Source organism: Schaalia hyovaginalis (assembly GCF_014208035.1).
Lineage (GTDB): Bacteria > Actinomycetota > Actinomycetes > Actinomycetales > Actinomycetaceae > Pauljensenia > Pauljensenia hyovaginalis.
Genome location: NZ_JACHMK010000001.1, coordinates 2,008,289 through 2,065,379, shown reverse-complemented (window position 1 = coordinate 2,065,379; position 57,091 = coordinate 2,008,289). Strand labels below are relative to the sequence as shown.

General features: G+C 68.2%; 51 protein-coding genes, 1 tRNA gene, 1 other RNA gene and 1 pseudogene (1 of these 54 only partly in view). 29 read left to right on the top strand and 25 right to left on the bottom strand.

The window, feature by feature from the left end:
• Positions 1-11 precede the first annotated feature (11 nt).
• Positions 12-992, top strand: a complete 981-nt coding sequence (locus HD592_RS09090; RefSeq protein ID WP_184453532.1) for a Ppx/GppA phosphatase family protein — start codon at positions 12-14, stop codon at positions 990-992.
• A 122-nt stretch (positions 993-1,114) separates the two neighbouring features.
• Here the strand turns inward: HD592_RS09090 and HD592_RS09085 are convergent.
• Positions 1,115-1,187 (bottom strand) — tRNA-Leu (locus HD592_RS09085).
• Between the two features lie 252 nt (positions 1,188-1,439).
• Between HD592_RS09085 and nhaA the strand changes: the two genes are divergently transcribed.
• From nhaA to HD592_RS09070, 3 genes are all read left to right on the top strand, one after another.
• Positions 1,440-2,765, top strand: coding sequence for a Na+/H+ antiporter NhaA (gene nhaA / locus HD592_RS09080; RefSeq protein WP_184453530.1), 1,326 nt, complete (start codon positions 1,440-1,442; stop codon positions 2,763-2,765).
• A 71-nt stretch (positions 2,766-2,836) separates the two neighbouring features.
• Positions 2,837-3,808, top strand: a complete 972-nt coding sequence (locus HD592_RS09075) for a Bax inhibitor-1/YccA family membrane protein (RefSeq protein WP_184453528.1) — start codon at positions 2,837-2,839, stop codon at positions 3,806-3,808.
• Between the two features lie 38 nt (positions 3,809-3,846).
• Positions 3,847-4,242 carry an FKBP-type peptidyl-prolyl cis-trans isomerase gene (locus HD592_RS09070; RefSeq protein ID WP_184453525.1) on the top strand — a complete coding sequence of 132 codons (396 nt, stop codon included), beginning with the start codon at positions 3,847-3,849 and terminating at the stop codon, positions 4,240-4,242.
• Between the two features lie 104 nt (positions 4,243-4,346).
• Here HD592_RS09070 and msrA read toward each other — a convergent pair whose 3' ends face one another.
• Positions 4,347-4,958 (bottom strand): peptide-methionine (S)-S-oxide reductase MsrA, encoded by a 612-nt coding sequence (gene msrA / locus HD592_RS09065; protein ID WP_184453524.1) that lies wholly within the window; start codon positions 4,956-4,958, stop codon positions 4,347-4,349.
• Between the two features lie 214 nt (positions 4,959-5,172).
• Between msrA and HD592_RS09060 the strand changes: the two genes are divergently transcribed.
• Positions 5,173-6,609 carry an AI-2E family transporter gene (locus HD592_RS09060; RefSeq protein WP_184453523.1) on the top strand — a complete coding sequence of 479 codons (1,437 nt, stop codon included), beginning with the start codon at positions 5,173-5,175 and terminating at the stop codon, positions 6,607-6,609.
• A gap of 73 nt (positions 6,610-6,682) precedes the next feature.
• Here HD592_RS09060 and greA read toward each other — a convergent pair whose 3' ends face one another.
• Together greA and trhA are read right to left on the bottom strand one after the other, a co-directional pair.
• On the bottom strand, positions 6,683-7,162 hold the full coding sequence (gene greA / locus HD592_RS09055; protein WP_154476427.1) for a transcription elongation factor GreA: 480 nt from the start codon (positions 7,160-7,162) through the stop codon (positions 6,683-6,685).
• An 87-nt stretch (positions 7,163-7,249) separates the two neighbouring features.
• Positions 7,250-7,930 carry a PAQR family membrane homeostasis protein TrhA gene (trhA, locus tag HD592_RS09050; RefSeq protein WP_184453522.1) on the bottom strand — a complete coding sequence of 227 codons (681 nt, stop codon included), beginning with the start codon at positions 7,928-7,930 and terminating at the stop codon, positions 7,250-7,252.
• A gap of 192 nt (positions 7,931-8,122) precedes the next feature.
• On the opposite strand from trhA, the gene HD592_RS09045 reads away from it, so the two are divergent.
• Positions 8,123-8,884, top strand: a complete 762-nt coding sequence (locus HD592_RS09045; RefSeq protein ID WP_184453520.1) for an isoprenyl transferase — start codon at positions 8,123-8,125, stop codon at positions 8,882-8,884.
• Between the two features lie 178 nt (positions 8,885-9,062).
• Here HD592_RS09045 and HD592_RS09040 read toward each other — a convergent pair whose 3' ends face one another.
• The 3 genes from HD592_RS09040 to xseA form a co-directional block, all read right to left on the bottom strand.
• The gene (locus HD592_RS09040) at positions 9,063-9,998 is read right to left on the bottom strand and encodes a carbohydrate kinase family protein (RefSeq protein ID WP_184453517.1); all 936 of its coding nucleotides are present in this window, start codon (positions 9,996-9,998) and stop codon (positions 9,063-9,065) included.
• A 136-nt stretch (positions 9,999-10,134) separates the two neighbouring features.
• The gene (locus HD592_RS09035; protein ID WP_277299572.1) at positions 10,135-10,362 is read right to left on the bottom strand and encodes an exodeoxyribonuclease VII small subunit; all 228 of its coding nucleotides are present in this window, start codon (positions 10,360-10,362) and stop codon (positions 10,135-10,137) included.
• 50 nt (positions 10,363-10,412) lie between these two features.
• A complete protein-coding gene (gene xseA, locus HD592_RS09030) occupies positions 10,413-11,681 on the bottom strand; it encodes an exodeoxyribonuclease VII large subunit (protein WP_184453513.1) in 1,269 nt (422 codons plus the stop codon).
• Positions 11,682-11,893: 212 nt separating this feature from the next.
• Here xseA and HD592_RS09025 point away from each other — a divergent pair, with 212 nt between their 5' ends.
• Complete coding sequence (locus tag HD592_RS09025) at positions 11,894-13,000, top strand: 4-hydroxy-3-methylbut-2-enyl diphosphate reductase (RefSeq protein WP_184453511.1); 1,107 nt, start codon at positions 11,894-11,896, stop codon at positions 12,998-13,000.
• A 329-nt stretch (positions 13,001-13,329) separates the two neighbouring features.
• Here HD592_RS09025 and HD592_RS09020 read toward each other — a convergent pair whose 3' ends face one another.
• Positions 13,330-14,379, bottom strand: a complete 1,050-nt coding sequence (locus tag HD592_RS09020) for a hypothetical protein (RefSeq protein WP_184453509.1) — start codon at positions 14,377-14,379, stop codon at positions 13,330-13,332.
• 132 nt (positions 14,380-14,511) lie between these two features.
• Here HD592_RS09020 and ychF point away from each other — a divergent pair, with 132 nt between their 5' ends.
• Positions 14,512-15,594 (top strand): redox-regulated ATPase YchF, encoded by a 1,083-nt coding sequence (gene ychF, locus HD592_RS09015; RefSeq protein ID WP_184453507.1) that lies wholly within the window; start codon positions 14,512-14,514, stop codon positions 15,592-15,594.
• A gap of 88 nt (positions 15,595-15,682) precedes the next feature.
• Here the strand turns inward: ychF and HD592_RS09010 are convergent, their stop codons facing one another.
• Positions 15,683-16,858, bottom strand: a complete 1,176-nt coding sequence (locus HD592_RS09010; RefSeq protein WP_184453505.1) for an aminotransferase class I/II-fold pyridoxal phosphate-dependent enzyme — start codon at positions 16,856-16,858, stop codon at positions 15,683-15,685.
• Between HD592_RS09010 and HD592_RS09005 the strand changes: the two genes are divergently transcribed.
• The 4 genes and pseudogenes from HD592_RS09005 (at position 16,739) to HD592_RS08985 (ending at position 21,587) form a co-directional block, all read left to right on the top strand.
• The gene (locus HD592_RS09005) at positions 16,739-17,260 is read left to right on the top strand and encodes a GNAT family N-acetyltransferase (protein ID WP_184453503.1); all 522 of its coding nucleotides are present in this window, start codon (positions 16,739-16,741) and stop codon (positions 17,258-17,260) included. The two genes, HD592_RS09010 and HD592_RS09005, sit on opposite strands and share 120 nt — an antisense overlap.
• A gap of 17 nt (positions 17,261-17,277) precedes the next feature.
• Positions 17,278-18,341 (top strand): annotated as a pseudogene (locus HD592_RS08995) (low temperature requirement protein A).
• Between the two features lie 595 nt (positions 18,342-18,936).
• Entirely contained in the window at positions 18,937-19,878 is a 942-nt protein-coding gene (locus tag HD592_RS08990; RefSeq protein ID WP_184453498.1) for a hypothetical protein, read from the top strand.
• Positions 19,879-20,144: 266 nt separating this feature from the next.
• Positions 20,145-21,587 carry an MFS transporter gene (locus tag HD592_RS08985; protein WP_221437867.1) on the top strand — a complete coding sequence of 481 codons (1,443 nt, stop codon included), beginning with the start codon at positions 20,145-20,147 and terminating at the stop codon, positions 21,585-21,587.
• 55 nt (positions 21,588-21,642) lie between these two features.
• Here HD592_RS08985 and HD592_RS08980 read toward each other — a convergent pair whose 3' ends face one another.
• Positions 21,643-22,935, bottom strand: a complete 1,293-nt coding sequence (locus HD592_RS08980) for a M20 metallopeptidase family protein (RefSeq protein WP_184453494.1) — start codon at positions 22,933-22,935, stop codon at positions 21,643-21,645.
• A gap of 304 nt (positions 22,936-23,239) precedes the next feature.
• Complete coding sequence (locus HD592_RS08975; RefSeq protein WP_184453492.1) at positions 23,240-24,277, bottom strand: hypothetical protein; 1,038 nt, start codon at positions 24,275-24,277, stop codon at positions 23,240-23,242.
• Positions 24,278-24,514: 237 nt separating this feature from the next.
• On the opposite strand from HD592_RS08975, the gene larE reads away from it, so the two are divergent.
• The 7 genes from larE (at position 24,515) to HD592_RS08940 (ending at position 31,948) form a co-directional block, all read left to right on the top strand.
• On the top strand, positions 24,515-25,408 hold the full coding sequence (gene larE, locus HD592_RS08970) for an ATP-dependent sacrificial sulfur transferase LarE (RefSeq protein WP_184453490.1): 894 nt from the start codon (positions 24,515-24,517) through the stop codon (positions 25,406-25,408).
• The gene (gene larB, locus HD592_RS08965; RefSeq protein WP_184453488.1) at positions 25,401-26,093 is read left to right on the top strand and encodes a nickel pincer cofactor biosynthesis protein LarB; all 693 of its coding nucleotides are present in this window, start codon (positions 25,401-25,403) and stop codon (positions 26,091-26,093) included. The genes larE and larB overlap by 8 nt, the downstream gene beginning before the upstream one ends.
• A 79-nt stretch (positions 26,094-26,172) precedes the next feature.
• A complete protein-coding gene (gene larA / locus HD592_RS08960; RefSeq protein ID WP_184453486.1) occupies positions 26,173-27,447 on the top strand; it encodes a nickel-dependent lactate racemase in 1,275 nt (424 codons plus the stop codon).
• Between the two features lie 56 nt (positions 27,448-27,503).
• Positions 27,504-28,229: a D/L-lactic acid transporter LarD gene (larD, locus tag HD592_RS08955; RefSeq protein WP_184453484.1), complete on the top strand. Its 726-nt coding sequence runs from the start codon at positions 27,504-27,506 to the stop codon at positions 28,227-28,229.
• Between the two features lie 74 nt (positions 28,230-28,303).
• Positions 28,304-29,791 (top strand): nickel pincer cofactor biosynthesis protein LarC, encoded by a 1,488-nt coding sequence (gene larC / locus HD592_RS08950; protein ID WP_184453482.1) that lies wholly within the window; start codon positions 28,304-28,306, stop codon positions 29,789-29,791.
• Positions 29,781-30,740: a HoxN/HupN/NixA family nickel/cobalt transporter gene (locus HD592_RS08945; RefSeq protein WP_184453480.1), complete on the top strand. Its 960-nt coding sequence runs from the start codon at positions 29,781-29,783 to the stop codon at positions 30,738-30,740. Before larC ends, HD592_RS08945 begins: the two co-directional genes overlap by 11 nt.
• 236 nt (positions 30,741-30,976) lie before the next feature.
• Positions 30,977-31,948 carry a diaminopimelate dehydrogenase gene (locus HD592_RS08940; RefSeq protein ID WP_184453478.1) on the top strand — a complete coding sequence of 324 codons (972 nt, stop codon included), beginning with the start codon at positions 30,977-30,979 and terminating at the stop codon, positions 31,946-31,948.
• A gap of 81 nt (positions 31,949-32,029) precedes the next feature.
• Here HD592_RS08940 and HD592_RS08935 read toward each other — a convergent pair whose 3' ends face one another.
• Positions 32,030-33,523, bottom strand: coding sequence for a Na+/H+ antiporter NhaC family protein (locus tag HD592_RS08935; RefSeq protein WP_184453476.1), 1,494 nt, complete (start codon positions 33,521-33,523; stop codon positions 32,030-32,032).
• 293 nt (positions 33,524-33,816) lie between these two features.
• Between HD592_RS08935 and HD592_RS08930 the strand changes: the two genes are divergently transcribed.
• Positions 33,817-34,308, top strand: a complete 492-nt coding sequence (locus HD592_RS08930; RefSeq protein WP_184453474.1) for a DUF1997 domain-containing protein — start codon at positions 33,817-33,819, stop codon at positions 34,306-34,308.
• 87 nt (positions 34,309-34,395) lie between these two features.
• A complete protein-coding gene (locus tag HD592_RS08925) occupies positions 34,396-35,472 on the top strand; it encodes a hypothetical protein (protein ID WP_184453473.1) in 1,077 nt (358 codons plus the stop codon).
• Between the two features lie 99 nt (positions 35,473-35,571).
• Here HD592_RS08925 and HD592_RS08920 read toward each other — a convergent pair whose 3' ends face one another.
• The 7 genes from HD592_RS08920 to HD592_RS08890 form a co-directional block, all read right to left on the bottom strand.
• Positions 35,572-36,981, bottom strand: coding sequence for an alpha/beta hydrolase (locus HD592_RS08920; RefSeq protein ID WP_184453471.1), 1,410 nt, complete (start codon positions 36,979-36,981; stop codon positions 35,572-35,574).
• Complete coding sequence (locus tag HD592_RS12495) at positions 36,974-39,568, bottom strand: phosphatidylglycerol lysyltransferase domain-containing protein (RefSeq protein ID WP_184453469.1); 2,595 nt, start codon at positions 39,566-39,568, stop codon at positions 36,974-36,976. The genes HD592_RS08920 and HD592_RS12495 overlap by 8 nt, the downstream gene beginning before the upstream one ends.
• A gap of 143 nt (positions 39,569-39,711) precedes the next feature.
• A complete protein-coding gene (locus tag HD592_RS08910) occupies positions 39,712-40,467 on the bottom strand; it encodes an ATP-binding cassette domain-containing protein (protein WP_184453467.1) in 756 nt (251 codons plus the stop codon).
• Positions 40,464-41,588 carry an iron chelate uptake ABC transporter family permease subunit gene (locus HD592_RS08905; RefSeq protein WP_221437866.1) on the bottom strand — a complete coding sequence of 375 codons (1,125 nt, stop codon included), beginning with the start codon at positions 41,586-41,588 and terminating at the stop codon, positions 40,464-40,466. Before HD592_RS08905 ends, HD592_RS08910 begins: the two co-directional genes overlap by 4 nt.
• Positions 41,581-42,624 carry an ABC transporter permease gene (locus HD592_RS08900; protein WP_343058783.1) on the bottom strand — a complete coding sequence of 348 codons (1,044 nt, stop codon included), beginning with the start codon at positions 42,622-42,624 and terminating at the stop codon, positions 41,581-41,583. The genes HD592_RS08905 and HD592_RS08900 overlap by 8 nt, the downstream gene beginning before the upstream one ends.
• On the bottom strand, positions 42,621-43,643 hold the full coding sequence (locus HD592_RS08895) for an ABC transporter substrate-binding protein (protein WP_184453465.1): 1,023 nt from the start codon (positions 43,641-43,643) through the stop codon (positions 42,621-42,623). The genes HD592_RS08900 and HD592_RS08895 overlap by 4 nt, the downstream gene beginning before the upstream one ends.
• Positions 43,644-43,767: 124 nt before the next feature.
• Entirely contained in the window at positions 43,768-44,352 is a 585-nt protein-coding gene (locus HD592_RS08890; protein WP_184453463.1) for a 1-acyl-sn-glycerol-3-phosphate acyltransferase, read from the bottom strand.
• Between the two features lie 216 nt (positions 44,353-44,568).
• On the opposite strand from HD592_RS08890, the gene typA reads away from it, so the two are divergent.
• From typA to ssrA, 8 genes are all read left to right on the top strand, one after another.
• Positions 44,569-46,488: a translational GTPase TypA gene (typA, locus tag HD592_RS08885; RefSeq protein ID WP_184453461.1), complete on the top strand. Its 1,920-nt coding sequence runs from the start codon at positions 44,569-44,571 to the stop codon at positions 46,486-46,488.
• Between the two features lie 120 nt (positions 46,489-46,608).
• On the top strand, positions 46,609-47,733 hold the full coding sequence (gene prfB, locus HD592_RS08880) for a peptide chain release factor 2 (RefSeq protein ID WP_184453459.1): 1,125 nt from the start codon (positions 46,609-46,611) through the stop codon (positions 47,731-47,733).
• 227 nt (positions 47,734-47,960) lie between these two features.
• The gene (ftsE, locus tag HD592_RS08875; RefSeq protein WP_154476485.1) at positions 47,961-48,650 is read left to right on the top strand and encodes a cell division ATP-binding protein FtsE; all 690 of its coding nucleotides are present in this window, start codon (positions 47,961-47,963) and stop codon (positions 48,648-48,650) included.
• Positions 48,651-48,654: 4 nt separating this feature from the next.
• A complete protein-coding gene (ftsX, locus tag HD592_RS08870) occupies positions 48,655-49,569 on the top strand; it encodes a permease-like cell division protein FtsX (protein ID WP_184453457.1) in 915 nt (304 codons plus the stop codon).
• Positions 49,569-50,849 carry a M23 family metallopeptidase gene (locus HD592_RS08865; protein WP_184453455.1) on the top strand — a complete coding sequence of 427 codons (1,281 nt, stop codon included), beginning with the start codon at positions 49,569-49,571 and terminating at the stop codon, positions 50,847-50,849. The genes ftsX and HD592_RS08865 overlap by 1 nt, the downstream gene beginning before the upstream one ends.
• Positions 50,850-50,927: 78 nt before the next feature.
• Complete coding sequence (smpB, locus tag HD592_RS08860; protein ID WP_184453453.1) at positions 50,928-51,455, top strand: SsrA-binding protein SmpB; 528 nt, start codon at positions 50,928-50,930, stop codon at positions 51,453-51,455.
• A gap of 297 nt (positions 51,456-51,752) precedes the next feature.
• Positions 51,753-52,028, top strand: a complete 276-nt coding sequence (locus HD592_RS08855) for a hypothetical protein (RefSeq protein WP_184453451.1) — start codon at positions 51,753-51,755, stop codon at positions 52,026-52,028.
• 114 nt (positions 52,029-52,142) lie between these two features.
• Positions 52,143-52,517: a transfer-messenger RNA gene (gene ssrA / locus HD592_RS08850) on the top strand.
• Positions 52,518-53,733: 1,216 nt separating this feature from the next.
• Here the strand turns inward: ssrA and HD592_RS08845 are convergent.
• The 6 genes from HD592_RS08845 to HD592_RS08820 all read right to left on the bottom strand — a co-directional run.
• The gene (locus tag HD592_RS08845; protein WP_184451500.1) at positions 53,734-53,985 is read right to left on the bottom strand and encodes a hypothetical protein; all 252 of its coding nucleotides are present in this window, start codon (positions 53,983-53,985) and stop codon (positions 53,734-53,736) included.
• A 279-nt stretch (positions 53,986-54,264) separates the two neighbouring features.
• On the bottom strand, positions 54,265-55,536 hold the full coding sequence (locus HD592_RS08840) for an AAA family ATPase (protein ID WP_184451501.1): 1,272 nt from the start codon (positions 55,534-55,536) through the stop codon (positions 54,265-54,267).
• Positions 55,533-55,844: a hypothetical protein gene (locus HD592_RS08835; RefSeq protein WP_184453449.1), complete on the bottom strand. Its 312-nt coding sequence runs from the start codon at positions 55,842-55,844 to the stop codon at positions 55,533-55,535. Before HD592_RS08835 ends, HD592_RS08840 begins: the two co-directional genes overlap by 4 nt.
• 32 nt (positions 55,845-55,876) lie before the next feature.
• The gene (locus HD592_RS08830) at positions 55,877-56,131 is read right to left on the bottom strand and encodes a hypothetical protein (protein WP_184453446.1); all 255 of its coding nucleotides are present in this window, start codon (positions 56,129-56,131) and stop codon (positions 55,877-55,879) included.
• A gap of 11 nt (positions 56,132-56,142) precedes the next feature.
• Positions 56,143-56,370, bottom strand: coding sequence for a helix-turn-helix domain-containing protein (locus tag HD592_RS08825; RefSeq protein WP_184453444.1), 228 nt, complete (start codon positions 56,368-56,370; stop codon positions 56,143-56,145).
• 164 nt (positions 56,371-56,534) lie between these two features.
• Positions 56,535-57,091, bottom strand: partial view of a hypothetical protein gene (locus tag HD592_RS08820; RefSeq protein WP_184453442.1) — the 3' portion only. The gene runs 376 nt beyond the window's last position; only the last 557 of its 933 coding nucleotides appear in the window; its start codon lies off the right edge, out of view — the gene reads right to left on this strand; it ends in the stop codon at positions 56,535-56,537.

Sequence of the window (57,091 nt, the reverse complement as noted above, 5' to 3'; positions counted from 1 at the left end):
AGAATCTTCCGGTGACTCGTGTAGCTGGCATCGATTGCGGAACGAACTCCATCCGACTCCTCGTCGCGGACGCGCATAGGCGGGAGGACGGGTCCCTCGGGCTCACGGACCTCACCCGCCAGATGCGCATCGTCCGCCTCGGGCAGGGGGTCGATCGGAGCGGGCGCCTCGACCCGGCCGCGATCGATCGGACGATCGATGCCGTCGTCGAGTACGAGCGCATGATCCATCGTCTGGGCGCCACCGCGGTGCGTTTCGTGGCGACCTCGGCGACGAGGGACGCTAAGAACCGCCAGGAGTTCGTCGATGCCGTTCGCGCCGTGCTCGGCATCGAGCCCGAGGTCGTCGAGGGCACCGAGGAGGCCGCGCTGTCCTTCTCCGGCGCCGTGTCGGCGCTGGGGGCGGGCGAGCCCGTCCCGATGCTCGTCGTGGACATCGGCGGCGGTTCGACGGAGCTGGTCCTCGGCGACTCGAAGGTGCGTCAGGCGATCTCGGTCGACATGGGGGCCGTGCGCGTGACCGAGAAATTCTTCGCCCGGTGCCCCCCCGAGCAGGGGATCCCCGCCGAAGAGGAGGAGCGAGCCGCCGCCTGGATCGATGAGCAGCTCGACAACGCCGAAAGGGTGGTCGATCTGGACCGTGTGGCGACCCTCGTCGGCGTCGCCGGTACGGTGACGACCCTGACGGCGCAGGCCCTCGGATTGTCGACGTACCAGCCCGAGAAGATCCACGGGGCGCGTCTCGACCTGGCCCAGATCGACGAGGCCGTGCGCTTCATGATCGATCAGCCGGTCGCGGTGAAGGCCGCCCTCGGATTCATGCCCGACGGCCGTCAAGACGTCATCGCCGCCGGGGCCCTGATCTGGTCGAGGATCGTGCACCGCGTGGTCGAGCGCGCCGCGACGCGCGGCACGCGGATCACGAGCGCCTGCACCTCGGAGCACGACATCCTCGACGGCATCGCCATGTCGATCGCCGCCGATCGCGTCTGACCCGGGCGGGCCGGGCGGGGCTCATCGGGTCCGCACGGCGCCCGATGCCGGCGGTAACCGCTGCCCGAGGCTCGCTCGGAGCCCGTTCGGGCGCGCGCCGATCGTCCGGTCGCGTCCTCAAGTGCCCCCGGTCGGATTCGAACCGACACTGAGCCGATTTTAAGTCGGATGCCTCTGCCGTTGGGCTACGGGGGCGGCGGGCCGGATCGACCGCGCACGGGCCCCCACTGTAGCCCTTCGCCGCTCCCGCCGGCATCGCCGGCATCGCCTGTCTCGTCGGCAGTGCCGGCCTCAGCGGTCCTGCCGGCCCGACTGCCCCCTCGTCGCTCCCGCCGTTCGAGAGGCGTTCGCCTCGGCCCGGGGCGCCTCCTCTCGAGGGCCTCCCGGGCCCCTCCCGCCCCTTCCCGTTAGACTGGTCCGAGCCGCGAACGGAAGGATCTCTTCGATATGAGCCCCGCGAACGACCACGGGAAGCCCGTGCACGCCTCATCACCCGCCCCGCGGAAGAGGGGGGCTGCGGCATCCTCGATCGGAAGGGCTCGGGATCATCTTCTCGCCTTCCTCGCCGATGAGACGCGGGCGGGACTCCTCGTCATCGCGATCGCGATGATCGCCCTCCTGGTCTCGAATTCGCCCCTGGCTCACGCCTACGAGACCCTCTCTCACGCCCATTTCGGGCCTTCCGCGATCGGCCTGGACCTGTCGGTGCACGAGTGGGCCGCCGACGGGCTGCTCACGATCTTCTTCTTCGTCGTCGGTCTGGAACTGAAGACGGAGTTCGTGACGGGAGCCCTGCGGGACATGAAGGAAGCCGCGCTGCCGATGATCGCCGCGGCCTTCGGCATGGTCGGGCCTGCGCTCGTCTACACGGCCATTCAGGCCGCCTTCGGCTCCTCGGCGTGGAGCGGCTGGGCCGTTCCGACGGCCACCGACATCGCTTTCGCGGTCGCGATCCTGTCGATCTTCGGCAAAGGGCTGCCGCCGGCGGCCCGCACCTTCTTGTTGACGCTCGCGGTGGTCGATGACCTGTTGGCGATCATCGTCATCGCCGTGTTCTTCTCGTCCGGCTTGAACTTCCTCGCCCTCGGCGCGTCCCTCCTGGTCATCGCCGTTTTCGCCCTCGCGACCCGACGGAGCGTGCGCAGCCCCTGGCTGCTCATCCCGCTCGGCGTCGCGGCGTGGGCGCTCATGGCGAACTCGGGGGTGCACGCGACGATCGCGGGCGTCGCCCTGGGCCTGGTGGTCCCGGCCAAGCGCACGCGCGCAGGGCAGATGACCCACGACTTCGCCCATGCGGTGGGGCCCTGGTCGGCGGGCCTCGCCCTGCCGGTCTTCGCTTTCTTCGCCGCCGGCGTTCCGGTGCTGGGGGCCGAGGGCGGTGTTCTCGGAGCCCTGTCGGATCCGGTGACCTTCGGCATCGCGATCGCACTGCCCCTGGGCAAACTGGCGGGCATCTGGGGCTCGGTCGCGATCCTCACGCGCTTGACGAAGCTGCGACTCGGTCACGGAGTGGATCTGCCGGACGTTGCGGCGATGGCACTGCTCGCGGGCATCGGTTTCACCGTGGCGATGCTCATCGGCGGCTTGGCCTTCACCGACGAGGTCGCGGTCTTCCACGCCCGTTTCGGCGTCATCCTGGGGACCTTCGCCTCGGCGATCCTGGCGGCCCTCGCACTGAAGGCCCGCCTGCGGGTCAAGGCGCGCGGCGATGCGGCTTCGCACCCGAAGAGGATCCTGCGGCGCAGCAGGCGCCGGGGCGCGGCGCGCGGCTGATTCTCGCCGAGCCGAGGCCGATGGCGCATGGGACAATAGATCAGGTATCGACAACGAAATGAGGAGACCCCGTGTCCAACCCCGTCTTCAGCAAGCTTGAAAAAGAATGGGCGACGCAGCGTTTCACGCCCAACGGATACCCGACCATGCCCGGCTACACGCCGGGAGGGCATTCCGCGTCCGCCCCCGCTTCGACGTATCCGGATCAGGCCGGATCATCCTCGGCGCCCGCACAGACTTGGAACGCCCCGGGCTCTTACCCGGGTGCGACGGGTGGCTACCAGGGCCAGTCGACGGCCGACGACGCCTTCCCCCACATGGAGCAGACCTTCGCCTCCCCGGCGGCCGACGCCGTCGATCGCGGTCGGATGACCTATGACGACGTCATCGTGAAGTCCGGGATCTCGCTCGCCGTCCTCCTGGTCGGCGCGCTGGTCTCCTGGACGGCCGTCGTCACCGCCCCCGGCGTCGGCTTCATGCTCGTCCTGGCCGGGGTCATCGGCGGATTCGTCCTCGCGATGGTGAATTCCTTCTCGAAGACGATCCGCCCTGCCCTCGTCCTCGCCTACGCGGCATTCGAAGGCCTCGCACTGGGCGGTTTGAGCGCCGTCTTCGAGAACACCTATCCGGGCATCGTCATCCAGGCGCTCCTGGCGACCGCGGCCGTGTTCACCGTGACCCTCGCGCTGTTCGCGTCCGGGAAGGTCCGCAATTCCTCGAAGCTCATGAAGTTCACGCTCATCGGCCTCGTCGGCATCCTCGTGTACAGGATCCTCTCGATGATCCTCACCTTCACGGGCGTGATCTCCTCCGGCTTCGATTCGATGACGATCATGGGCGTCCCGCTGGGACTGGCCGTCGGCCTGCTCGCCGTCCTCATCGGGGCCTTCAGCCTCATTCAGGACTTCGACCAGGTGAAGGTCGGCGTGCAGCGGGGCGTTCCCGCGAAGTACGCGTGGGTGTGCACCTTCGGGATCCTCGTGACCGTCGTGTGGATGTACCTCGAGATCCTGCGACTCCTCGCCATCCTCCGCGACAACTGAATCCGAGCCCTCGACCCATCGACCCATTGAGGAGACCCATGGAGAACATCACGGTCACAGGAGAATTCGGCGATAAGCCGGCTCTCGCATTTGAGAACACGCCCTCCGACGAGCTCCTCATCGAGATCCTCAAGGAGGGCGACGGCCAGGTCGTCGAGCCGGGCGACACCATTCACTGCCACTACCTCGGTCAGGTCTTCGGCGGAGGGGTCTTCGACAACTCCTACGACCGCCGCCAGGCGCTGTCCTTCCAGATCGGTGTCGGCATGGTGATCCGGGGGTGGGATGACGGTCTGGTCGGACAGCGCGTCGGTTCGCGCGTCCTCCTGTCGATCCCGCCGGAGTACGGGTACGGCGCCCGCGGCGTCCCCCAGGCGGGGATCGGCGGCGGCGACACCCTGGTCTTCGTCACCGACATCCTCGGCGTCGCCTGAGCGCGCGGCCCTCGGGACGAGGGCTGAACCGCTGGACTGAACAAGAGGGGGGCGGGGTCCGACCGATCGGTCGGACCCCGCCCCCCCCGCACGCGCCCTTGCGCTCAGACGATCGGGCAGGGCACTCCGGTCCTGGCGTGGCACTCGTAGCCGTTGGGGTTCTTGTGGAGGTACTTCTGGTGGTACTCCTCGGCGTACCAGAAGGGGCCCGCCTCATCAGCGGGAGCGACCTGCGTCGCGATCGCGCCGAAGCCCTTCGCGTCGAGGGCGCCCTGGTAGGCCTCGCGGGCGCGAAGGGCCACGTCGAGCTGCTCGGGCGTCGAAGTCCAGATCGCGCCGCGGTACTGGGGGCCGAGGTCGTTGCCCTGACGATCGACCTGAGTCGGGTCGTGGATCTCGAAGAAGCGCGCGATGAGCTGCGCGGCGGAGGTCTGCGCGGTCGAATAGACGACCCGGACCGTTTCGGCGTGGCCGGTCGTGGAGGTGCAGACCTGCTCGTAGCTCGGGTTGTCGAGGTGACCCCCCATGTAGCCGGTCGCGGTTGCGACGACGCCGGGAGCATTCCAGAAGGCCTTATCGACTCCCCAGAAGCAGCCCGCGGCGAGGTACAGGACCTCTTCGCCCTCGCCGGGTTCATGGTCGATCGGGGCCGTGAGCGCCGGGGGAGCGGGCAGGAAGGAGGCGGAGCCGCCGAGTCCGAAGATGCGTGAATCCATGAGCCCATCGAAGCACTCATCCGTTGAGCGCGCACGGGCTGGCCCATCGGCGCGCCCGAGGCTGATCATCGGCGCTGCCGAAGCCGGGCATCGTCCGGTTCTGGGCGCGCATCGCGGGCAGCGGTGCCGCGCGATGCGGGGTGAGGGCCGCTCATCGCGGCGATCCTGCGAGCCTCGGGTAGCCTTGATGGGAGATGAGGAAAGAGGATGACCGATGAGTGACGACAACACCCGCATGAAGTGGCGCTTCGCGGAGATCTTCGAGCGCCTTGCGATGCAAGTGGGCGAGAGGCCCGCTGAGTCCGCGGAGGATCCGATGGAGTTCCGGCCGGGCGATCCTCTGGACCAGGACCGGGACGCCGCAGGCGCGGTGCCGTGGTCGCTGCGCGTGGCGGCGGCGCTCTCGTGGCGCGCGATCGTCGTCGCGGCGGCGGCGGCCGGCGTGATCTGGGGGGCGATGCGCCTGTCGGTCATCGTCATGCCGGTGGCGATCGCGCTCCTCCTCGCTGTGCTGCTCGAGCCCCTGGTCGGATGGCTGTCGAGCCGCTGGCGCTTCCCGCGGACACTGTCGGCCGCTCTCGGCCTGCTCATCATGATCGCGGTCGTCGTCGTCGCCCTGTCGCAGGCGGGCAATGAGATCTTCCAGCAGCTCCCCCGACTGTTCACGAAGGCGAGCGCCGGTGTGGACGAGCTGATGAAGTGGATCGAGAAGGGGCCGCTCAAGCTCGACATGACGGTGGTCAATCAGGGCCTGTCGACTGTTCAGGCGGAGATCACGCAGTGGGCCCAGGCGAACTCCTCGGTGCTGGCGACTTCGGCCCTCTCAGTGACCTCTTCGGTCGTGTCGATCCTGTCGTCCACCTTGATCATGCTCTTCTGCCTCTTCTTCTTCCTCAAGGAGGGCAGGACGATCTGGCTGTGGGTGGTTCGTCTCTTCCCCGCGCCTGCGCGCAGGCCCCTGCACGAATCGGCGATCCGCGGCTGGGTGACCCTGGGCTCGTACGTGCGCACGCAGATCCAGGTCGCGGCGATCGACGCTGCCGGTATCGGTTTGGGCGCGTTCTTCCTGGGACTGCCGATGGTCGTGCCGATCAGCGTCGTCGTGTTCTTCGCGTCCTTCGTTCCGATCGTGGGCGCCCTGGTGTCCGGCGCGATCGCCGTGCTGGTCGCCCTCGTCGATCAGGGCGTCACCGCGGGCGTCATCATGCTGGTCGTGATCCTCGCCGTTCAGCAGCTCGAGTCGAACATCCTGCAGCCGTTCCTCATGTCCCATGCGGTGTCGCTGCATCCGATGGCGGTGCTCCTGGTCGTCGCCGCCGCGGGTTCGGTTGCGGGCATTCCGGGTGCGGTCTTCGGCGTGCCGATCGCTGCCTTCTTGAACGCGACCTTCCTCTACCTGCACGGATATGATCCGATGCCCGAACTGGCGAAGGATCGCCAGCGGCCCGGGGGCCCGCCCGAGATGCTGGATGACCTCGTGAAGGCGTCGTACGCGGGCAAGGCCCTCCCGGGTTCGCCTGACGGCGGTGCCGCTGAGGGGGCGGGCAGCCCGGCGAAGGGCGAGTCGGCGTCCGCATCGTCTTCTTCTGATTCGCCGCGTGCCGAGGACGGTGCCGGGGCGGTCGGCGAGGACGGGGACAAGGAGCGGTAGTCCGGGCTCATCCCGGTCCCGCCTGGCCCGCGCCGGAGCTGCGGCTCGAGGGGGCGCCTGCGGCGCCTCGACCTCAGCCGACGAAGGGCTTGGCCTCGAGGATCTCGACCTTGATCTCGCGGCCGTTGGGGGCTTCGTAGGTGATCGTGTCACCGGTCTTGTGCCCGAGGACCGCCGCGCCGAGGGGGGCCGTCGAGGAGAAGACCTGGACCCCGAGGTCTCCGCCCGCGTCGCGCGAGCCCAGGAGGAAGGTCTGCTCGCGCCCGGCGACGAGCGCGGTCACGACCATGCCGGGTTCGACGATCCCGTCGTCTTCGGGGGTCTCGCCCACCTGGGCGTTCTCGAGCAGGGCCTGGAGGGCCTGGATGCGGGTCTCGTTCATCGACTGCTCGTTGCGCGCGGCGTGATAGCCGCCGTTCTCGCGGAGGTCGCCTTCCTGGCGCGCAGCATCGATGAGCTTGGCGATCTCGGCGCGCTTCACTTCGATGCGCTCGGCGAGTTCGCTCTTGAGCAGGTCGTACTGAGCCTGAGTGAGCCACTGGGTGTCGGCCATGGGGTACCTCCGATAGAAAAGGGCCGGCTCCGAGGGGTGCCGGCGTGCATGGGGCAGTGTATCAAGGCGGTCAGCGTATCAAGGCGCTCAGCCAAGCACGGCGATGTAGACGGCGACGCAGTGACAGGCCCATGCGAGGACTGTGAAGGAGTGGAAGAGCTCGTGGAATCCGAACCAGGTCGGTGAGGGGTCGGGCCGCTTCGTCGCGTAGACGATGGCGCCGAGCGTGTAGAGGAGGCCGCCGGAGACGAGGAGCCAGACGACGGCGGGCCCGCCCGCGGTCCAGAGCTGGGGGAGGTAGGCGATGGCCACCCATCCGAGCGCTACGTAGATGAGGGTTGCGAGCCATCGCGGGGCGCCGGGCCAGAAGATGTTGATGAGGATGCCGGCGGCGGCTCCGATCCAGACTGTGAGGAGGATGGTGAGCTGGTCGCGGCCGTGGATGAGGGCGACGGACAGGGGGGTGTAGGTGCCGGCGATGAGGAGGAAGATGTTCGAGTGGTCGAGGCGCTTCCAGAGGAGCTCCCAGTTGGGCTTCCAATAGAAGCGGTGGTAGGTCGCGGACACTCCGAAGAGGATGAGCGAGGATGCGAGGTAGACCGCTGAGGCCCATTTCTCGGCGACCGTGGGCGCCAGGCAGACGAGGACGATCGATGCGGCGAGCGAGAGCGGGGCGGCGACGAGGTGGAGCCATCCGCGCAGGTGCGGCTTGATCGCGATGAGCTGGTCGGGGAGCCATTTCATGGGGCGGAGTGAAGCGACCTTCATGTTCATCTCCCTGGCGAGAACGCTACTTACGTTTCCGTAGGTTACTACACCGTAGGTTCGTGTGCGAGGGATCCGGGCGATGATGGAGCTCCCGCGGGAGGGGCCGTGCGGGTACTCTGTGTGCGCGAGCCCGTTCGTGCTCGACAATCGACTCGGCCCGAGCGTGGCAAGGCCGAGCGGAAGGGAGGGGCCGTGGCCGCTTGGAATCTCGCCTACGATCTCTACGAGAAGCGGCTGCGGCGTCAGTTGCCGCCCGAGTCTATCCCCCGCCATATCGGCGTCATCCTCGACGGGAACCGCCGTTGGGCGAAGTCGCTCGGCGTGCAGCCCTCGCAGGGGCACCGCGCGGGGGCCGACAAGATCAGCGAGGTGCTCGGCTGGGCCGAAGAACTCGGAGTCGAGATCGTCACCCTCTGGATGCTGTCGACCGACAATCTCTCGCGCTCTTCCGCTGAGCTCGACGAACTCCTCGGAATCATCGCGGATGCGGTGGATCGGCTCGCCAGGCGCGGCCGTTGGCGCTTGGCCGTCGTGGGCGATCTCGGTCTGCTGCCCGGCCCGATCGCCGAGAGGATCCGCGCTTCGGTGCGGGCGACCTCGAGCATTCAGGGGCTGTGCGTGAACATCGCCGTCGGCTACGGCGGTCGCCATGAGATCACCGAGGCCGTCCGCGCCATCCTGTCCGACGCGATCGCCTCGGGCCGAAGCCTGGAGGATCTCGAGGCGGAGCTGTCGGATGCGGACATCACCGCGCACCTCTACACGAAGGACCAGCCCGATCCCGACCTGGTGATCCGGACCTCCGGGGAGCAGCGCCTCTCGGGCTTCATGATCTGGCAGTCCGTGCATTCGGAGTACTACTTCTGCGAGGCCTACTGGCCCGACTTCCGCCGCGTCGACTTCCTGCGCGCGCTGAGGTCGTACGGCCAGCGCGAACGCCGCCTCGGACGCTGAGCGCCCATCGCTCCTGCCCATCGCTCCTGCCCATCGCGGCGGTCCTCCTCCCGGCGATCCGGATGACGAGGGCGGGGCCCGCGCGGGGGAAGCCGGGAAGCGCCGCGAAGCGGCGCGGGTCCGCACGCAAGAGGGCCGCCCCGGAATCCGGGGCGGCCCTTGGCACTGGTCGAGGCGCTCAGTCGAGTTCGTCGGCCCACGGCGGGTTGGCACCCGCGCGGGAGACCGTGACGTCGGAGACGCGCGAAGCGCGGTCGAGGATGGTCTTCACCGATTCACGGTCGATCGCGGCCAGGGCGTCCCGGGCGGGGGCGCCGCGCAGGCCGAGCCCCCACATGGCGTCGAGGATCCCGCCCATGAAGGAGTCCCCCGCGCCCACCGTGTCGACGACCTTCACCTTCTCCGGGGTCACCTCGTAGCGGACGCCCGAGGCCGAGACCGCGAGGCCGCCCTTCTTGCCGCGCGTGACGATGATGAGGCGCGGGCCGAGTGCGAGCCAACGGGCGATCACGGATTCGACGTCTTCGCCCCGGGTGAGCCATTCGATGTCCTCGTCGGACACCTTGACGACATCGGCTGCGGCGACGAACTTCTCGACCAGGGGCAGAGCGGCTTCGGGCGTTCCCATGACGGCGGGCCGCGCATTGGGGTCGAAGGTCACGAGCGCGTGCGGACGAGCGGCGAGCATGGCCTCGTACACGGCCGTGGCACCGGGCTCGACGGCTGCGGAGATCGAGCCCGCATGCACGATGAGGGCGGTTTCGGCGATGGGGATCGGCGGAGTCGGATTCCAGTCGAAATCGAAGGTGTAGGAGGCCGCGCCGTTCTCGTCGATGAGGGCGTTCGCGGTCGTCGTCCGGGTGGCGCCCTTCGACTCGGGCGTGATGACGACCTTCGAGGCGGAGAAATGCTCTTCGATGACGCGGCCCCTCGGGTCATCCGCGTACCAGGTGGACAGGGCGACCGGGCGCCCGAGTCGTCCGAGGGTCATCGCCACGTTCGCCGGCGAGCCGCCGGGGATCTCCTTCGCGTCCTCGGGGTGCGAGGCGGGGGTGACGATATCGATGAGGGCCTCGCCGATGGCGAGGATGTGCGGCTCGGTGGCGAGGTCCATGTCGCGTCCTTCCTTGGGCGGCGGAGGCGCCGCAATGCGTTCAGTCTAATCGGCGAACCCGCCCCCGTGAGGCGCTGAGAGGGCGAAAACGGCCCGGGGCATCTCGGATCCGGGCGCCCCGGGATCGCGAAGGGCCTCAGTCCTCCCGGGGGCCCGTTTCGGACGACTGGACCCGGACAAGGCGCTGCTGGGCGGAATCGAGGATCGAACGGCAGTGCGCCGCCAGAGCCTCACCGCGCTCCCAGAGGGCGAGGGTGTCCTCGAGGGGGGCCTGCCCGGATTCGAGGGCCCGCACGATCCCGACGAGTTCGTCGCGCGCCTGCTCATACCCGAGGGCGGAGATTTCGGGGTTGTCGCTGGCCACATGTCCTCCTAGGTGTTGGGGTGCTCCCCCGGAAGGGGAAGCGGTCTGCATTATTCGTCAATTGACGAGGGCGCGACGGGCCGAGTCGTCCCGACGACTTGGGCGACGAGGCGCCCTCGGGCGAGGACGCCCTCGATCAGAGCGCCCTTGCCCACTTCGGCCGCGTCCCTGATCAGGGCGCCGTTGGGAAGCTTGAGCATCGCGTATCCGCGATCGAGGGTGCCCTGCGGGGACAGGGCGGCGAGCGAAGCGCGGGCGCGGACGAGCTCCTGGGACTCGCTCGCGAGGCGCCGCTCAACGGCCCTGCGCATGGCCTCCGTGCCGCGGGAGAGCTGATCCCCGTACGAATCGAGAACGGCGTCGGGACTGAGCAGGACGGGTCTGCTCGTGACGAGGGCCAGCTCCTGAGCCTCCCGTGTCAGCCGCGCGCCGAGCGCGGCCCGCATCCGGGATCGGCACTGGGAGATCCCCTCGCTCTCCACCGCGAAATCCGGGACGATGCGACGCGCCGCGTCGGTCGGAGTCGACGCGCGGTAGTCGGCCACCAGATCGAGGAGGGGAGCATCGCCCTCGTGACCGATGGCCGAGACGATCGGCGTCGAGGCCGAAGCCGCCGCGCGCACCAGCGCCTCTTCGGAGAAGGGCAGGAGGTCTTCGACCGAACCGCCGCCGCGGGCGATGATGATGACGTCGATGCTCTCGATGGCGTCGAGCTCTCCGAGCGCGCGGGTCACCTCGGGCACCGCCCGGTCGCCCTGGACGGCGACCTCGCGGATCTCGAAACGGGCGCCGGGCCAGCGCGCACTCGCGTTCACCAGTACGTCATCCTTCGCCTTCGCATTGCGACCGCAGATCAGACCGATCGTGCGCGGCAGGAAGGGGAGGGGCTTCTTGCGCTCCGCGTCGAACAGGCCCTCCTCGGCGAGGCGGCGCCGAGTCTGCTCGATGCGGGCGAGCAGATCGCCGAGTCCCGCGACATGAACCTCTTCAGCGCGCAGGTTCAGCGTGCCGCGGCGCTCCCAGAACACGGGCTTCACGCGGGTCACGACGCGCGCGCCCTCGGTGAAGGCTGGGCCCGAGGCGTCGAGCATCGACGGCCAGGCGGTCACGGTCATCGAGGTGTCGGTCTCGACGTCGCGGAGCACGAAGAAGGCCATCTTCGTCCCGGGCCGCGGCTTGTATTCGACGACCTGGCCCTCCACCCACAGGGTCGACATCCTGTCGACGTAGATCTTGATGTTCTCGGTGAGCCTGCGCAAGGGCCACGGGTTGTCGCGCGTCGTATCGGCGGCCTTCGCGGCGGGGGGCTGGTTGTGCACCCGTCAAGCATGCCACAGGGCGCCGCCATCTCCGCTCCTCCTCAGCCTCGAGGGCCCGCCCGTGAACCCCGTGAGCCGACCCGCGGGCGGACCTGCGGGCGGAGCGCGGCGACGGGCGGGAGCCCCCGGAAGGCGATGGCCTTGAGCATCCGCGGTCCGGGCGCGCAGGCGAGGACGGGCGGCATCCGGGGCCTCCGGCTAGATTGGAGCCCATGAATGACACGATCACCGACCGCATCGGCGGCTCGACTCCTGCGCCCTCGGGCGTGCCCGTCTCATCGGGGAGCCCTGCCCTCGACTCCGCGGCCCTCGACGGAAGCGGGCGGATCCTCCTGGCGGCCCCGCGGGGGTATTGCGCGGGCGTCGATCGCGCGGTCGATGTCGTGGAGAAGGCGCTCGACCTGTACGGAGCCCCCGTGTACGTCCGCAAGGAGATCGTCCACAACAAGTACGTCGTGGAGTCGCTGAGCAAGCGCGGCGCCGTTTTCGTTCAGGAAGTCGACGAGGTTCCCGAGGGCGCGCGTGTCGTCTTCTCGGCCCACGGCGTGTCGCCTCAAGTGCATGAGAGGGCCGAGGCCCGCGGTCTCGCCTCGATCGATGCGACGTGCCCGCTGGTGACGAAGGTCCACCGTGAGGCCGTGCGCTTCGCGAAGGAGGATTACGACATCATCCTCGTGGGCCATCAGGGGCACGAGGAGGTCGAGGGGACCTTCGGCGAGGCGCCCGCGCATATCCAGGTGGTCGGCACTCCCGATGAGGTGGACCGGGTCGAGGTCCGGGATCCGTCCCGGGTCGTGTGGATCTCTCAGACGACCCTGTCCGTCGATGAGACCCGTGAGACCGTTGAGCGCCTGCGCCGCCGCTTCCCCGAGCTCATCGATCCGCCCTCGGATGACATCTGCTATGCGACGCAGAACCGCCAGGTCGCGGTGAAGACCATCGCCCCCGGCGTCGATGTGATGATCGTCGTGGGTTCGGCGAACTCGTCGAACTCGGTGCGGCTGGTGGAGGTCGCCCTGGAGGCGGGCGCGGGTTCGGCATACCGGGTCGATATGGCATCCGAGCTGCAAGAATCCTGGTTCGACGGGGCCAGTGTCGTCGGTCTGACCTCGGGTGCGTCCGTGCCGGAGATCCTCGTCCGCGAGGTCGTCCAATGGTTGCAGGCGCGCGGCTTCCCGACGGTTGAAGAGGTCCGGACTGAGACGGAGACGACGACCTTCGCCCTGCCGAGGAACCTGCGCTCGGAACTCGCCGCGCACGGCCTCGCCGACGGCAGGCCTCACGCCCCGCGCAAGGCCGGGCCGGATCACACGAGCTGAAAAGCCGGGCGCGAGGGTGCCTCTCGGCTGATTCGGCGGGTTCCAGCCCTGCCGATCCCGCAGTGTGGTTCTCGTATGTGGGGTTGGCCCTTTGTGTGCGGGCTTGGCGGGCTCACCGGAGGGGCTAAGTCCGCAGTGTGTTTCTTGTGTGCGGGATTGGCCCCTTGAATGCGGGGTTGGCCCTTTGTGTGCGGGGTTGGCCCTTTGTGTGCGGGGTTGGCGGGCTCATTGGAGGGGTTAAGTCCGCAGTGTGTTTCTTGTGTGCGGGGTTGGCCCTTTGTGTGCGGGCTTGGCAACTCGTGCACGCAAGGAGCACGCGTCGCGTCGCCTCACGCCCTGATGAGCATCTCGAGGAATGCCTGCGCGGTCTCACCCGGCAGCTCGACATCCCCTTTCTGCGCCTGCACCCGCAGGATCCTTTCAATGAGCTTGGCCCGCAGCCCCTGCGGATCGAGTACATCGGCCCACCCGACGCGGATGACCGTCCATCCCGCGTCCTCCAATGAGCGTTGACGTGCGAGGAAGTCCCGCTTCGCCCGGTGGAAGGACGCCTCGTCAGCCCCCATCTTCCCGACGCCGTCGAATTCGATGAGAATGCGCCATCTCACCAGGGCGAAATCTGCGAAGTACCTCCTGCCTCCCGTGAAGATCTCGTACTGGCTGACGAGTTCGTCCGGGAACAGCGTGAGGAGCACCCCGAGCAGTCCGATCTCCCCGATGCTTTCACAGGCGGCGTGGGAGTAGCGGACGATGAGCTCAGCGCGATGGAGACCGCGAAGGCTCCGCGGTTCGTTCATGCGCCGGAGCTTCTCCAGCATGCGCCTCTTCACCTGATGCTCCCGGACCCGCGATTCCTCGATACGGAAGCGATCGAAGGCGCTGAGCGCGCGCAGCGACTCGCAGACGCAGGTGAGCGCGTCGAGAACCGGTCGTGTGCATGCCATGTGCAAAGAGACCGTTTCAAGGGGGTCGGCGAGGACGCCGTCGATCTCGAGTCGCTCATCTTCGAAGAGTGCGGAGGTGATTTGCCGGATCCGCACGCCCGGTACGGTGCAGGAGCCGATGGCGACCTCGGGGAGGGCCGTAGTGGAATAGCGCCAGCTGGCCCGCAGGAAGACATCGGGGTTCGGCGCCCACGGGGTGAGGCCGTGGAGGATCATCGCGGATTCATCGGTGAATACGGGCGGACGGCTGCATGCGCCGTGAACCGCGAGGATGCGCGCGCCCGCGACGAGCCCGCGGATGTCCCAAATTTTGAGCCCGGCCTCCTCTCCCGTGAGGCTCAGACTGAAGCCGCGTTTGATGAGCACGGAGCCTTCGGAGCGCCGGGGCGGCGTCTTCCTGTGCGTGCGGATGAGCTTGGAGTGGGGGAGCATCATGATCGGAGTCTGGCGCTCTTCGCTCCGATGCGTCAGGGCGTCCGCCCTCGTCTGTGGAAAACGGCCGGGGGACGAGGGCGGGGCTGCGGGCGGGTGGGGCGGATGCTGGGGCGCTCGCCTAGAATGACGAGCGTGTCTCTCACCATCGGAATCGCCGGACTGCCCAATGTCGGCAAGTCGACCCTGTTCAATGCCCTGACCCGCGCGACCGTGCTCGCCGCGAACTACCCCTTCGCGACGATCGAGCCGAATGTCGGCGTCGTGCCGCTGCCCGACCCGCGGCTCAAGGTCCTCGCCGAGATGTTCCACTCGGAGAAGATCATCCCGGCGACCGTGTCCTTCGTCGACATCGCCGGCATCGTCCGTGGCGCATCCGAGGGCGAGGGCCTGGGCAACCAGTTCCTCGCGAATATCCGCGAGGCCGACGCGATCTGTCAGGTGACCAGGGCCTTCGCAGACCCTGATGTCGTGCACGTCGATGGCAAAGTCGATCCGGCCTCCGATATCGAGACGATCCAGACCGAGCTCATCCTCGCCGACATGCAGACCCTCGAGAAGCAGATCCCGCGCCTCGAGAAGGAGGTCCGCGGCAAGAAGACCGAGCCGGTGTTCCTGGAGACCGCGAAGGAGGCGCTGTCGCTCCTGGAGCGCGGGGAGCTGCTTTCGGGCCCGGAGGGGGCGAAGCTCGATCAGGCGGCGCTCAAGTCCTTCCAGCTCATGACGACGAAGCCCTTCATCTTCGTGTTCAACATGGATGCGAAGGGCATGGAGGATGAAGCCCTTCAGGCCGAGCTGCGCGGCCTCGTCGCGCCTGCCGAGGCGATCTTCCTCGACGCCCAGTTCGAGTCCGAGCTCGTCGAACTCGATGAGGAGGATGCGCGCGAGATGCTCGCCGAATCCGGTCAGGAGGAGGCGGGCCTGGACAAGTTGGCCCGCGTCGGATTCGAAACCCTCGGCCTGCAGACCTACTTGACCGCGGGGCCCAAGGAGTCGCGCGCATGGACGATCCGCAAGGGCGACACCGCGCCGCAGGCCGCGGGCGTCATTCACACGGACTTCCAGCGCGGCTTCATCAAGGCGGAGATCGTCTCCTTCAACGACCTCGTCGAGTACGGCGGCGTCCAGGAAGCCCGCGCGGCCGGTCGGGTCCGCATGGAGGGCAAGGACTACGTCATGGCCGACGGCGACATCGTCGAGTTCAAGTTCAACGTCTGAGCCGATTCTGCGCGGCGACCGCCCCGTCCTCGTTCATCGACGAGGGCGGGGCGCATCGCTTTCGCGGGAGCCCCGATCCCTCAGCGGTTTAGGCGAGCGCGGTCGCCTCGTGTCCGAGGCGCCCGATGAGCATCGAGGCCGCATCGCGGAATCGCTCGGCTTCGAGAAGCAGCGACACCGAGACGTAGCCGGCATCGGGCATGTCGAAGAAGTATCCGGGTTGGACGGTGAGGGCGTCCTCGACGATGAGGCGGGTGATGAGGTCGTCCTCGTCGATGGCCGAGGGGAAGCGCACGAGCGCATTCCACCCGCCCTCGGGTTCGAGCAGCTCGAGGGTCCCCGAGGGTTCAGCGCTCACGAGCCCGCGCAGCGCGGCGAGATTCCTCAGGCACCGGGCTCGCACCGAACGCGTCTGCTCGGGAATCTGCTCGCAGAACTCGGGCATCCGCTCGGTGATGAGCGCTCCGAGCGGCAGGAAGTCGTCGGCGATGGCGTCCATCCGCATCTTCGCTTCGGCCACCAGATCGGCTGGGCCCGAGACCTCGATCCACGCGAGCTTCGCGTGGGGCGCGGCGAGGCGCTTGGACAGGCCGTCGAGGGCGAAGGTGAGGACCTCGTCGCGCCCGGCGATGCGGACGCGGTCGACGCCGTCGGCGAGGCGGTAGTCGAAGAAGACCTCATCGGCGATGAGGGGGAGGTCGTGGCGCCGGCAGACCTCGACGAGTCGGGAGTACTCGTCGGCCGAGACGTACGAGCCCGTCGGGTTGTTCGGGCTGATGAGGACGAGGGCGCGGACGGCGCCTCCCTCGGGTCCGTCGAGGATCTCGGCCACGGCGGCGGCGTCGACCTCCCAGTGCCCGTAGCGGTGGAGCGGGTAGGCGAGCGCCCGCACGGCCTCGAGGCGCGCGATCGACTCGACGAGCGGGTAGCCGGGGGCGGGGGAGAGGACCGCGTCGCCCGGATCGCACAGCAGCTTGATCAGCCACGAGTAGGCCTGCGAGGTCGAGCTCAGGAGGTAGAGGTCGTCGGGGTCGACGACCCGGTTCTGAGTGACCGAGAGGAAGTCCGCCAACTGCGCCCGCGCTCGGCGCTCGCCCCGGGGATCGGGATCGTAGCTCGAGGGGAGGAGGCGGGGGGCGAGGCCGTGGCGCGTGGGGTTCGAATCGCTGAGCGCGACGGGGGGACGCCCCTGGGCTCTGGCGGCGGACTCCGCGCCGCTGATCGGATTGGGGCCGGAGACGTCGACGCGACTGGAGAAGCGCACGGGGCAACGGTAGTCGCCGCGACCATCCGAGGCGATCTCGGGGTCGTCGCCGAAGAAGGCGGCCGGCCGATCGGAGTCGCATGGGCGCTCTACCTGCCCACGGACGACTCGGGCTACGGCTTCGTCGATGAGGCGACGCCGGAGATCTCCCTGTGGGTCGCGGTGGACTTCCGCGGACGCGGTATCAGTCGGGAGCTCCTGCGCTCCGCCCTCGTCGCCCTCGCCGAGGCCGGAGCCCAGCGCGTCGCACTGTCTTGCGAGGCGGGGAACGGCCGCGCCCTGGCGCTCTACCGGAGCGAGGGCTTCGTCGCCGTCCTCGGCCGCGAGAAGGATGGCGTCATGCTCAAGGACCTCGCCTCCGCGCGCCGTTCGGCGGACTCGGAGGTAGCAGGGGATCCGTAGACTGGGGGCGACCGACGGTGAGGAGACGCCGATGGCCGGCGCCCGATCCGGCGACGCCCGCCGGGACCGGAGACGACCTCTGGGGGCCTCGAGAGGCCACGGCCGTCGAGACCTTCTTCGACCTCGTCTACGTCTTCGCGATCTCCCAGCTCGCCGAGCACCTCTCCGCCCACCTCGGATGGGAGGGCGCCGCGCAGACCCTCCTGCTCCTCATCGCGGTCTTCACGATCTGGTCCTTCACCACCATCGAATCGACGATGATCCTCGCGCGCACCCAGCGCTCCCAGTGGGTGATCCTCGCGGTGATGGTCCTCGGCCTCGTCATGAACTCCTCGATCACCGGGGCTTTCACGGGCAGTCCGTGGAGCTTCGTCATCCCGATGCTCATGATCCAGGTGGGGCGATCCTTCGCGACGAGCCGCGTCGACGTCGTGCCCGTCCTGAGGCTCCACTGCTACGCGATGATCATGTCGTTCGCTTCGACGTCGCCCACATGGTCGAGCGCTGCCGGATGTTCCTCCTCATCTGCCTCGGAGAGGCGATCGTCCGCACGGGAACGGGACTCGCGCAGTCGCCCCAGGGCCCCGGCCACGTCGTCGCGGCCTTGGCGACGATGGGCGCAGTCATCTGCGTGTGGTTGATCTTCTTCGGCCGCACCCAGGGGAGGGTCGACGCCTGGTTCGACAGACACGGGCCCTCTGAGGAGCTCCACCTCGGCGAGCTCGCGACCTTCGGGCAGCAGGCGCTCGTCATCGCCTTCGTCGCCTACGCGGTCGGCACCCAGGCGGCGGTCGCCGACCCGGAGGCGGTGCTCGGCCGAGCGAACGTCACGCTCCTCTTCGGGGGAATGCTCGTGTGCATCATCGCCTTTGCGATCTACCTCGCCCGTCTCACCGGTCGGCGCGGCTGGACGCCGTTGATCGCCTGTGTGGGGCTCCTCGTGCTCGCCGGCGCGCTGGCGGACCTCTTCGCGTGGACGGGCATGGAGGCGCCCCTTGTTCTGTCAGCGGTCATGGCCTTCACAGCGGCCTGGTACATGCGCGTCGCCCCGGCGAAACTCGCGTGCATCGAGGCGCGATAGGCCATTCTCCTCGGCTCCTGCCGCGCCTGTTGTCCTCTCCCGCGGATCGTCTCTCAGTGCACCGCGGGGTGATGCCGGTGCCGCGCGAGGATGGGAGATCGTGCGATGGCGCGAGCCTCCGACATCGCCGAGGGCGGTGGCGGCGCGTCCGGATCCTGGCGCCCGCGGCGCGGTGCATTCAGCCCCTGGTTCCATCATCAGTCCACGATGCGACATCGTGTCTGAGGGAGGCGTCGGTGGTTCCGCCCGGTCACCACCGGGTGCAGAATCCCGCCGAGATCCGAACTGGGCCGCGAAGAGGACCACGGACACGTGGATCGAGCAGCCCGTCAAGGAGTCCGGCTTCCTCTGAGCACGAGCCCGGCCCGGCGGCGCCCGCGCGTCGCAGGGCCGGTCCCATGAGGGGTCCCTCGTCCTCGTTCAACGCCTCCCCGCGCCGCGTCACCGATCCGGGTTTCGAAGGGATGGGGATCGAAGGCCGAGTGCGCGGGCGCAAACGGGTGCGGGTGTGTGCCCGAAATGCCGGCGGGTTCCGATAGTGTGGCAGTCAGCGAGCGGACCACCAGGTCTGCACCCAGCGCGAATCGAGAGCACGATGCCCCTCAAACCCTTCCTCGCAACCGCCCTCGCCGCGTCCGCACTCGGCCTGGCGGCATGCTCCTCGGGCCCCGACGCCCGCGGGCAGCTCGACGCCCTCGTCGAGGAGCTCGGCGACGAACTCATCGCCCTGCGCGTCAACTCGATCAACGATTCGGGGCCGCTCGTGACGATCGGCAAGAAAGAGGGCGAGGGGATCCGCTGGTACGGCCTCTCCCAGGGAGAGATCGACGAGGGCACGACGAGCGTCGCCGGCCTCCTCGCGCAGCCGCGTCCCGCAGACTCCTTCGACCTCGATGCCCTTATCGCGCGCATCGACGCGATCCGCGCCGATCCCGAGTGCCCGGGCGCTTCCGCACAGGAGGTCATCATCGACACGGGAATCGCGGCCACGGCCTCGTGCGACGAGCACTCCGGGGCCTCGACGAGCCTGTCCGAGTACGCGACGCTCGACGGCGAGCCGGCCGTCTACCCGGCGGCTCCCCTCGACGACCCGCAGGCCGTCGCCGAGGCGATGGCCGTTTTCGCCCGCGTCTACGGAATCGACTCCGCGGTCATGGTGTCAATGACGGACGACCTCGGCGCGTGGACGATGAGCGGAGCGCCGAGGCCGATGGCCGAAGGCGGATCCTGCTCTCCGAGCGTGCAGATCTTCACAGGAGCGCCGACTCCCGCCTTCCCCGTCATCTGCGATCCGGTCGAGGCTCCGGGCGGGCCGAGCTTCCCCCTCACCCCCTCGACGGCGGAGGCGATCGCCCAGACTGCGACGGAGATCCGGGGAAGCGGGATCGACGAGGGGCTCCTCATCGGCATCGACTTCACGGCGAACGACACCGGATTCACATGGACCGCGAGGCTCGACCCGATGGCGAAGATCCAATCCCTCACCAAGGACAACGTTGTCGTCATCAACCCGAGCGGAAGCGTCGACCTGCCCTGAGCGACACAGGGAAGGCACGGGGGAGCGGGGCGACGCGGGAGCGGGACGGAGCTCCGGCCTCCACAACGCCCGGCCTCGCCCTCCTTCGCGCAGGGGCGGCGCTTCACCCTGAGCGCAAGGAGCGCGACTCAGCGCGACGAGGCGGAGGCATCGCACTAGCATCGTCACGCCGCACACCGAGCGGCGGACGACTCCGACCGATGCCGGGGTCCAGAGCGCATCCCCGAGTCGAGGATGCGCGCTCCCATCGAAACGAGGAGGCGCAGGTGAGCTCACCGACATCGACCCCCGATCCGAATCGCTGGCGCATCCTCGCCGTGACGATGTCGGTCGCATTCATGGCCCTCCTCGACACGACGATCGTCAATATCGCCCTCCCCGCGATGCAGGACGGGCTCGCGGCGAGCGCGGGCACGATCCAATGGGTCGTCTCCGGGTACGGGCTCACCTTCGGCCTCGTCCTCGTCACCGGTGGACGGCTCGGCGACGCCCACGGGCGCAGGCCGCTCATGCTCGTCGGAGTCACTGCCTTCATCCTCACCTCCATCGCCTGCGGTCTTGCGCCCTCGGCCGGCGCGCTCATCGTCGCGCGCCTCTTCCAAGGCGTCTCCGGTGGCCTCATCCTTCCGCAGAACGCCGGAATCATCCAGACCTTCTTCACCGGTGCCGAACGGGCGCGGGCCTTCGGGGCGATGGGCTTCACCATCGGCGTCTCCTCGGCGATCGGTCCGGTTCTCGGCGGGCTCATCATCGCCGCCCTCGGCGAGGACGCCGGCTGGCGGGCGATCTTCCTCGTCAACGTCCCCATCGGGATCGCCCTCCTCGTCGCCATCGCCCGCATCATCCCGGCTGGCGGGGGTTCGGGTGATGGGCATGACCTCGACATCGGCGGCGCCCTCCTCCTCGGTCTCGCCGTCGCCTCCTTCATCTTTCCGATCGCGACCCTCGAAGACGGCGTCTCGACGGCCCTGTGGCTCCTCGTCCTCGTCCCGTTCCTCGCCATTGCGACCGACCGATACGAGCGCTGGATCAGTGCCCGGGGCCGGACCCCGATCCTCGACATCGACCTTCTCCAGCGCACGCCCGGCTACGTCACGGGCCTTCTCCTCGGTGCGCTCTACTTCATCGGCTTCGGGGGCCTCCTTCTCGTCTACTCCCTCTACCTCCAGCAGGGGCTCGGCTTTTCGGCCCTGTCGGCGGGCGCGATCCTCGTCGCCTTCGCCGGGGCGAACGCGATCGCCGCGCCGATCGGCGGACGCCTCGTCCCCCGCTTCGGTCGGTTGACGACCGTCGCGGCTCTGAGCCTCATGATCCTCGGAATGATCGCGACCGCGGTCCTCGTCCCGCCCCTTGCCGGCCGAGCCCGCGTCGCCGTCCTCCTCGTCACCCTCTTCCTCACCGGACTCGGCGCCGGGGCCGTCGTCTCCCCGAATCTCGCGCTCTCGCTCGCCAAGGTTCCGACCCGGATGGCGGGCGCCGCCGGAGCGGCCCTCCAGACGGGACAGAGGATGGGCGGCGCGCTCGGCGCAGCCGTGATGATGACGGTGTACGAGGTCGGCGTGCAGGCGTCCGAGGATCCGGGGACTGCGTTCCGCCTCGTCATCGCCGCATCGGTCGTCGTCATCGCCGCGGCTCTCGGTGTCGCCCTGATCGATCTGCGCCATGACTCGCCCCGACACGGCGGATCGGGAGCGGGTTCGAGGCTGTGAGGAAAGCTGCCGAAGCAGCAGGGGAGGGGGCCGGAGGAGTGAGGGCCCGTCCCCTTCACTCCTCCTCGACGCGACTCCACAGGTGATCGAGTGCGACCCTCGCGTGAAGGCGCACCCCGTTGATGAGCGCCTCGTCGTCCGCGTAGAAGGCCGGATGATGGTTGGGGACCGCTCCGCGTCCCCCTTGAACGGGTCGGAGCACTCCCTCGACGAACTCGGTGTCTTGGACGCCGAGGCCAATGTAGAGGCCGCCGTAGACGCCGACGAATTCGGAGACGTCGTCGTAGCCGAGAGTCGGCGCCGGCGCGAAGACCGCGTCCTCACCGACGATCGCCGCAATCGAAGGGCGGAGCGCGTCAACCCACTTGGGAGTGTTCGTCAGGGCGGGGACCGGTTGGAGGACCTCAACCTCGGCCCGGCATCCGAAGGCCCCGGCCGATCCGGAGACGAGTTCGCGCACATGCTCCTCGACCTCGGCCATCGTGCGGTCGTCGAGGGCGCGGATCGTCCCCCACAGGCAGACTTCCCGGCCGATGACGTTGAATCGGCCGACGTCCTCGACGTGACCGATGGAGACGGTGAAGGGTGTGAAGGCATCCGACCGCCGGTAGAGCTGTCCGATCCCGGTGAGGATCGCGCCGACGGCGGGCATGGGGTCGACGCCCATCCACGGGGTCGAGCCGTGGACCTGCTCGCCCGTCACCCGAATCCTCAGCATCGAAGAGGCCGCGAACTGCGTGCCCTCCATGAGGGCGACCGTGCCCTTGGGGAAGGGCTGAACGTGCATGCCGAAGGCCATCGTCGGTGCGAATCCCTCGAGTGCTCCGGCGGCGATCATTTCGCGCGCACCCCCGACCTCAGGAAGGGGCGCTCCTTCCTCGGCGGGCTGGAAGACGGCGAGGACCGTTCCGGGGAGCGAATCGCGCTGCTCGGCGAGGATCCGCATCGCGCCGAGGAGCATGGCCATGTGGCAGTCGTGCCCGCAGGCGTGGGAGACAGGGAAAGGGCCTCCCGGATAGGTCTCATCGACGGCGGTCGACGCGAAGGGGACGCCGGACTCATCGGGGACCGGCAGGGCGTCCATGTCGGCGCGCAGGACGACCGTGCCGTCTCCGGGCACGCCGCCGCGCAGGACACCGACGACCCCGTGCCCTGCGATGCCGGTCCGGATCTCGTCGAGACTGAATTGCGCGAGTCGGGCCGCGATGAAGGCCGCGGTCGACTCCTCGCGGTTCGACAGCTCCGGGTGCGCGTGGAGGTGGTGCCTCCACGCGATCACGTCGCCCGCCGTCTCCTCCGCCCGTTGGTCGAGTGCGTCCCGGGCCGCGTCGCGCTGCCTCGTGTTCATCTGCTCCTCGTCCTTCCCCTCCGTCTCCGATGCGTGATCACTGCGTCGAGAGTATCCCCGCTGCGGCGTGCATGGCCAAGACGAGGCACGAGAGGGGAGATGCTCCGTCGCCCTCCCATCCCCTCGTCGGCAAGGTCGCCCCCTTTCACGTGGGCCGCATCGCCTGTCGGCGTGAGTGGTTCCTTCGATCCGCATCCGGGATGGATCACGATCGAGGGCCCGATCATCTCGCCTGCCTCGGGATCTTCCTCGCGGCCATGGCGAGCGAGCGGCGCCCTTCGAAGCCTGCGCTCCGCGTCGCATTTCACCGGTGGAGCGCGCTCCTCATGCGACTCGAGGCGCCCGAGGTCGGGGACGAGCGCACGATCGTCTGAATCGGCGAGAACTCGCGGATCCGTTCAATGAGGTCGGCGCGCGAGGCCCGCGCGCGAGCCTCGAGCACGGGGCGGCTGAGGACCCACGAGCGGCTGAGCGAGGCGCGGCCCGCTCGCCGCTCCGCCTTCTCCAGCGAAGCGTCGAGGGAGCGCAGGAGCTCGGGGAGCGTGTCGAAGGCGCCGCGCGCCGGCGCCGAGCGGAGGACGCGGGCGAGGAGCGTGAGCCGACCGTGGCTCCACGCGGCGGCCGGCACGCGCCGAATCCGCAGGAGCTCCGCCCGACGCACGGGCTCGCCCGCCGCTTCACGGTCGGCGATGAGGTGGGCGGCTGGCTCCGCGAGGTCGAAGGGGCCGGACGCGACGATGTGGAGATGCGCGCCGGGAGGCCGCTCGGCGAGGAGCGCGAGGAGGAACTCCTCCCACTCGCCTTCGGCCCGCGCGAGGCGCTCCTCCTCCCCTTCGCGCCCTCTCGCCGGCCCCTCCGTTCTCGGCCGGAGCACATCGAGGGCGGTCATCGCGGCGACGAGGCCGCCCGGGCAGGTGCCGTTCATGTGGGGCCCGCGCCTCGAGCGGAGAAAGGCCCGGCTCGTCACGGGATCGAGGACGAGGGCGATCGCCGCGAGATCGGCGGTGAGGAGGGCGCCCGCGATCTCGACGAGCCGGTGGCGGGGGAGGGGGCGCCCCTCGGGAGCGATCCGCAGGTCGGCTCGGACCCGCGTGACCGTCGAGGCGCTCACCCCGAGTCGGGCGGAGAGCTCGCGCGTCGAAGCCGGTTCGGGGAGGCGGTCGTTCCTCGCGATCGCTTCGACGAGCTCCTTGAGTTCGAGCCCGGGGATCGACGCGGGCCTGCCCGCGCCTTTCGCGCGACCCGCGAAGGAGGCGATCCCCTGCGCGTCGAAGGCCCTCCGCCACGCGCGGGTCGTCGTCGGCGATCGGGAAAACTCCCGGGCGAGTGTCTCGTTCGACACACCTTGTGAGGCGAGGAGGAGCGAACTCGCCCGGATCGCGTCCTCGGGTCGTGTGATCGGGTCGAAAGCCACACGTTCGAGGACCCGAGCTCGAAGCGGTGAGATCCGTGGAATCACTGGCCTCGCGGGGCTCATCGCTGCTCGCGAATCCCGTGCATGCCGGGATTTCCGACCTCGACGCTCTCGCAGCGAAAGCGACAGTTTATTGTCATGCATCCGACCATACACTCGATCGACATGACCACGGTTCTCGCTCCCGCGTCGGCCCGCGCCGACGATGTCCGCGATCGTCTCGACGACGCCGAGCGCGCCGACTTCGACGCCATCGCCGCCGAACTCCTCGGCGTCACCCGCCTCGGCGTCGCCTACTCCGGCGGCGTCGACTCCGCACTTCTCCTCGCCGTCGCAGCCGAGGCTCTCGGCCGTGACCGCGTCCTCGCCCTCCTCGGCGTCTCGCCCTCACTTGCCGCCTCGGAACGGAGGATCGCCCGCAACGTCGCCTCCCGCATCGGCGTCGAACTCGTCGAATTCGATCCCGGCGAGGGGGAGCTCGCCGGATACCGGGCGAACGGCCTCGACCGCTGCTTCTTCTGCAAGTCCGCGCTCTTCACCGCGATCGACGAGACAATCGTCGCCGAGTACCGGCTCGACGCCGTCGCCTACGGCGAAAACCACGACGACTCGGCCCGCCCGGACCGCCCCGGATCTGCGGCCGCCCGAGAACATCGGGTCCTCGCGCCCCTCGCAGCGGCCGGCCTGACGAAGGCGAGGGTCCGGGCGCTCGCCCGCGCCCTCGGCCTCCCCGTCGCCGACAAACCCGCCGCCCCCTGCCTCGCCTCCCGAATCCCCCACGGCGAGGAGGTGACGCCCGCCAAACTCCGCCAGATCGAAGACGCCGAATCCGTCGTCCGCGCCCACGGCTTCTCCGACTGCCGGGTCCGCCACCACGGCGCGGTCGCGCGCATCGAGGTCCCCGAGGCCGAACTCGCCCGCCTTCTCGATCCCGAGGTGCGCGCAGCGATCATCGCCGGGGTCCGCGAGGCCGGATTCCTCCACGTCGCTTTCGACCTCGCAGGCCTCCAATCCGGACTCTTCAGCCTCACCCTCCTCACGGAGGCGCCCCGTGGCTGAGCATTCGACGCAGAGCGCGGCCCGAGCGGCACAACCCGGCGTCGTCGAACTCGACGTCGACCGGGTCCGCCGCCGCGGCTACCCCGAGGCGATCTACTGCGAGGGCAAATCACGTGAGGACCTGCGCACGATCGCCCGCCTCATCACCGACCACCCCGACACGCACCACCTCTTCACGCGGGTGGACGAGGAGAAAGCCGCGGCGATCCTCGAGATCCTCCCCGACGCCCACCACGACCCCGTCGCCCGCTTCCTCGCCTGGCCCCCGACCCCGCCCAGCCCGCAAGGCCTGCGCGTCCTCGTCGCCTGTGCCGGAACCTCCGACCTGCCGATCGCCCGCGAAGCGCTCCTCACCGCCCGCTACCTCGGGCGCGAAGCCTCCCTCATCGCCGATGTCGGCATCGCCGGCGTCCACCGGACCCTCGCCCGCACCGGCGAGTTCCGGGCCGCCGGAGCGATCATCGTCGCCGCGGGGATGGACGGCGCCCTGCCCGGCCTCATCGCCGGACTCGTCTCCTGCCCCGTCGTCGCACTCCCCACCTCCGTCGGCTACGGGGCCGCCTTCAACGGCCTCGCGCCGCTCCTCACCATGCTCAACGCCTGCGCCCCCGGAGTCGGCGTCGTCAACATCGACAACGGCTACGGCGCCGGGCACCTCGCCGCACAGATCACGGCACCGCGATAAGCGCCCGCATTCATCCGCTCACCTCCCACGGTGCGCGGCCCCGCCCTCGAAACCCATACCCCGCACCCCAGGAGGCATCATGCCGAGCATCACCCTGCCCTACGACCGCCGCACGATCGAGGCGAGTATCCCCGAGAAGAACTTCGCAGGGCTCATCCAGTCCGGCGCCGAGGACTTCCGCAACCCCCTCGGCGAGGCCGAAACCGTCGAACGCTCCCTCGACAACCCCATCGGCTCGCCGAGCCTCGAGGAACTCGCGAAGGGGAAGAAGGACATCGTCCTCATCTCCTCCGACCACACGCGCCCCGTCCCGAGCCGCATCATCACGCCGATCATCCTGCGCCGCATCCGCTCGGTCGCCCCCGACGCGCGCATCCGCATCCTCGTCGCCACCGGCTTCCACCGCCCCTCCACCCGCGACGAGCTCATCGACAAGTACGGCGAGGAGATCGTCGCCAACGAGGAGATCGTCATGCACATCTCCACCGATGATGACGCGATGGTGAAGATCGGCCAGCTCCCCTCCGGCGGGGACGCGATCATCAACCGCATCGCCTACGAGGCCGACCTCCTCCTCGCCGAGGGCTTCATCGAATCCCACTTCTTTGCCGGCTTCTCCGGCGGGCGCAAGGCCGTCCTGCCCGGCGTCGCCTCCTACAAGACGATCATGGCGAACCACTCCGGCGAATTCATCGACTCCGACAAGGCCCGCACCGGCAACCTCGCCCACAACCCCATCCACGAGGACATGGAATGGGCGGCCCGCACCGCCGGCCTCGCCTTCATCGTCAACGTCGTCCTCGACGGCGAGAAGAAGATCATCGCCTCCTTCGCCGGGGACATGGTCGAGGCCCACAAGGTCGGCTGCGACTTCGTCGAGAAGCTCGCGACCGTCCCCGCACTCCCCTGCGACATCGCCGTGTCGACGAACGGCGGCTTTCCCCTCGACCAGAACATCTACCAGGCCGTCAAGGGGATGACCGCCGCAGAGGCGACGAACAAGGAGGGCGGCGTCATCATCATGGTCGCGGGCTGCGCTGACGGACACGGCGGCGAGGGCTTCTACCGCAACCTCGCCGACGTCGCCGACCCCAAGGAGTTCCTCGAGGCGGCGATCAACACCCCGCGCCTCGACACCGTCCCCGACCAGTGGACGAGCCAGATCCTCGCCCGGATCCTCGTCCACCACCGCGTGATCCTCGTGTCCGACCTCGTCGATCCCGCCCTCGTCACCGGCATGCACATGGAGCTCGCGAGGAGCTTCGAGGAGGCCCTCGCCCGCGCCTTCGAGATCGAGGGCCCCGAAGCGAAGGTCGCGGTCATCCGCGACGGCCTCTCCGTCATCGTCAAGTGACACCCACCCGACCCACCCGTCCCGCACAACATAGATAGAGAAAACAGGGAGACACCATGGACTGGCAGCGACTGCTCTTCGAGTTCCTCGGAACCGGCCTCATGATCCTCTTCGGCGTCGGCGTCCACAGCGACGAAGTCCTCGTCAAGACGAAGTACCGCGGCTCCGGCCACATCTTCGCGATCACGACCTGGGCCTTCGGCATCTCCGTCGTCCTGTGGATCTTCGGCGGCGTGTGCATCAACCCGGCGATGGCCCTCACCCAGGCGATCCTCGGCCTCCTCCCGTGGTCGATGTTCGTCCCCGTCGCCATCGCCGACCTGCTCGGCGCCTTCGTCGGCGCCCTCATCGTGTGGGTGATGTACGCCGACCACTTCAAGGCCTCCGCGGACGAGGTCGACCCGATCGCCGTGCGCAACATCTTCTCGACGAACCCCAACTGCCGGAACCTCCCGCGCAACTACTTCGTCGAGGCGCTCGCGACGACGATCTTCCTCACCGCGATCCTCGCCGTCGACAAGAACCCGAACTTCACCGTCCAGCTCCCCATCGCCGTCGGACTCATCGTCTGGGCGGTCGGCATGGGCCTGGGCGGAACCACGGGCTTCGCGATGAACCAGGCCCGCGACCTCGGCCCGAGGCTCGCCTACCAGGTGCTGCCCATCAAGAACAAGGCGGACAACGACTGGGCCTACGGGCTCATCGTCCCGGGCACCGCGCCCTTCGTCGGCGCGATCGCCGCGGCGCTCTTCCTCCGCTACGTCCTGCCGCTCGGCCTGTGACCCCGCCCGTCCCGCCGAGCCTCAGCCCCTCGGCGGGACCGGGCAGTGCTTTCGGAACGAATTCAGGAGATCCCATGACCACCCTCTGGATCGACGCGACCGCGGGAGTCGCGGGCGACATGCTGCTCGGCGCCCTCATCGACGCAGGAGCCCCGATCGGGGGAGTGCGCGCCGCGATCGACGCGGTCGTCCCCGGCGCGATCGAGCTGTCGACCGAGCAGACCCGCCGCGGCGCGATGCGCGCCCGCCGGGCCCGAGTCGTCCAAGTCGGCGACCGCTCGTGCGAACGGACATGGGCGGCGATCCGCGCCCTCCTCGAGGAGTCCGCCCTCCACCCGCTCACCCGTCGACGTTCGCTCGCTGTCTTCGAAGCACTCGCCCGCGTCGAGGCGAAGGTCCACGGCTTCGGCCTCGACGAGGTCCACTTCCACGAGGTGGGCGGCCTCGACGCGATCGCCGACGTCGTCGGGAGCTGCGAGGCGATCCGGCTCCTCGGCGTCGACGAGGTCCGCGCGTCCTGGGTCGCACTCGGCAACGGCCGGGTCCGCGCGGCCCACGGCGCGATGCCCGTGCCCGTGCCCGCCGTCCTCGAACTCGCGACCGGCTGGACGGTCCGGGCACTGCCCGCGAAGGCCGACGCAGCGGACTCCGCGCATCTTCACGAGCACGCGCACGACGAGACGCATCACCACGCGCACGCCCATGAGCACGCCCACGCCCCTCACCCTCACTCCCACGAGGCAGCCCCCGGTCATGAGGAGGAGGCGGCGCTGCCGGCCGATTCTCGCGACATCGGTGAGCTCGCGACCCCGACGGGCCTCGCCCTCATCCGCGCCCTCGCCCCCGCCGCGAGCAGCCTCCCCTCCGGCACGCCGCTCGCGAACGGCGTGGGCGCCGGAGCCAAGGACTTCCCCGCCTGGGCGAACGTCGTCCGCGTCGTCCTCATCGACGAGGACGCGAGCCCCGCGCCGACGAGGGGGGAGGCCGGGCGCGGGGCCCTCCACGCTTCCGCCCCCTCGAACACCGATGATGCGTCCTCGTCCCTCGTCGAGATCGCGGCGAACATCGACGACCTCGATCATCGCCTCGTCCCCGGCGTCATCGACGCCCTCCTCGGGGTCGGCGCCCTCGACGCGTGGGCGACGCCGATCCACATGAAGAAGGGCCGCCCCGCCCTCACGATCTCGGCCCTCGTCGACGACGGGCACCGGGCGGACGCGGTCGAGGTCCTCCTGACGAGGACCTCGACCCTCGGCGTGCGCCAGACGCCGATCCTGCGAACGGCCCTCGACCGCCGGTGGCGCTCGATCGCGATCGACCTGCCGAACGGGAGCGGAACGCTCCTCGTCAAGATCGGCGAACGCCGAGGACGCGTCGTCCACGCGCAGGCCGAATGGTCATCGATCGCCGAGCTCGCCCGCCGCAGCGGATGCCACGAATCCGATCTCGCCCAACGGGCGGCCGCGGCGATCGTCGCCGCGGGGCTCGTGCCGGGGGCCGTCCTCGACGAACACGGGACCGGCACCGATCTCACAGGGAAGGAAGAAGACGATGAGCACTGACAGCATGCGGGCCCTGCGCGCAGGGGCGCGGATCAAACACCTGCCGACGATCCTCGTCATCGCGGGGATCCACCTCCTCGCCCTCGTCCTCCTCATCGCCGGGCGCGCCTGCGGCGCCGTGCCCTTCGCGCTCGCGGCCTTCGCCTACTCGCGGGGCCTCCTCCACGCCCTCGACGCCGACCACCTGTGCATGATCGACGGATCCACCCGCAAGTTCCTCGGCGAAGGGCGCGCCCCCGAAGGCGTCGGCCTCGCCTTCAGCCTCGGCCATTCGACGGTCGTCCTCGTCGCCGGCCTCGCCGTCACGAGCGGCGCGGCATGGATCCGCGACATCGTCGGCGCGGAGTCGGGCGCCGCGAGGGTCCTCGGTCTCATCGGCGCGGGAGTCTCGGCCTCATACCTTCTCGCCGTCGCCGCGGCGAACGTCCCGAACCTCTCCCACCACCACGGCTCGCACGGACCGAAGGGGCCGTGGGCGCGTCTCCTCTCGAAGCCCCTGTCGAAGGTCCGCCACGTCGGGCACATCTACCTCTTCGGGATCCTCTTCGGCCTCGGATTCGACACGGCGTCGACGATCGCCCTCCTCATGATGACCGCGCTCGCGACGATGTCGGGATCGGCCCCGCTCGTCCTCATGGCGCTGCCACTGGCCTTCACGGCGGCCATGACCCTCGGGGACTCCGTGAACGCGAATCTCATGCTCTACGTCTACACGAGCGCCCAGGAGGCGACCCGCGCGCGCTTCAACGCGATCGTCACCGCGATCTCGATCCTGTGCGCGCTCGTCGTCGCCTCGGCGACCCTCATGGGGATCGTCTCCGAAGCGACGGGCCGGCCCCTTCCCGCCCTCGACACGACGCCGATCGCATGGGGGCTCCTCGCCCTCGCCCTCGGCGGCTGCCTCGTCCTCGTCGTCCGCAAGAGCGCGCGCAGTCTCCGCCTCCCGTAGGGCCGGCTTCGACGGGGCGACGGCGTCGCAGCAGGTCGAAGGGCTACAGACCGGCGCGAGCCTCTCGATCATCGCCCGCACGGGTCCGAGCGTTGAGACGCGGGCGGATGCGGCAATGGCTGCGGTTCAAGCTTGACCCCGGAAGGGCCTTCCCGGCTCGCCGACTCCTCGGCACCGGGCGATCGGCCTTCCGGTCGGTGCCCGATGCGCGGACCGGACGCGAAGGAGGAGGAACGATGATCAGAGTCGCGATCAACGGATACGGCAATCTCGGACGAGGCGCGGAGCGCGCGATCGCGAAGAACGACGACATGGAGCTCGTCGTCGTATTCACGCGCCGCGACCCCTCCTCGATCACGACCCTCGGAGCCCCCGTCATCCATGTCGAGGACGCAGCCGGGTGGGTCGACAAGGTCGACGTCTGCCTCAACTGCGGGGGCTCTGCGACCGATCTCGAATATCAGGGTCCGGCGACTGCGGAGTTCTTCCACACGGTCGACTCCTTCGACACGCATGCGAAGATCCCGAGCTATTTCGCTGCGGTCGATGCCGCCGCGAAATACACCGGCCACCTCGCGCTCATCTCAACCGGCTGGGATCCTGGGCTCTTCTCGATGCTCCGCGTCCTCGGAGACGCGGTCCTGCCCGATGGGACCTCGACGACCTTCTGGGGCCCGGGAGTGTCCCAGGGGCATTCGGACGCGATCCGCCGCATCGACGGGGTGCTCGACGCCCGCCAGTACACGCTTCCCGTGCCCGAAACCGTCGAGGCCGTGAAGTCCGGCGCCGAGGTCGAACTCACCACCCGTTCGATGCACACGCGCGACTGCTACATCGTCGCCGCCGAGGGCGCCGACCTCGACCGGATCGCGAAGGAGGTCACCGAGATGCCCGACTACTTCGCCGACTACGACACGACGGTCCATTTCATCACGGCCGAGGAGATGGCGGAGTACCACGCGGGTCTGCCCCACGGCGGCACGGTCATCCGCAAGGGGAAGACCTCCGAGGGGACGGGGCAGCGGATCGGCTTTGAGCTCGAACTCGACTCGAATCCGGAGTTCACAGGATCCGTCCTCGCCGCCATGGGCCGTGCGGTCGCCCGCATGGCGGCGCGGGGCGAGTCCGGTGCGCGCACGGTCTTCGACATCACCCTGGCCGACCTGTCGCCGCACGATCCGGATGATCTACGAGCCCACTGGCTCTGATTCCTCCCTTCAGGACGCACCGCCCCGCCCTCGATGATCGACGAGGGCGGGGCGCGGCGCTTGAAGCGGGGAGGGGAGGGACTACAGCATGAGCGCGGCGGTCCACGCGAAGAGGAGCATCCCGATGTTGCAGTGGAGGAAGGTCGGGATCACCGTCTCGCGGATGTGGTCGTGGCGCCCGTCGGCGCCCAAGCCCGCCGAGACGCCGAGGGAGATCGTCGAGGCCGGGGAGCCAGCGTCGCCAAGGGCCGCCGCGGCGCCGAGGAGGCACATCGTCGCGAGCGGCGAGAATCCGAGCTCGAGGGCGAGCGGAATGTAGATCGGCGCGAGGATCGGGACGGAGGCGAAGGAGTCGCCGAATCCGATCGTGATGAACAGGCCCATGAGGAGCATGAGGAAGGAGCCGAGGACCTTCGAACCGCCGACGAAGGCGGTTGCCGCCGAGATGAGGGGCTCGACCTCGCCGGTCGCGCTGAGAAGGCCCGCGAAGCCGGAGGCGACGGTGATGATGACGGCGATCTGCGCCATCATGAGGAGCCCTCGGGTGAAGACGTCGTCCTGTTCATTCCACCGGAAGATCCCCGCGATGGTGAGGAGGATGAATCCGATCATCGAGCCGACGAGGAGGGAGTCGAAGGCGATCTGGAAGAAGAGCGCGACTGCGAGGGCGAGGAGCGTCATGACGAGGGGGAAGGGGCGGAGCCTCGCCTCGACGCCCGTCCGCATCGCGAGGGGTGAGCCGGGAAGGGGCTCGCCGTAGTCGCGCGGCTTGCGGTACATGACGAGGACGGCGAAGGCCATGCCGGCGACGAGGCCCATGACCGGCCAGAACATCGCCTTCGGCGCCATGGAGGCGGTGGCGCTGAGCCCGTAGGCGGCGCCGAACTCGTTGACGTTGGCGAGGAGGATCTCGTTGAGGTAGATCGCGCCGAAGCCGGTCGGCAGGAGGAGGTAGGAGGCGCTCATCGAGCAGGCGAGGATCGCGGCGACGGCCCGACGGTCGACGCGCAGCCGGTTGAGGATGGGCAGGAGCGGCGGGATGAGGATCGGGATGAAGGCGATGTGGACGGGGATGAGGTTCTGAGACAGGAGGGAGGCGAGGATGAAGAGCCCGTAGAGCGCCCACTTCACTCCTCGCGAGACGCTTCCCGAGTCGGCGCCGGCCTTCTTCGAGACCCACTGGGCGAAGACCTCGATGATGCCGGAGCGTGACAGGGCGACGGCGAGGGCGCCGACCATGACGTAGGTGAGGCCGACTTGCGCGCCGCTGAGGAGGCTGTCGTTGAAGCCCGCGAGGGTCCCCTCCATGCCGAGGCCCGCGTGGAGGCCGCCGATGAGCGCGGCTGAGAGGAGGGCGATGGTGACGGGGACCTTGATGAGGCAGAGGGCGACCATCGCGGCGATCGCGAGGATGATCGAGTTGACGCGGTGGCCGGACAGGTCGAGGGCGAGGGTGACGAGGGCGATCGCGCCGATCGTGAGGATCGAGGGGAGGGGGAGGATCTCCTTGAAGGGCGGTCGGCCGGGCGTTTCTGCGGGCGCGGGAGCCAGTGAGGGGGCGGTATCGGTCGGCATGGGAGTCTCCTGTGCTGAGGTACTCCGATGGTATAGATCGGGTAAAGGAATGGCATTGATGCTCAAGGGGTGGACCGACTCGGGGACTTCGGGGCCATCTGCGTCAAGTGATCCTGAAATGCCTGTTCGACCTTCTATTGTTGTCTTGTTCGACTTCCATCAACGATGACTGGTGACTGGTATGAAGAAAATTCTCGGCATCCTCATAGGAGTTCTCATCGGGGGGGGGGGTAGTCTTCACAGCCTTCCACATCGGTAAGCTTCTCGGATCCCCGCTGATTGAGACGAACTCCGTGACGACGGATTCCAGGGTCGTGGAATCGATCCAGCGAGAGGAGAAGATCGTCCTTCTCGCCCTCGGGATCCAGGGGATCGAGCGGAAGGAGGAGGCGACGAAGGTCGGAGGCTTCACCATCCCCGGGTCAGCGAAGGTGTCCTACTTCCAGTACAAATTCGACGCGCAGCTGGGCCTCAACGGGAAGAGCGTGACCGTGGAGAAGACGGGGGACACCGAGTACACGATCACCGTGCCGGATTTCGAGTTCCTCGGTTTCAACAACCCCCGCTTCGAAGTCGCCGTTGAGGACAACGGCGTCGTTAGCTTCATCACCCCGGATATCGACGAATCCGCGGCGATCACGGAGATCCTCAATGATTCGAGGAAGGAGCAGCACATCGCGGATAATGCGGAGTTCCTCCGGATGCAGTGCGAGAGCTTTTACGGCGGGATCATCCGCGGAATCGATCCGAGTCTCACGGTGAAATTCGAATACTCGGGGAGCTGACTCGTCCGCGATGCGCGCTCGCGAACGGGCGCACATGTCTTGATCTCATTTCAGCATGTCTTGATCTCATTTCACAAGGATGACGGTATGGAGAAGACGCAGGGTCAATCGATGATCCCGCAGGAGGCGAGCGGCGCCGATGAAGCGCTGTCGAGCACCGAAGCGCCCCTCGCGGAACTGACGGCGGAGCAGCAAGCCGAGGCGCAGGCCTTCGCGCTGAGCTTCCTCAAAACGGTCATACGCCTCAAGGGGGTGAAGATCGAGCGCGGGGACTTCCTGAGGAAGGAGCTCCGCAAGACGGGATGCTCGGACGCGAAGATCGCAGAGGCGCTGTCGTCGACGCCGGCGCAGGCGGGATTCTCGATCGAGCAGCTCGATGCGCTGGCGCGGACGAGCATCGATTTCGAGACCAAGAAATCCGCCGCACTCTCCTTCGCGGCGGGGCTCCCGGGCGGACTCGCGATGCTCGCAACCGTCCCCGGCGATGTCACTCAGTACTACGTCCACGCCTTCCGTATCATGCAGAAGCTCTCCTACCTCTACGGTTGGCAGGACTTCCTCGGCGACCTCGAAGCGGCTGACGATGAGACCGTCGCTCATCTCGCGGTCTTCCTCGGCGTGATGATGGGCGTGGGCGGCGCCTCCCTCTCTCTTGCGAACTTCGCCCAGCAGGTCGCCCGTCCGGCGATCCAGAAGCAGATCGCGAACAAGGCGCTGACGAAGACCGTTTGGTACCCGGTGGTGCAGAAGACGCTCAAGCTCATCGGGGTGAAGATCACCAAGGATTCCTTCGCGAAGGGCGTGACGAAGGTGATTCCCGTCGCCGGCGGAGTGATCTCCGGAGGCATGACCCTCGTCTCGTTGAAGAGTCAATCGACCCGTTTGCTCAAGCACCTCCGAGAACTCCCGCCACCGGGAGTGGATGCGGCCGAGTACCTCGAGGCGGTGAGGATGACGAGCTTCGCCGGGGACGCGGACACCTTGGGCGACAAGACGAAGGCGATGATCGGGGACACCACGGCCGCCATGGCCAGCGGGGCGAGGACCGTCGCGGATGCCGCTGCCGGGGGAGCGAAGAACGCCGCGAGGGAGGCCGCGAAACGCATGAAGGGGCTCACCGGTCTTCGGAAGAAGACCGTTCCCGAGGAGGAGGGTCAGGCCTAGAGCCCTCCCGTGCAGCGCGAAGCCGGCCCGCCCTCGTCACTCACGAGGGCGGGCCGGTGCGCATGCGGGAGGCGAGGATCCCCCGCCCTCGCCGGGGCCTCAGGCCGTGAGCCCGAGCCGCCTGCCGAGCCAATCGAGCTGATCGGGAAGCGCCTGCGACCACACGGACCACGAGTGCCCGCCGGGATAGGTGCGCAACTCGACCTCGAGACCCGCGCGCTTCGCAGCGGCGGCTAGGTCTTCGACTCCGGGCCGATACCCGGAGTCCTCAGCGCCGACCGAGAGGATCCCCGCGACGCCGGAATAGCGGTTCTTCGAGAAGAGGGCGAGCGGATCATTCGCCTCATAGGCCGCGCGATCCCCGCCGAATCCTTCTGCGATCGTCCGCTCGACGGAGCCGAGGCTCGGGTGGAGCTCGGAGGACATCGACAGGAACGAGCGGTACACGGGGCTCTCGGAGGAACGCGCGACCACCTGGAGGGTGCAGGTGCCCCCGTTCGACAGGCCCCCGATCGCCCAGCGCGCATGGTCGCCCGACACCGGGAGATGGGCGGCCGCCCATGCGGGGACGTCCTTCTCGATGTAGGTCGCGACCCTGCCGTCCACCGCGTCGGAGCACAGGGGATTAGCGAGGGCGGAGCCGAGCGGGTCGACGACGAGCACGATCGGGGCGAGCCCGGCGTGCGCGCCCGCCCACGCATCCATCGATTCCTTGAGGCGCCCCGCGGTGAACCACTGCTTCGGCTCGCCGGGCTGACCGGCCATGAGGACGAGAAGGGGGAGCTTCGGCGCTGCGTCGACGAGGGCGGCGGGCGGGACGTAGATCCACGCGTCGCGCGGACGGAAGACCGGATCGGAGGCGGGAACAGGCGCGGTGAGGAGCTTCCCGGACGCGGGCATCGAATCCGGGGCGGTCCACTCCGTCTCAAGGGGAGCGTTCGAGGTCCCCTCCGCGGCGGAATCGGGCGTGATCGGCGTCCCGGACGCCGAAGGATCGAGACCGGAATCGGCGAGCGGTTCGGCCTCGAGTCCGAGTCCGAGGGCTGACCCGAGGGTGTAGTAGGCCGCGTAGTGGGCGTTGAGCCCGACACCGGCCGCGCCCGCCGCGAACATGACGGCGGCGAGGGCGCCGATCAGCCGAAGGAAGGGGCGGGCTCGCGGGCCCTCATCGGCCGCTCGGCCTCTTCGGGAGCGGGCGGAGCCGAGGGAGCGGGCGGAGCCGAGGGCGCAGGCGGCGATCGCCTCCTCGACGACGAGAAGAACTGCGCCCGTCCACGCCCACACGATCCACCCGAAGCCATCGGCGACGGGCCTCCACACCACGTCGACCCCGAATCGGAGCACGACCGTGACGAGAAGCGCCGCGAAGAGCATGAAAAGGTGAGTCCTGGCGCGCAGGCGCCTCGTCGACGCTCCCCAGAGGACGATGAGGACGAGGAGCACCGCGATGATCGCCCCGGGCGTCGCCGCGGGGCCGAGGAGGCGCACCTGATCGACGAGCTCACTCATTCTTCATGAGCCTCTGCGCGAAGCGCGCCGCGTCGACGGGCCCGAGGTCGGGCAGGTACGCCTTCCCGATCGCCATCGACACGGCCGGGATGTCGAGGACCTCGGGGACTGCGAGGTAAAGGGGCTCGAAGCGGGGCTGGAACTTCTTCTTGAAGAAGAGGAGCGAACGGAATCCGTAGACCGGCTCGAGGAAACCGCCGACCGAATCGAGGACGGGGGCGAAGCGCTGAGCGCTCGTCGAATCGAGCTCCGGGTCCGCGGGGGCGAGCCCCGAATGGGCCAGGGGCGCCCCGGAGAGGGAGAGGATCTGGAGCCCCTCGTCCTTCGCGGCGAGCGCCGCGGAGGCGATGAGGAACTCGATGACCGGGCGGAAGGAGTTGTCCCTTCGCCGCATGACGTCGAGGGTGAGGCCGATGAGTTCGCCCTCCTCGAACACGGGCAGCCAGGAGGTCACCGCGTGCACGGTCCCGTCCTCGTCGATCGCGAGCAGGAGACGGGTGTCCTCATCGTCGATCTCCGCGAGGGAACCGAGGGTGAAGCCCATCTCCGGCAGGGCCTTGTCGCCTGCCCACGCCGTCGAGATCGCGCGGACCTGATCGCGGATCCCCTCGGGAGCGGAGGGGAAGCTCGTCCACTCGGCTCGGATCCCCTCCTTCGCCGCGCGATTGAGGGCCGTGCGGACGTCCTGGAACTTCTTGCCGGTGAAGGCCAGGCCCGGCAGGTCGATGACCGCTTCCTCGGCGACGCGGATCGTCGTCCACCCGAGGCGTCGTGCGACGCGTGCAGTGTCGGCGTGGACCGAGTAGAGCGCGGGGATCATCGAGTCCTCCGACGCGGAGCGGGCGAAGGCGGTGACAGCGGCTTCGAGGGCGCCGGGGGCGGCCGCCGGATCCGTGATCGTCAGGCGCACGCCGGAGGCGGTCCGGTAGGTGACGAGGGCGGAACCGTCCTCGGCGAGCCAGCGCTCATTCCCCGGCCACGTGAGCATCCACCCGAGGGAGCCGGCGCCGACCTCGCGGACGAAGTCCTTCACCTCCATCGCCTTCGCGGAGGGCCTTTCGTCGACGCGGGGCCCCGAGGTCGAGATGAGGAGGACCGACACGGTCCAGGCCGCCCACACGAGCAGAGGCGCCCATTCGACGATGAGGTGCCCGATCGCCGTGACGGGCAGGAGGGTCGGAATGAGGTGCGAGAGCGCTGAGGGCGGGAGGAGGCGCACGAAGAAGTTCCAGGCGAGGAGGGCCGGGGACGCGTCCGGGACCGTCGCGTTCCTGAGGACGGCGCCCGCGGAAACGACCGCGATCCCGACGAGGAGCGGCGCGAGCCCGGCGACGAGGGCGCTGCGCCGGACCGTCCGGCGCGTCGAGCGGACGGTGAACCAGTCCCGGTTCCAGGCGACGAGCGCGACCATCGCGAGGGGGACGAGGACGGGGATGAGGCGGTGCGCGAGGGGGGACAGGGGGAGGAGCACCCGGGTGAGGTCGCCCGTCGCGTTCGAGAACTCGAATTGGAGGGAATCCGCGACGACGCGGGCGAACGCGAATACGGCGATCGTCGATTCGAGGACGATCGTGCCGATCATCGCGCTCCTTCGGCCCTTCGCGAGTTCGTGGGCGAGGGCCGCTTGGAGGAGAAAGGGCATCATCATGAGGAGGCGGGACGTGATCCCCCGGGTGCCGACCGCGGCGAGCGCCTTCTGGCATTCCGCATCCGTCGAGGTCGCGCAGAGGAGGTCGAGGGATTCGGCCGTGAGATCACCAGGATCGAGTCCGAGCGCCGCGGTGGACAGCGGTCCGATCGCGTGCGCGGAGAGGGCGGCGAGGACGGTGCCCGCGGACAGGGTGAGGACCACGAGGGCGATCATGGAGCGTCCGCGGTGGCGGGTGCCGATGAGGGAGCGCGCGTGACGGCCCTTCGGAACGAGGACGAGGCCGAGGAGGGCCCCGACGGTCGCCCCGCCGAGCGCTCCGATGCCCTGGGGGCTGCCGCCGAAGGCGGCGAGGACGATGAGTGCGGCGAAGAGGTAGGCGAGGAGGCGCCGGCGTCCGAGGACCCCCATCCATTGCGAGCCCGCGGCGGCGAGGCCGGCGATCCCGAAGATCGCCGCGATGAGCGGTGTGCGGGCGGCGTGCTCGTCGCCCCAGGTCGATCCCGTGGCGACGAGGATCGCGTGCGCGGCCTGGACGACGAGGACGCCTCCCGCGGCGGACGCGGTGAAAGCGAGGAGCCAGCGCCTCGTGCCCATGACCGCTTCGAAGAGTCCGCCGATGACGAGGAATGCGAGGACGAGGGCGAGGCCCGCGTGCCAGGAGGGCGTCGACCACACGCCGAGGAGGAGCGTCCACAGGCGACCCGGGTCGGAGGCGCGGGCCTCGATGAACTCCTCGCTGATCCCGCCGACGCGGGCGAGGACGGAGACGAGGAGGACGGAGAGGGCGAAGGCGACCGAGGCGGGAGTGCGGCGGGCCCGGTCGAGTGCGGCGTGTCCGACTCGGGAGACGGCCGCTCCGATGCGTCGCAGAGGGGATGCGGGAGGGAGCGCCTCCACTTCCTCGTCGGCGGAAACGGAGCTGGTGGATGGACTCACGGGGACCTCGTTCGGATCGAAGGGCCTGTCGGCCCGGGGAAGCGTCGACACCGATTTTAGAGGGAGGGGGCCGCAATGGGCGGAGAAGGCCGGGCGGGTCCTGCGGCGAGGGGCCGTCGGCGGGCGCCGGGTCGGCAGCGGAGTCAGTAGTAGACGGCGATAGGCCCCTTCGGCCCGTCGAGGACGCGAACCTCGGTGTCGAAGATGCCGGTGAGGATCTCCTCGGTGACGATCTCGGACGGCGCGCCCTGGGCGATGATCCGCCCGTCCTTCATCGCGATGATCGAATCGGCGTAGGCGGCGGCGAAATTGATGTCATGGAGGACGATGACGAAGGTCCGAGCGAGACGATCCGCGGCCTCGCGGATGTTGCGCATCATCTGGACGGAGCGCGCCATGTCGAGGTTGTTGAGCGGCTCGTCGAGGAGGACGCAGTCGGTCTCCTGCGCGAGGACCATTGCGACGTAGGCGCGCTGGCGCTGGCCGCCGGAGAGCTCGTCGATGAAGCGGTCGGCGATCCCTCCGAGATCGAGGAAGGCGATCGCCTCGTCGACGATCCTGAGGTCATCGGGGGTGAGGCGTCCCCTCGAGTAGGGGAATCGTCCGAATCCGACGAGCTGGCGGACCGTGAGGCGGGAGAGGAAGTGGTTCTCCTGGCGCAGGATCGACAAGACCTTGGCGAGGTCGGCGGATTTCGCCTCCGATACGTCGAGGCCGGCGACTTCGATGCGCCCCTCGTCCATGCGCAGGAGCCGGCCTATCAGGGTCAGGAGGGTCGATTTGCCGGCGCCGTTCGGGCCGACGAGCGCGGTGATCCCGCCTCGGGGGATCGTGAGGTCGATCGGACCGATCGCGGTCTCGCTCGAGTAGATCTTCAGGGCGCCGTCGACGCGGATCACAGTCGTCCCTTTCTCAGGATGTGGAGGATGAAGGCCGTGCCGCCGACGGCCTCGATGATCACGCCGACCGAGCCTTGCGCGTAGAAGACGTGGCGGAGGATGAAGTACGAGCCGCCCAGGAGGACGACGCCGATGATCGCGCCGAGCGGGAGGATACGGGAGTGCGCGTGGGTCCCGGAGATCTCGTAGGTCGCCAGGGCGATGAGGAATCCGAGGAAGGACATCGGTCCGACGAGCGAGGTCGAGACCGCCATGAGGACGGCGATGAGCAGGAGGGCGCGCATCCTCACGCTTCGCACCTCGATGCCGAGCCCGGTGGCGATGTGGGGGCCGAGGGCGAGGACGTCGAGGTTCGGCGACATCTTGATCAGCCAGATGCCCGCTGCGAGGGCGAGGGGCGCGGCGAGCAGGAGGCAGGTCGGGTCGGCGTTCGAGATGTTCCCGATGAGCCGGGCGGAGAGGAGGTCGAATTCGGTCGGCGTGAGGAGGCGCTGGAGGTAGGCGGCTCCCGCGCCGAGGCCCGTGCCGATGACGATGCCGATGAGGAGCGTGCGGTGGAGGTCGGTGCGCCCGGTGAACAGGAGCGATCCGAAGAGGAGAGCGGCGAAGCCGACCATGAGGCCCGCCTGGACGAGGTATTCGAGGGGCGCGGGGATCCACGCGAGGCCCGCGGCGCCGAAGAGGAAGACGACGCTCGTCTGGATGAGGCGGTAGAGCGATTCGAATCCCATGATCGAGGGCGTGAGGATCCGGTTGCCCGCGATCGTCTGGAAGGCGATCGTCGCAAGCCCCTGGCACCAGCCGACGAGGAGGATCGCGATGAGGGCGTGGGCGCGGAGCCTCGCGATCCGCCAGAATCCTTCGGTCCCGACGGGCAAGGGGTTGTCCCAGGCGAGGAGCCCGATCGAGACGAGGAGGGCCGCTGCGAGGAGGAGCCCGACGCGGAGGCGATGACGCCTCTCAGAGGCCGGTTCGGCGAAGATCGAGTGGTCGAAGAGGCTTTCACGGGGCGAGGAGGAGGCGCCGGCGCGGGGCGGCCGGGCGGGCGCCGTGAGGGGCTTCGGCTGCTCGTCGGTCGCGGGCGGGGCCGATGGGGAGGGGCGGAGCGCGAGGTCAGTCACCTCGGCCTCCTTTCAGGAGGAGCGCGGTGAAGACGATCGCGCCGAGGAGGGACAGGATCGTTCCGACGGGGATCTCGAAGGGCATGATGATGCTTCGGCCGATGATGTCGCAGGCGGTCACGGTCGCCGCGCCGAGGGCGAGGACGCGGGGGAGGGTGGAGCGGAGGTCGTCGCCGTGGACGAGGGCGACGACGTTGGGGACGATGAGGCCGAGGAAGGGCAGGTTCCCGATGACGACGGTGATGATCCCCGTCGCCGAGGCGACCATCGCGGTCCCCACGAGGATGGTGCGCCCGTGGTCGAGGCCGACTGAGGTCGCGACGTCCTTCCCGAGTCCGGCGACGGTGAAGCGGTCGGCGACGACGGCGATCCCGATGAGGACGAGGAGCACGGCCCACACCGGCTCGTACTGGCCCTCGATCGCCGAGGCGAAGGAGCCCATGAACCAAGCGCCCATCGACTGGAGGGCGTTCGTCGCGAGGGCGACCCACGTCGAGACGGCGCCGACGACGGCGCCGAGCATGATGCCGATGATCGGGACGAGGAGCGCTGAGGTGTCGCGGATCCGTCCGAGGATCGCGAAGAAGAGCATCGTCCCGCCGAAGGAGAAGGCGATCGCGAGGACCATCTTCCACACGATCGGGGCGTCCGGGGTGAGGATGAGGGCGGTGAGCAGGCCCAGGCCCGCCCATTCGGTCGTGCCCGTCGTCGTCGGCTCGACGAAGCGATTGCGGGTGAGTCTTTGCATGACGAGCCCGCAGGTTGCGAGTGCCGCGCCGGCGAGGAGGAGGGAGACGGTGCGGGGGATCCGGGTGAGCAGGAGCATCCGCGTCCCGTCCGGGGCGCCGAAGACGTCGTAGACCCCGACGAGGAGGGAGGCGGCGGCGAGTCCGAGGAGGGCGAGGGTCCAGGAGAGGATCTCGACCGGGGCCGTCACCTTGATTCGCAGGGGCGCGCCGGGGCGGGAGTCGCGGGCCCGGCCCGCGACTCCCGCCGCCGCCCTCGTATCCGAGGGGCGTGAGGTCGAGATCGTCACTTCGCCTGTTCCATGGCGTCGGCGATCTGGGTGAAGAACTCCGTGTAGGTCTGGATCGACTCGTTGACGTAGGTGTCTGCGGGCATGTAGAGGATGCGGCCGTTCTTCACGGCGTCGACGTTCGCGAGGGCGGAGGTGTTCGCGAGGACCTCGTTGGCGGGGACGGGGGTCTTGCCCTGCTTGGCGCCGATGGCCGCGTCGCGGTCCATGACGAGGATCCACGCGGGGTTCGACTGGGCGATCGCCTCGACGGAGACGTCGTCGCCCTCGTGGTCGGTCGAGCCTTCCGAGGACAGGGCGGGGGTCAGGCCGAGGACCGAGTAGATCGGACCGAGGGTCCGGCCCGAGCCGGGGGCCGAGTAGTTGATCTCGCCGCCGGAGACGATGACGGAGAGGACGGTCTGGTCGGAGGAGTAGGCGGCTTTCACGCGGGCGATCGCCTTCTCGAAGTCGGCGACGAGCTCAGCTGCCTTGTCCTCCTTGCCGAAGATCTTCCCGAGGAGGGTCGTGACGCGGATGAGTTCGGCGTCGAGCGGCTTGTCCGGGTCGATGTTGGTGTCGACGAGGGCTGCGCCGGGGACGAGGCCCTTGATCGCGTCGTATTGCTTCTGGAAGCGCTGGCCGTTGAGGACGAGATCGGGATTCGCGGCGACGAGCGCCTCGAGGTTCGGTTCGCGGTGGGAGCCGAGGTCGACGACCGTCTCGTCGGCGGCGTAGGCGGAGGTGCTGGCGATGATCTGGCGCGGTGCGGCTGAGAGCTTCACGCCCCAGTCCTCGAGGGTCTCGAAGATCCGGTTGTCGGTGGCGACGATGCTCTTCGGGGAGGTCGGGACCTCGACTGAGCCGTGGAGGTCCTCGACCGTGATCGTCGCCGGTTTCGCGGCTGCGGACTGGGGTGCGCTCGAGGCGGATTGGGCGGCGGGTTCGCCGCCGTCGGTGCTGCAGGCGGCGAGGGTGAATGCGGTGATGCCGACGAGGGCGAGGGAGACGGCGCGTGCGCGGAGCGCGGTCGAGGCCACGATGGAACTCCTACAAGTCGATTGTCGATGGGCGCACGGTCGTGCGCAGCTCGCACGATATTCGATAGGAGCTCGTGATGTAAATTGTGACTGAGGATAGAAAGGTCACCCTAAGAAGCGCTGGTCATGACTCAGATCCCTCGTCCTCGATCCGCAAGCGCGGAACGGAGACGAGCTCCGGATTCACCCCGGTCTTGTCGGCGTAGAAGGCGCGGATCACATCCATATCCGCCTTCGGATCCCCGCTGAGGCGAATCGAAGGGCCCCAGCCGAAGGTGCGGGTCTTTGCATCCACGTAGCCGAGCGCGACGGGGAGGTCCGCTCCCAGGGCCATCCGGTAGAAACCGGACTTCCAATACTGCCTGGGCGAGCGCGTGCCCTTGGGGGTCAGGACCACGGTGAACTCATCGGCCTCGGCCGCCCTGGCGACCACCTGCCCCACGACCCCGTGCGCCGCGGAGCGGTCGATCGGCATCGCGCCGATCGCACGGACGAAGGGGCCGAGCAGTGGGACCCTCGTCACGGACTCCTTCACGAGGAAATTGAAGGGGCGCCCCAGTGACCAGAAGCACAGGGCCATGAAGACGCCGTCCCAGTTCGAAGTGTGCGGAGCGCCGATGACCAGCGTCTTGTCCTCCAGAGGCTCGTGGATGAAGGTCCAACGCGAGAACAGCATGTAAGTCTTCGCGACGAAGCGGCGGATGCGCATGAGTCCGATTTCAGAGCTCCCGTGCAGATCGGCGGTGTCGAGGGCGCGAGCCGTCGAGGGGCCGGGAGGGCCGGGCCCCGGACGTGCTCACGCGCCCAGAGTAGCGGCTCGACGCGTGGCCGATGTCGCACGTCCCGCCCTCGGGCGCAGCGGCCTGAACGACTAGGATCGGGGGTGCTCATTGCGCCACAGGGGCGCGAGGAATCGAGGAATCACATGCCCGTACGCCAGGACCTGCGCAATGTCGCGATCGTCGCACACGTCGACCACGGCAAGACGACGCTCGTCGACGCGATGCTCTGGCAGTCCGGCGCGTTCTCGGATCGCGACACGGTCGAGAAGACCGGTGAGCGCGTCATGGATTCGGGCGATCTCGAACGCGAGAAGGGCATCACGATCCTCGCCAAGAACACCGCGGTCCACTACCGGGGTCCTGCCGCCCAGAAGCTCGGACTCGAGGACGGCGTCACGATCAACGTCATCGACACCCCCGGCCACGCCGATTTCGGCGGCGAGGTCGAGCGCGGCCTGTCGATGGTCGACGGCGTCGTCCTCATGGTCGACGCCTCGGAAGGGCCCCTTCCCCAGACGCGCTTCGTCCTCCGCAAGGCCCTGCAGGCCCAGCTCCCCGTCGTGGTCGTCGTCAACAAGGTCGATCGGCCCGACTCCCGGATCGACGAGGTCGTCTCCGAGACGACCGACCTCCTCCTCTCCCTCGGCGAGGACCTGCTGAACGACGGCGTGGACGCCGATGTCGATGCGCTGCTCGACGTCCCGGTCGTGTACGCCTGCGCGAAAGCCGGCGTCTCCTCGCTGACCAACCCCGGCAACGGCGTGCAGCCGACCGAAGACCTCGAGCCCCTGTTCGAAACGATCCTGTCGAGGATCCCGGGCCCCTCCTACGAGGAGGGCGTGCCTCTCCAGGCGCACGTGACCAACCTCGACGCCTCCCCCTTCCTCGGGCGCCTCGCGCTCCTGCGCATCCACAACGGCACCCTCACCAAGGGCGCGACCGTCGGCCTCGCCCGTCACGACGGGACGATCAAGTCGGTCCGCGTCACCGAACTCCTGCGCACCGAGGGGCTCGAACGCGTGTCCGCCGAATCCGCGGCCCCGGGCGACATCGTCGCCGTCGCCGGCATCGACGACATCATGATCGGCGAATCCCTCGTCGATCTCGAGGACCCTCGTCCCCTCCCGCTCATCACGGTCGACGATCCGGCGATCTCCATGACCATCGGCATCAACACCTCGCCGATGGCGGGTCGCGTCAAGGGCGCGAAGGTCACGGCCCGGCAGGTGAAGGACCGCCTGGACCGCGAACTCATCGGCAACGTCTCCCTGAAGGTCCTGGCGACCGAGCGCCCCGACGCCTGGGAGGTTCAGGGCCGCGGCGAGCTCGCCCTCGCGATCCTCGTCGAGCAGATGCGCCGCGAAGGATTCGAACTCACCGTCGGCAAGCCGCAGGTCGTCACCAAGGACATCGACGGCGTGCGCTCCGAACCGATGGAGCGCATGACGATCGACATCCCCGAGGAGTACCTCGGCGCCGTCACGCAGCTCCTGGCCGCCCGCAAGGGCCGCATGGAGACGATGGCGAATCACGGCTCGGGCTGGATCCGCCTCGAGTTCGTCGTGCCCGCGCGCGGCCTCATCGGCTTCCGCACGCGCTTCCTCACCGAGACGCGCGGCACCGGCATCGCCTCGTCGATCGCCGACGGCTACGCGCCCTGGCAGGGAGCGATCGAACAGCGCCTCACCGGCTCGCTCGTCGCCGACCGCGCCGGACAGGCGACCCCCTACGCGATGACCAACCTCCAGGAGCGCGGCTCCTTCATCGTCGAACCCGGCTCGGAGGTCTACGAGGGCCAGGTCGTCGGCGAGAACCCGCGCGGCGAGGACATGGACGTCAACATCTGCCGCGAGAAGAAGCAGACGAACACGCGCTCGGCGACGGCCGACGTCTACGAGTCGCTCACGCCCTCGCGCAGGCTCACCCTCGAGGAATCCCTCGAGTTCGCTGCCAACGACGAGTGCGTCGAGGTGACGCCCGAGGCGATCCGCGTGCGCAAGGTCGTCCTCGACGCGCAGGAGCGCTTCAAGATCGCCGCGCGCGAACGCCGCGCCCAGAAGTAGGAGGGGCCTTCGGCCCGCCTCCCGTCCGCACGCGAGAACGGCGGCCCGGGCGGGTCGAAGGTGATGCTCGCGACGGCCGCGGGAGCCGGTTCGAGCCTCCGGATCGACTAGGCTGGGGCCGTGGCCATTGAATTCCCCGAAGAGATCCAAGCACTGCGCACGACGATGGAGAACGTCCTCGCCGTCGTCCAGCCCGAGCGCCTGCGCACCCAGATCGCCGAGCTCGAGAAGCAGGCGACCGCCCCCGACCTGTGGGACGATCCCGCGCACGCCCAGGAGGTCACTTCGGCGCTCTCGCACCGGCAGTCCGAGCTGGATCGGGTGACCCGCATGGTCGATCGGATCGACGACCTCGAGGCCATGGTCGACATGGCCGGTGAAGACCCCGATGAGGCCGCCGAGATCCTCGCCGAGGCCGAGGGCGACCTCGTCTCCTTGAAGTCCGACATCTCCGACCTCGAGATCCGCACCCTCCTCGACGGCGAATACGACGAGCGCAACGCCGTCATCACGATCCGGTCGGGCGCCGGCGGCGTCGACGCCGCCGACTTCGCCGAAATCCTGCTGCGCATGTACCTGCGCTGGGCGGAGCGTCACGGCTACCCGACGAAGGTCATGGACACCTCCTACGCCGAAGAGGCCGGCCTGAAGTCCGCGACCTTCGAAGTCCAGGCCCCCTACGCCTACGGCACCCTGTCCGTCGAGGCCGGCACGCACCGCCTCGTCCGCATCAGCCCCTTCGACAACCAGGGGCGCCGCCAGACCTCCTTCGCGGCGGTCGAGGTCATCCCCCTCATCGAATCGACCGACCACATCGAGATCCCCGAATCCGAACTGAAGATCGACGTCTTCCGCTCCTCGGGCCCCGGCGGCCAGTCGGTGAATACGACGGACTCTGCCGTCCGCATGACGCACATCCCGACCGGCATCGTCGTGTCCATGCAGGATGAGAAGTCGCAGATCCAGAACCGTGCGGCGGCTCTTCGCGTCCTCCAGTCGCGCCTCCTCGTGCTGCGCCACGAAGAGGAGCAGGCGAAGAAGAAGGAGCTCGCGGGCGATGTGAAGGCCTCCTGGGGCGACCAGATGCGCTCCTACGTCCTGCAGCCCTACACAATGGTCAAGGACCTGCGCACGCAGTTCGAGTCCGGCAACCCACAGTCCGTTTTCGACGGGGACATCGACGGCTTCATCAATGCGGGGATCCGCTGGCGCAAGAACCAGCAGAACGAGGCACAGGAGTCCTGAACCCGGAGGCGCAGGAGTCCTGCGCCGTCCGGCTCCTGCGAGCCCCGTCGGGGCGATTCCTCCCCTCGCAGGGGAGGGGAGACGAGGGCGGCGGAGCGGCATGACGATCCCGCGGGCGGGCCGCCTGTGAGTCTCATCGGGTTCCGCTCCGGCCGCGTGTCGCCGAAGAGGCGCGGAGCGCGCGCGCCTAGTCTGGTCGCGACCACTACCCCAGACTGGATGGCTCAATGATTCGATTCGACGATGTCACCATGGTGTACACGCCGGGCGCCAAACCCGCGCTCGATCACGTGTCGCTCGAAGTTGAACGAGGGGAGTTCGTCTTCCTCGTTGGCAAATCCGGCTCGGGGAAATCGACCTTCCTTCAACTCGTCATGCGCGAGCTGAAGACGACTTCGGGGCACGTCTGGGTCCTCGGTCAGGACGTCGCGCGCCTGTCGAACTGGGCGGTGCCGAAGCTGCGCAGGCAGATCGGAACGGTCTTCCAGGACTTCCGCCTCCTCCCGTCCAAGACGGTCTACGAGAACGTCGCCCTCGCGATGCAGGTCATCGGCAAGCCGAAGCACGCGATTCGCTCCGCTGTCCCCGAGGCGCTCGAACTCGTCGACCTCGCGGGCAAGGAGAAGCGACTGCCTCACGAGCTGTCCGGCGGTGAGGAGCAGCGCGTGGCGATTGCGCGCGCGATGGTCAACCGGCCCGAGCTCCTGCTCGCCGACGAGCCGACGGGCAACCTCGACCCGGATACCTCGCTCGGCATCATGAGGCTCCTCGACCGGATCAACCGGACCGGGACGACCGTCGTCATGGCGACGCACGATGCCGACATTGTGAACCAGATGCGCAAGCGCGTCATCGAGCTCCAGGGCGGCCAGATCGTGCGCGATCAGTCGCGCGGCGTCTACGGATCGGCGAGGTGATCCGATGAAGCTCCGTTTCATTCTCTCCGAGGTCGGCAAGGGCCTGTCCCGCAATCGGGCGATGTCCGTCGCCGTCGTCCTCGTGACCTTCGTCTCCCTCCTCTTCGTGGGCGTGGCCGGCCTGTCTCAGATGCAGGTCATGCGCATGAAGTCCCAGTGGTACGACAAGATCGAAGTGTCGATCTACATGTGCGCCATCGACGACGGGACGCCCTCGTGCAACGGTGAAGAGGCGAGCGAAGAGCAGATCGCGACCGTGAGGGAGAAGCTGAACTCATCGGCGATGACGGCGTACGTCAAGAACGTCTACGAGGAGTCGAAGGAAGAGGCGTACGCGAACTTCCAGAAGCTCTACGGCGACTCGACGATCGGCCAGTGGACCAGCGCCGACATGATGCAGGTCTCCTTCCGGGTCAAGCTCGTCGACCCCGAGCAGTACTCGATCATCAAAGAGGAGTTCTCCGGCGTTCCGGGAGTCTCCGAAGTCAAGGACCAGCGCGAGATCATCGAGCCCCTGTTCCGCGTGATCGACGCGGCCAGGATGCTCGCCCTCGGCCTCGGCGCGGTGATGATCATCGCCGCAGTCCTCCTGATCTCGACGACGATCCGCCTGTCCGCCATGAGCCGCGAGCAGGAGACCCAGATCATGCGCTACGTCGGCGCCTCCAACCTGTTCATCCAGGCCCCCTTCATGATCGAGGGCGCCCTCGCCGCCGTCACCGGGGCGTTGCTCTCGGTCGGCGCGCTGTTCGCCGGCGTCCACTTCCTGGTTCAGGGGTGGCTCGCTCCGGCCTTCAAATGGACGAGCTTCGTCGGCCTGACCGAGGTCGGCATCATGATGCCGATCCTCATCCTCGCGGCCGTCCTCCTCGCCCTCGTCGCCTCCGCCTGGTCGCTCGCCAAGTACACGAAGGTCTGATGAACGTGCCTCTTCATCCGCACAGTAGGCTCCTCAGGGGCCGCGCGCTGGCAGTCGGCGCGGTGGTCGCCCTCACGGCGCTGGTCACGACGGTGACGCCGTCCGCGGCGGACGACCGTGACGATGTCGAGCGCCAGCGTGACGCCGCGTCGAACCAGGTCGATCAGCTCTCGGCCGACCTGGAGGGGATCGACTCCGAGCTCGCCGCGATCTACGTGGATCTGCAAACGGCGAACGAGCGCATTCCCGAGGCCGAGAAGCAGCTGGAGGACGCCCGGAAACGGCGCGACACGGCGAACCGTGAACACGAGGTCGCCATCGGCCAGCTCAGTGCGGCGCAGGCCGAGAAGGACCGGTTCGTCGAGTCCTCGCAGGCCGCTCAGGCGAAGGAGGAGCTCGCCAACGAGGCGATCGGCCAGCTGGCCCGTCAGATGTACCGGAACGGCTCGGATTCACCGGCCGTCGTCGCATTCACCAAGTCGGGTACGGAGAACATCGGTCAGCGGGCGGCGGCGGCCGATGCGATGGCCCGCTCCCAATCCCAGGCGATCGCGGCCGCTATCGACGTGAGGACCCGTCAGCGCACTCAGGAGAGCAGGCAGACGTCCATCACTGATCGCATCAGCGCGCTCGAGAAGACGGCGGCCGATACGCTCGCAGCCGCGCAGAAGGCGGAGAGTGACGCGCAAGCGGGACTCGCTGCTCTTGAGAAGGCCAAGAGCGACGCGGAGACCAAGCAGGCCGCCTGGGATGCCCGGAAGTCGGAAGCGGCGGATCAGCTGAGGAAGGCGCAGGACGACTACAAGGCCCTCAACGATCGTCTCGCGGCGATCGATGCTGCAGCGGCGGCCCAGGGCGCGGTGCCGCAGAGCTCGGCCAGCGGTCTCACCTTCCCCCTGCGGATCCCGATGGTCATGACCTCCCCGTACGGCATGCGCCTGCATCCCGTCATTGGGATCTGGCGCCTTCACGACGGCACGGACTTCGCGGCCTCTTGCGGCACCCCGCTTTATTCCTCGGCGCCCGGATACGTGAGCGATGCGAGCTGGGACGAGGGCGGCGGCAATACCATCTCCATCAACCACGGGACGATCGGCGGCGCCCAGGTCTCAACGAGCTACCTGCATCTTCAGGCACCGGCCTCCATTTCCGTCGGCCAGTACGTCGACACGAACACGGTCATCGGCTACGTCGGCACGACCGGGTATTCGACGGGATGCCACCTGCACTTCACGGTGCGCGTCAACGGAGGGACCGTCGATCCGATGGGCTACCTGTGACCGTAGGCGTTAATATTGTCCTTCTGTTGCGCGGGGCTCCGCCCTCGACAACCTGAGACCGGAGAAAGGGGGTGCGCTGTGCCCAAAGAATGGAAGAAGCCCAAGCTGACTGAGGGCGAGCGTCGCAAGGCGGCATCCGATGCGAAGAAGACGATCGCGCGCAACAAGAAGGCGCGCCACGACTATCTCATCGAGGACACCTGGGAGGCCGGACTGGTCCTGACGGGGACCGAGGTGAAGGCCCTGCGGATGGGGCGCGCCTCGCTGGTCGACTCCTGGGTCGAGGCGAAGAACGGCGAAGCCTGGCTCTACGGCGCGAACATCCCCATGTACGCCCAGGGCTCGTGGACGAATCACGCGCCAACCCGTAAGCGCAAGCTCCTGCTCCATCGCTCGGAGATCCTGCGGATCGAGCAGAAGGTCCAGGCCAAGGGGTACACGGTCGTCCCGCTCGAGCTCTATTTCATCGGAGGCCGCGCGAAGGTCGAGATCGCCCTGGCGAAGGGCAAACAGGAGTTCGACAAGCGTCATGCGCTTCGCGAGAAGCAGGACAAGCGCGAAGCCGAACGTGCGATGAGCCGCTATGTGAAGCGTCCGCAGCGCTGAATCGGAGGATGTCGTGGGAGTGATCGAATACGAACCGCACGAGGGCCTCTTCGCCAAACTCCGCCGTTTCTTCAGCGGCGGGACGGCGGATGCGCCACTGAGCGGTGAGGGCGCGGCAGTGGACGCTCCTGCGGGCAGTGCCGAAGGCCGTGACGAGTCCTTCGGCCGGAACGGGACGCGACGCGTGTCCTCGGGATCGACGACGTGGAGCGCCCCGCCCCTCTCGCAGGAGGAACAGGCCCTGGTTGCCAAGGGTGACCGCCCCGCGCCTCGGCCCTGTACCGGGACCGCACGGGAGTGGCCGATTGGCAGGCCGTCCGGGTCGTCGAAGCGCAGGCCCGGTGGTTCGAGGACGTGGTCGGCCAGGCGGCAGAGCCTGCCTCGGCGTCGGATTCGCACTATCCTGCGCCATCCGCGCTGAATCCTCCGGGCTGCCTTCCGAGCCTCAATGAGGAGGAGATCCGGCTCATCGATTCGGGGAAGGTGATCGGAGCGGTCGCCTCTTTCCGTCGGCGGACCGGCTGCTCCTTGGCCGATGCGAAGGCGGCCGTTGATTCGTATCGGGGCGTGTGAAGCCCCGAGCCTCCGGGCTCTTCGCGCTGTTCCTCTTGCGCGCTTCGTCGCAGAAGGGCTATTCTGATGCGTCCGGACGGCTTCGGCCGACCCGGGGAGTTGATGAACTCAATAGGGGATGATCGGTTTCGACGGCGGTCGTCGATCGAGGGGAAGCGGGCCGAGAACGCGCGCTCAACTCGCAAACGCTGCGTGCAAACCAATAGGTGCCGAACAGAACCGCACCGACTACGTTCTCGCCGCCTGATTGCCGCGTGAACCTTTAGTCCGTCAGCCCGGGTGGTGCCCTCAGCCCGGTGTCTGGCGTCGTTCAGGGGGCCACTGGGTGCGGGCCATGTCGGTGGGTCCGCTCCGACACTCAATCGACTGAGCCCATCCAGCAGTAGGCCTGCATGACGTTGGGGGCTGAGAAATAATCAGCAGGATGCGCCCGGAGAAGACCTCGGGGTCGGCCGTCGGACGGGGGTTCGATTCCCCCCATCTCCACCAATCCGCATGATTACAACGAAAAACCCTCCTCGGAGGGGGTGCGTGCTACCTACGTGCTACATCGTTCGGAGAAATGCACCAACGGACCGCGTGGCGCCACCGTCGAAAGGTGGTCGCCATGACCTTGTACGGTCCCGTTATCGATACCCCCGATCTTCGTTGTGTCGCGAGTGCGCTCGCGGCCGGGGTGAGCGTCCTCGAGTCGAGTCATAAGGCTGGCTACTTCATTGGAAACGAGGAGGGCCTCGGCTTCGAAGGCGTGCTTCTTCGCTGTGTCGAGTTCATCCGGCGTGCCCGGCCCCCGGGGAGGGCTTGGAATCGTCCTCTCGGGCGTGTTTGAGCGCGTGGACGTGTGTGGGAGTCGTCGGGCCTATCGTGCGGCCTGCATGGGCCGTGTTGAGCTGGGCTCGTGGGTGAGGGTGTCATTCCGGCTGACACCCTCCGGGCCGGGAAGTAAGCCAAGTGACTCCCGGCCCGGAGGGGCCTTCACGCGGATGACGCCTCTTCGTTGATGACGGCGCAAGCGAATAAGCGTTACGTGCCCTCCCTTTAGCCCGTGAGTATGGCCCGGGCTGTTTCACCTGTTCACAGCCTGTTCAACCGCGCTCGTGGGTCCTCTGTGTGTGGAGGTCGCTATGCCTCGTGGAGCGCGAGGCAGGTGGGGGGAGGGGGATACCCCAAGGCCCCCACACCCGACCGCTACGCGTATGCGCCCTCGGACTGTGTACGGGTTTTCGGGATTCGGTACCGTGCCGTCCTGTGTGCGTGCGTGTGAGGGTGGGTGTTGGGGCTTCATGTGTTGGGGCAACGCGAGCACTGGGGAGGGGCCTTGGGATCGCGAAACATCTGCGCGGGCCGTCACGATGGGGTTCCACTATTTGGAAACCCCTCAGATGAGGGGGTCCACACTAAACGTGGACCCCCTGCGCCTCTGATGGTGGGTGAGTGGTGGCCCATTTCGGGCCGATAGGGGCGCTCGCGGGCCCGCTGTGGGCATCGCGTGAGGGCGGGTGAGTTTTGTGGTGATCTGCGCGCATGGGAGCGCTGGCGGGTGTGTGGGCGAAAATTTTGAACCCTGCGCGCATTTTTCAGTTTTCACCGGCGGTCCGGAGTCATTGTGCCTGGGGTTCCCCCCTGGGATGTGCGGGTGAATGGATGTGACTCAGAATCATCCCATCCCCGACGCGCCCACTGCCCTGGGGTGGGCACAATCCGCCTACTCGATTGGCTGTCGCGTCCCGTGGTGTGCCGTCCAGCGTTTGCGGTCGCGCGTGTACTCCTTGAGGGCGGTTGCTAAGCGTTCGGCGTCCTCGAGGTCGCGCACGACGATGCTCGGGATGTGGAGTGCGGGCCCGGCTTGTTCCCACTCGTCGAGAGTGTGGGCGGTCGGCCCGGTGATCGTAAGGTCGTGGCCTTCAATGGTCGCGACGATGCGCGCGCCGGGGGCTGGCCGGTGAATGACTGACATGGGAGGGTGATCCTTTCTCCCTGGTGGCGTATCCGCGAGCGCGGGCCGGTGAATGACTGACTTTTCCGAGGATGCTCGGAAAACAGGGCTGGGGAGGATCCGGGTAGGGGCATGGCACCCGCGCCCTTTTCGCGGGTGGCCTCGGCTTGGATCCTCGATCATCATCAATGAAACGCGGATCCCCAGCGCACGGGGCTCCCGCGAGCGCGGCCCGTTGAGTGAGTGTCCCGAGGTCGAAGGCTTGCCCACTCGTGATCCGGATCGGTGGAGTTGCTCGGCTCATGCTGCGCCGTCCTCCCATAGGGGTGCGGTCTGTGGTTCCGGTTCCGTACCCATAGTGTGGGAACTGGGAACTATCGCGGGAACCGCATTGGGGTGAGTAGTTCCGGGAACTGTCCGGGAACCGTCGGGAACCGTGGAATCATGCGGGAACTGTGCCGCCCGCCGTCCCGTTGTGGGGATAGTTCCCGGTTCCGTACCCATAGTGTGGGAACTGGGAACTGCATCCAACTCCGATTCCTTCCTCCGCTTCGCCTCTGCGAGCGCTTTCGCTGCGTCCTCCCGGCGAATGTGTAGGACGCTGCACGCTCCGGAGATGGTCATCGCGAACACGTTCGGATCCTCAAGCAGTCGGCGAACATGATCTTCGTTGGCCGCGCTGTCGGGGTTGCGCTCATTGTCGCCGGGCGCATACAGGTGCCAATTGAGCCGGTCGCCGTCCGTGTCCATGACGAAACGCGCTGCGAGCGGTTCACGCTCCTCTGTGCCCGTGGGGGACGCTCCGCGCAATCCCCCGAACCGATCCTTCGCAATCGAGATGTACGCGGCCCCGCCATGCCCGGGCGCGAACGGTCGACGCGCGTCCTTCTTGACGCGAAGGTAAGCGCCGTTCACCGCTCTGCGCTTCGCGGCCGTCCCAGTCGCTCCGAGTTTCGCCGTCTCCCGATTCTTCGGCTCATGATCGATAGCGACAACGGCGGCCCCGGCCGACGCAAGACGGGTGAACACCGCCCGATGTACGGCCGTATAGTCGTCGGGACTGTTTGAGTTGCCGCCCCGAAGTGGCACAACCTCGCCCACCGAATCGACGACGACGAGAGCCGGGCGGAACGTTGAGACGGCAATCGAGATCACCGCTTGTAGGTCCTGCCACTCGTCGGGCTCGGAGACGCGGAACCGAGTCCGGTCGACCACGGTCGCGAAGGGAACCCCGAACGCGAGTAATCGAGCACCAATCGCCTGTGCACCGTTATGATCCAGGTCGACGAATAGGGCACGCCCCCCATCGGTCAGCACCTCGGCAATGGCCGCGAGCGCAATCCACGTCTTGCCAGACTCGGACTCGCCAAACAGCACGTTCACCGCGTTGGCATAGAACAATCCGATACGGTCATCCCTGCGCATAACGGTGGGCTTGGGCGGCCGGTAGCCGTCGGCGAGCACAACCGCAAGATCGGTGAACAGCGGGTGCCCGTCCGAGTCGTGCCAGCCGTCCGAATCACCATCCTCACCGGGTGCGTAGTCCTCCCAGGTGTCGGGCTCGAGGTTCACGCCGCACCCCCCAACACGCGACGCCACGGGGACCCATCGGCATCAATGCGCTCACGGTCCGCTCTGGCTTGAGCCGCCCGCACGACATCGCCGCGCCGGTGACACAACTCCTCGAAGATCGGATTCGACGCCGCCCACTGGGCCACGGCAACGCCATGACGTTGAAGGCGCGCCATGTCCTCTTCTGCGGCCCGATACCCCTCCTCGAACTGCGCGCGATTAGTCTCCTTTAGGCCACGCGCGTAGCCCTCTTGGACTCCGATCATGTGGCCGAACGCTTCGCCCGCGTCAAAACCGTTGAGGTACATGGGACATCCGCGAGCCGCGCACTTCCATTCGCTCATTCGTCCGCCCCCTCGTCTGCGAGGGCGACAAGGCGAAGGGCGAGAATGTCGAGCCGTTCAACAATCCGCCGGACTTCCGATGAGAAACGCCCTCGCGTACCTTCGGCAACGGTCCGGCCGGTCGTCTCTGCGAGCCTGAGCGCGGATCCGTGGAGCGCATGCCACGCGGTTCGCTCCATGTCCTCGGGGGCCGTATGCTTGACAGTGGCGACGGTCGTCCCGCCCTTCGGGGTGGGGCGGCCTTTCTTCATGTGGTGCATAGTCACGCCGCCTCTCCGTTCTCGGAGAGTAGGAACGCGGGGATTCCGTACCCGAGGCGCTCGAACTCGCTGATGGGGATCCGGACGGCGCGCGCGAACCGGATCGTGTGGACCTCTCCACGGTTGATCGCGTTTCGGACGGTCGAGGGTGAAACGGATAGGGCTTTGGCGAAGTCGTCAACGGTGACGAACGCGGTCCGGGGCCCGGCTTGGGACTTCGGTGCAGACATGAAAGAACTCCCCTTTCAGGGTGCAGTGAGCCAACACCACGAGGGGTGTTCATTCGGCTGTCACTGCCCCACCTACTAGGGGAGTGCTGGGAACCTGTTAAGCCCGTTCCCAACCGGCTACCCGACATCGTATCCCACGGGGCGCCACGGCGTGCGCTAGACGCTCACGAAAGGGCAACGGCTCTCATGAATGTGTCGACGCTGATGCAGTAGCAGTGACGGGCCGCTAGGGCTTCGATAACCCTGTGAAACCTCTCCCGCTTCATCGTCGGGAACTCTCGCCCACATGAGCACGGGTGCAGAGCGTAGGTCGTCTCCCAGTCCTCGACACCCCAGCCGCCCATGTTAACTTGATCCAACATGACATATGGAGTCTCGGCTTCTTCGTCATAGCCCTCTCGCTTGCCGCCACTAATTCCATAGTGGGCGCCGTACTCGTCCGCCCAATCGCCTTGAAGTGCGGCGATAACTCGCGCGCCGTGCCGATGGTGCCATGGACTTCCGTTCGGACCGCCGTCACACACCACTTGCAACCACCTTCCGTCACGATCTTTAAGAGCGAAGCACTCGGAATCGTACGGTGGCTCAACTGGAACGCGACTCTTCGTTGACGAGAGTCGGGCGAAGGTCTCCCACTCGGATAGGGGCGCGGGCTGATAGAACGCGAGGAAAGCGCCATTGGGAGCAAGTCGATTGAGGTCGTCGACGTGAATCGTCCTCT

What these genes read in the sequence shown, in the direction of transcription:
- nhaA (WP_184453530.1), top strand. Translation starts at nt 1,440, where the DNA reads ATGAGCCCCGCGAACGACCACGGGAAGCCCGTGCACGCCTCATCACCC.
- HD592_RS09070 (WP_184453525.1), top strand. Translation starts at nt 3,847, where the DNA reads ATGGAGAACATCACGGTCACAGGAGAATTCGGCGATAAGCCGGCTCTC.
- msrA (WP_184453524.1), bottom strand. Translation starts at nt 4,958, where the DNA reads ATGGATTCACGCATCTTCGGACTCGGCGGCTCCGCCTCCTTCCTGCCC.
- HD592_RS09060 (WP_184453523.1), top strand. Translation starts at nt 5,173, where the DNA reads ATGAGTGACGACAACACCCGCATGAAGTGGCGCTTCGCGGAGATCTTC.
- greA (WP_154476427.1), bottom strand. Translation starts at nt 7,162, where the DNA reads ATGGCCGACACCCAGTGGCTCACTCAGGCTCAGTACGACCTGCTCAAG.
- trhA (WP_184453522.1), bottom strand. Translation starts at nt 7,930, where the DNA reads ATGAAGGTCGCTTCACTCCGCCCCATGAAATGGCTCCCCGACCAGCTC.
- HD592_RS09040 (WP_184453517.1), bottom strand. Translation starts at nt 9,998, where the DNA reads ATGGACCTCGCCACCGAGCCGCACATCCTCGCCATCGGCGAGGCCCTC.
- HD592_RS09025 (WP_184453511.1), top strand. Translation starts at nt 11,894, where the DNA reads ATGAATGACACGATCACCGACCGCATCGGCGGCTCGACTCCTGCGCCC.
- HD592_RS09020 (WP_184453509.1), bottom strand. Translation starts at nt 14,379, where the DNA reads ATGATGCTCCCCCACTCCAAGCTCATCCGCACGCACAGGAAGACGCCG.
- HD592_RS08990 (WP_184453498.1), top strand. Translation starts at nt 18,937, where the DNA reads ATGCCCCTCAAACCCTTCCTCGCAACCGCCCTCGCCGCGTCCGCACTC.
- HD592_RS08980 (WP_184453494.1), bottom strand. Translation starts at nt 22,935, where the DNA reads ATGAACACGAGGCAGCGCGACGCGGCCCGGGACGCACTCGACCAACGG.
- larE (WP_184453490.1), top strand. Translation starts at nt 24,515, where the DNA reads ATGACCACGGTTCTCGCTCCCGCGTCGGCCCGCGCCGACGATGTCCGC.
- larA (WP_184453486.1), top strand. Translation starts at nt 26,173, where the DNA reads ATGCCGAGCATCACCCTGCCCTACGACCGCCGCACGATCGAGGCGAGT.
- larD (WP_184453484.1), top strand. Translation starts at nt 27,504, where the DNA reads ATGGACTGGCAGCGACTGCTCTTCGAGTTCCTCGGAACCGGCCTCATG.
- larC (WP_184453482.1), top strand. Translation starts at nt 28,304, where the DNA reads ATGACCACCCTCTGGATCGACGCGACCGCGGGAGTCGCGGGCGACATG.
- HD592_RS08945 (WP_184453480.1), top strand. Translation starts at nt 29,781, where the DNA reads ATGAGCACTGACAGCATGCGGGCCCTGCGCGCAGGGGCGCGGATCAAA.
- HD592_RS08940 (WP_184453478.1), top strand. Translation starts at nt 30,977, where the DNA reads ATGATCAGAGTCGCGATCAACGGATACGGCAATCTCGGACGAGGCGCG.
- HD592_RS08935 (WP_184453476.1), bottom strand. Translation starts at nt 33,523, where the DNA reads ATGCCGACCGATACCGCCCCCTCACTGGCTCCCGCGCCCGCAGAAACG.
- HD592_RS08925 (WP_184453473.1), top strand. Translation starts at nt 34,396, where the DNA reads ATGGAGAAGACGCAGGGTCAATCGATGATCCCGCAGGAGGCGAGCGGC.
- HD592_RS08920 (WP_184453471.1), bottom strand. Translation starts at nt 36,981, where the DNA reads ATGAGTGAGCTCGTCGATCAGGTGCGCCTCCTCGGCCCCGCGGCGACG.
- HD592_RS08890 (WP_184453463.1), bottom strand. Translation starts at nt 44,352, where the DNA reads ATGCGCATCCGCCGCTTCGTCGCGAAGACTTACATGCTGTTCTCGCGT.
- typA (WP_184453461.1), top strand. Translation starts at nt 44,569, where the DNA reads ATGCCCGTACGCCAGGACCTGCGCAATGTCGCGATCGTCGCACACGTC.
- ftsE (WP_154476485.1), top strand. Translation starts at nt 47,961, where the DNA reads ATGATTCGATTCGACGATGTCACCATGGTGTACACGCCGGGCGCCAAA.
- ftsX (WP_184453457.1), top strand. Translation starts at nt 48,655, where the DNA reads ATGAAGCTCCGTTTCATTCTCTCCGAGGTCGGCAAGGGCCTGTCCCGC.
- HD592_RS08865 (WP_184453455.1), top strand. Translation starts at nt 49,569, where the DNA reads ATGAACGTGCCTCTTCATCCGCACAGTAGGCTCCTCAGGGGCCGCGCG.
- HD592_RS08845 (WP_184451500.1), bottom strand. Translation starts at nt 53,985, where the DNA reads ATGTCAGTCATTCACCGGCCAGCCCCCGGCGCGCGCATCGTCGCGACC.
- HD592_RS08835 (WP_184453449.1), bottom strand. Translation starts at nt 55,844, where the DNA reads ATGTACCTCAACGGTTTTGACGCGGGCGAAGCGTTCGGCCACATGATC.
- HD592_RS08830 (WP_184453446.1), bottom strand. Translation starts at nt 56,131, where the DNA reads ATGAAGAAAGGCCGCCCCACCCCGAAGGGCGGGACGACCGTCGCCACT.
- HD592_RS08825 (WP_184453444.1), bottom strand. Translation starts at nt 56,370, where the DNA reads ATGTCTGCACCGAAGTCCCAAGCCGGGCCCCGGACCGCGTTCGTCACC.